Source organism: Methylobacterium sp. NEAU K, assembly GCF_030700285.1.
Classification (GTDB): Bacteria; Pseudomonadota; Alphaproteobacteria; order Rhizobiales; family Beijerinckiaceae; genus Methylobacterium.
This window is the reverse complement of the sequence record NZ_JAUYZJ010000016.1, coordinates 1-55707: the sequence shown is the minus strand read 5'-3', so window position 1 is coordinate 55707 and position 55707 is coordinate 1. Positions and strand designations below refer to the sequence as shown.

The 55707-nt window shown below is 68.8% G+C and carries 53 protein-coding genes (1 of these 53 only partly in view); 23 read left to right on the top strand and 30 right to left on the bottom strand.

Features of this window, described 5'->3' with window-relative positions; translation table 11 throughout:
• The 5 genes from Q8W67_RS14600 to Q8W67_RS14580 form a co-directional block, all read left to right on the top strand.
• On the top strand, positions 1 to 435 hold the 3' portion of the coding sequence (locus Q8W67_RS14600; RefSeq protein WP_305546675.1) for an SDR family oxidoreductase. The gene continues 333 nt to the left of window position 1, outside the view; only the last 435 of its 768 coding nucleotides appear in the window; its start codon lies off the left edge, out of view; its stop codon occupies positions 433 to 435.
• Positions 436 to 525: 90 nt separating this feature from the next.
• Positions 526 to 1260, top strand: coding sequence for an SDR family oxidoreductase (locus Q8W67_RS14595; RefSeq protein ID WP_305546673.1), 735 nt, complete (start codon positions 526 to 528; stop codon positions 1258 to 1260).
• Between the two features lie 11 nt (positions 1261 to 1271).
• Positions 1272 to 3077: an IlvD/Edd family dehydratase gene (locus Q8W67_RS14590; protein WP_305546671.1), complete on the top strand. Its 1806-nt coding sequence runs from the start codon at positions 1272 to 1274 to the stop codon at positions 3075 to 3077.
• 344 nt (positions 3078 to 3421) lie between these two features.
• A complete protein-coding gene (locus Q8W67_RS14585) occupies positions 3422 to 6373 on the top strand; it encodes an FAD-binding and (Fe-S)-binding domain-containing protein (RefSeq protein WP_305546669.1) in 2952 nt (983 codons plus the stop codon).
• A gap of 60 nt (positions 6374 to 6433) precedes the next feature.
• Positions 6434 to 7114, top strand: a complete 681-nt coding sequence (locus Q8W67_RS14580) for a GntR family transcriptional regulator (protein ID WP_305546667.1) — start codon at positions 6434 to 6436, stop codon at positions 7112 to 7114.
• 71 nt (positions 7115 to 7185) lie between these two features.
• On the opposite strand, the gene Q8W67_RS14575 is transcribed toward Q8W67_RS14580, so the two are convergent.
• On the bottom strand, positions 7186 to 7839 hold the full coding sequence (locus Q8W67_RS14575) for a GntR family transcriptional regulator (protein WP_305546665.1): 654 nt from the start codon (positions 7837 to 7839) through the stop codon (positions 7186 to 7188).
• Positions 7840 to 8029: 190 nt separating this feature from the next.
• Between Q8W67_RS14575 and dctP the strand changes: the two genes are divergently transcribed.
• From dctP to Q8W67_RS14545, 6 genes are all read left to right on the top strand, one after another.
• A complete protein-coding gene (gene dctP, locus Q8W67_RS14570; RefSeq protein WP_305546663.1) occupies positions 8030 to 9052 on the top strand; it encodes a TRAP transporter substrate-binding protein DctP in 1023 nt (340 codons plus the stop codon).
• Positions 9049 to 9741 carry a TRAP transporter small permease gene (locus Q8W67_RS14565; RefSeq protein ID WP_305546661.1) on the top strand — a complete coding sequence of 231 codons (693 nt, stop codon included), beginning with the start codon at positions 9049 to 9051 and terminating at the stop codon, positions 9739 to 9741. The genes dctP and Q8W67_RS14565 overlap by 4 nt, the downstream gene beginning before the upstream one ends.
• On the top strand, positions 9738 to 11090 hold the full coding sequence (locus tag Q8W67_RS14560) for a TRAP transporter large permease (RefSeq protein ID WP_305546659.1): 1353 nt from the start codon (positions 9738 to 9740) through the stop codon (positions 11088 to 11090). Before Q8W67_RS14565 ends, Q8W67_RS14560 begins: the two co-directional genes overlap by 4 nt.
• A gap of 106 nt (positions 11091 to 11196) precedes the next feature.
• Positions 11197 to 11547, top strand: a complete 351-nt coding sequence (locus tag Q8W67_RS14555; protein WP_305546656.1) for a 4-fold beta flower protein — start codon at positions 11197 to 11199, stop codon at positions 11545 to 11547.
• A gap of 77 nt (positions 11548 to 11624) precedes the next feature.
• Positions 11625 to 11888, top strand: a complete 264-nt coding sequence (locus Q8W67_RS14550; RefSeq protein WP_305546654.1) for a hypothetical protein — start codon at positions 11625 to 11627, stop codon at positions 11886 to 11888.
• A gap of 233 nt (positions 11889 to 12121) precedes the next feature.
• A complete protein-coding gene (locus tag Q8W67_RS14545) occupies positions 12122 to 12589 on the top strand; it encodes a YbaK/EbsC family protein (RefSeq protein ID WP_305546652.1) in 468 nt (155 codons plus the stop codon).
• Positions 12590 to 12901: 312 nt separating this feature from the next.
• On the opposite strand, the gene Q8W67_RS14540 is transcribed toward Q8W67_RS14545, so the two are convergent.
• The 6 genes from Q8W67_RS14540 to Q8W67_RS14515 all read right to left on the bottom strand — a co-directional run bounded on the left by Q8W67_RS14540 (position 12902) and on the right by Q8W67_RS14515 (position 18334).
• Positions 12902 to 13033: a hypothetical protein gene (locus Q8W67_RS14540; protein WP_305546650.1), complete on the bottom strand. Its 132-nt coding sequence runs from the start codon at positions 13031 to 13033 to the stop codon at positions 12902 to 12904.
• Positions 13034 to 13100: 67 nt separating this feature from the next.
• A complete protein-coding gene (locus Q8W67_RS14535) occupies positions 13101 to 13313 on the bottom strand; it encodes a hypothetical protein (protein WP_305546648.1) in 213 nt (70 codons plus the stop codon).
• Between the two features lie 181 nt (positions 13314 to 13494).
• Entirely contained in the window at positions 13495 to 14307 is an 813-nt protein-coding gene (locus tag Q8W67_RS14530) for an enoyl-CoA hydratase/isomerase family protein (RefSeq protein WP_305546646.1), read from the bottom strand.
• A gap of 24 nt (positions 14308 to 14331) precedes the next feature.
• Positions 14332 to 15552, bottom strand: coding sequence for a CaiB/BaiF CoA-transferase family protein (locus Q8W67_RS14525; RefSeq protein ID WP_305546644.1), 1221 nt, complete (start codon positions 15550 to 15552; stop codon positions 14332 to 14334).
• A gap of 7 nt (positions 15553 to 15559) precedes the next feature.
• Positions 15560 to 16852, bottom strand: coding sequence for an MFS transporter (locus Q8W67_RS14520; protein ID WP_305546642.1), 1293 nt, complete (start codon positions 16850 to 16852; stop codon positions 15560 to 15562).
• 231 nt (positions 16853 to 17083) lie between these two features.
• Positions 17084 to 18334, bottom strand: a complete 1251-nt coding sequence (locus tag Q8W67_RS14515) for a nitrate/nitrite transporter (protein ID WP_305546640.1) — start codon at positions 18332 to 18334, stop codon at positions 17084 to 17086.
• An 888-nt stretch (positions 18335 to 19222) separates the two neighbouring features.
• Here Q8W67_RS14515 and Q8W67_RS14510 point away from each other — a divergent pair.
• Positions 19223 to 20149 (top strand): L,D-transpeptidase, encoded by a 927-nt coding sequence (locus Q8W67_RS14510; RefSeq protein ID WP_305546638.1) that lies wholly within the window; start codon positions 19223 to 19225, stop codon positions 20147 to 20149.
• A 255-nt stretch (positions 20150 to 20404) separates the two neighbouring features.
• On the opposite strand, the gene glpX is transcribed toward Q8W67_RS14510, so the two are convergent.
• The 3 genes from glpX to Q8W67_RS14495 form a co-directional block, all read right to left on the bottom strand.
• Complete coding sequence (gene glpX / locus Q8W67_RS14505) at positions 20405 to 21388, bottom strand: class II fructose-bisphosphatase (protein WP_305546636.1); 984 nt, start codon at positions 21386 to 21388, stop codon at positions 20405 to 20407.
• 144 nt (positions 21389 to 21532) lie between these two features.
• A complete protein-coding gene (locus tag Q8W67_RS14500; protein ID WP_305546634.1) occupies positions 21533 to 22849 on the bottom strand; it encodes a homoserine dehydrogenase in 1317 nt (438 codons plus the stop codon).
• Positions 22850 to 22958: 109 nt separating this feature from the next.
• On the bottom strand, positions 22959 to 23651 hold the full coding sequence (locus tag Q8W67_RS14495) for a ceramidase domain-containing protein (protein WP_305546632.1): 693 nt from the start codon (positions 23649 to 23651) through the stop codon (positions 22959 to 22961).
• A 94-nt stretch (positions 23652 to 23745) separates the two neighbouring features.
• Between Q8W67_RS14495 and xth the strand changes: the two genes are divergently transcribed.
• Positions 23746 to 24540, top strand: coding sequence for an exodeoxyribonuclease III (xth, locus tag Q8W67_RS14490; RefSeq protein ID WP_305546630.1), 795 nt, complete (start codon positions 23746 to 23748; stop codon positions 24538 to 24540).
• Between the two features lie 73 nt (positions 24541 to 24613).
• The gene (locus Q8W67_RS14485; RefSeq protein WP_305546794.1) at positions 24614 to 25237 is read left to right on the top strand and encodes a glutathione S-transferase family protein; all 624 of its coding nucleotides are present in this window, start codon (positions 24614 to 24616) and stop codon (positions 25235 to 25237) included.
• A 126-nt stretch (positions 25238 to 25363) separates the two neighbouring features.
• Here Q8W67_RS14485 and Q8W67_RS14480 read toward each other — a convergent pair whose 3' ends face one another.
• The 10 genes from Q8W67_RS14480 to Q8W67_RS14435 form a co-directional block, all read right to left on the bottom strand.
• The gene (locus Q8W67_RS14480; RefSeq protein WP_305546628.1) at positions 25364 to 26266 is read right to left on the bottom strand and encodes a tetratricopeptide repeat protein; all 903 of its coding nucleotides are present in this window, start codon (positions 26264 to 26266) and stop codon (positions 25364 to 25366) included.
• A complete protein-coding gene (ilvD, locus tag Q8W67_RS14475; RefSeq protein WP_305546626.1) occupies positions 26253 to 27983 on the bottom strand; it encodes a dihydroxy-acid dehydratase in 1731 nt (576 codons plus the stop codon). Before ilvD ends, Q8W67_RS14480 begins: the two co-directional genes overlap by 14 nt.
• A gap of 584 nt (positions 27984 to 28567) precedes the next feature.
• A complete protein-coding gene (gene eutC / locus Q8W67_RS14470) occupies positions 28568 to 29353 on the bottom strand; it encodes an ethanolamine ammonia-lyase subunit EutC (protein ID WP_305546624.1) in 786 nt (261 codons plus the stop codon).
• Complete coding sequence (locus Q8W67_RS14465) at positions 29350 to 30729, bottom strand: ethanolamine ammonia-lyase subunit EutB (protein ID WP_305546622.1); 1380 nt, start codon at positions 30727 to 30729, stop codon at positions 29350 to 29352. The genes eutC and Q8W67_RS14465 overlap by 4 nt, the downstream gene beginning before the upstream one ends.
• Before the next feature lie 64 nt (positions 30730 to 30793).
• Positions 30794 to 31654, bottom strand: coding sequence for a transglutaminase family protein (locus tag Q8W67_RS14460; RefSeq protein ID WP_305546620.1), 861 nt, complete (start codon positions 31652 to 31654; stop codon positions 30794 to 30796).
• A gap of 70 nt (positions 31655 to 31724) precedes the next feature.
• Positions 31725 to 32312: an LUD domain-containing protein gene (locus tag Q8W67_RS14455; protein ID WP_305546618.1), complete on the bottom strand. Its 588-nt coding sequence runs from the start codon at positions 32310 to 32312 to the stop codon at positions 31725 to 31727.
• Positions 32309 to 33880, bottom strand: a complete 1572-nt coding sequence (locus tag Q8W67_RS14450; protein ID WP_305546616.1) for a lactate utilization protein B — start codon at positions 33878 to 33880, stop codon at positions 32309 to 32311. The genes Q8W67_RS14455 and Q8W67_RS14450 overlap by 4 nt, the downstream gene beginning before the upstream one ends.
• Positions 33877 to 34620 carry a (Fe-S)-binding protein gene (locus Q8W67_RS14445; RefSeq protein WP_305546614.1) on the bottom strand — a complete coding sequence of 248 codons (744 nt, stop codon included), beginning with the start codon at positions 34618 to 34620 and terminating at the stop codon, positions 33877 to 33879. The genes Q8W67_RS14450 and Q8W67_RS14445 overlap by 4 nt, the downstream gene beginning before the upstream one ends.
• A gap of 66 nt (positions 34621 to 34686) precedes the next feature.
• Complete coding sequence (poxB, locus tag Q8W67_RS14440; protein ID WP_305546612.1) at positions 34687 to 36417, bottom strand: ubiquinone-dependent pyruvate dehydrogenase; 1731 nt, start codon at positions 36415 to 36417, stop codon at positions 34687 to 34689.
• A gap of 57 nt (positions 36418 to 36474) precedes the next feature.
• Entirely contained in the window at positions 36475 to 37074 is a 600-nt protein-coding gene (locus tag Q8W67_RS14435) for a cysteine hydrolase family protein (protein WP_305546610.1), read from the bottom strand.
• Positions 37075 to 37394: 320 nt separating this feature from the next.
• On the opposite strand from Q8W67_RS14435, the gene Q8W67_RS14430 reads away from it, so the two are divergent.
• Both Q8W67_RS14430 and Q8W67_RS14425 read left to right on the top strand, forming a co-directional pair.
• Positions 37395 to 37784: a DUF2267 domain-containing protein gene (locus Q8W67_RS14430; protein ID WP_305546608.1), complete on the top strand. Its 390-nt coding sequence runs from the start codon at positions 37395 to 37397 to the stop codon at positions 37782 to 37784.
• Between the two features lie 176 nt (positions 37785 to 37960).
• A complete protein-coding gene (locus Q8W67_RS14425; RefSeq protein WP_305546606.1) occupies positions 37961 to 38179 on the top strand; it encodes a hypothetical protein in 219 nt (72 codons plus the stop codon).
• A gap of 13 nt (positions 38180 to 38192) precedes the next feature.
• Here the strand turns inward: Q8W67_RS14425 and Q8W67_RS14420 are convergent, their stop codons facing one another.
• Both Q8W67_RS14420 and Q8W67_RS14415 read right to left on the bottom strand, forming a co-directional pair.
• Complete coding sequence (locus tag Q8W67_RS14420) at positions 38193 to 39077, bottom strand: hypothetical protein (protein WP_305546604.1); 885 nt, start codon at positions 39075 to 39077, stop codon at positions 38193 to 38195.
• Between the two features lie 83 nt (positions 39078 to 39160).
• Complete coding sequence (locus Q8W67_RS14415) at positions 39161 to 41236, bottom strand: M3 family metallopeptidase (RefSeq protein ID WP_305546602.1); 2076 nt, start codon at positions 41234 to 41236, stop codon at positions 39161 to 39163.
• Positions 41237 to 41418: 182 nt separating this feature from the next.
• Here Q8W67_RS14415 and Q8W67_RS14410 point away from each other — a divergent pair, with 182 nt between their 5' ends.
• The 3 genes from Q8W67_RS14410 to Q8W67_RS14400 all read left to right on the top strand — a co-directional run bounded on the left by Q8W67_RS14410 (position 41419) and on the right by Q8W67_RS14400 (position 44153).
• Positions 41419 to 42324: an extensin family protein gene (locus tag Q8W67_RS14410; protein ID WP_305546600.1), complete on the top strand. Its 906-nt coding sequence runs from the start codon at positions 41419 to 41421 to the stop codon at positions 42322 to 42324.
• A 76-nt stretch (positions 42325 to 42400) separates the two neighbouring features.
• The gene (locus Q8W67_RS14405) at positions 42401 to 43492 is read left to right on the top strand and encodes a L,D-transpeptidase (protein ID WP_305546598.1); all 1092 of its coding nucleotides are present in this window, start codon (positions 42401 to 42403) and stop codon (positions 43490 to 43492) included.
• Positions 43493 to 43763: 271 nt separating this feature from the next.
• Positions 43764 to 44153, top strand: a complete 390-nt coding sequence (locus Q8W67_RS14400; protein ID WP_305546596.1) for a response regulator — start codon at positions 43764 to 43766, stop codon at positions 44151 to 44153.
• Positions 44154 to 44162: 9 nt separating this feature from the next.
• Here Q8W67_RS14400 and Q8W67_RS14395 read toward each other — a convergent pair whose 3' ends face one another.
• Together Q8W67_RS14395 and rsmI are read right to left on the bottom strand one after the other, a co-directional pair.
• A complete protein-coding gene (locus tag Q8W67_RS14395; RefSeq protein ID WP_305546594.1) occupies positions 44163 to 44540 on the bottom strand; it encodes a YraN family protein in 378 nt (125 codons plus the stop codon).
• A gap of 9 nt (positions 44541 to 44549) precedes the next feature.
• Positions 44550 to 45524: a 16S rRNA (cytidine(1402)-2'-O)-methyltransferase gene (gene rsmI, locus Q8W67_RS14390; protein WP_305546592.1), complete on the bottom strand. Its 975-nt coding sequence runs from the start codon at positions 45522 to 45524 to the stop codon at positions 44550 to 44552.
• A gap of 135 nt (positions 45525 to 45659) precedes the next feature.
• Between rsmI and Q8W67_RS14385 the strand changes: the two genes are divergently transcribed.
• Positions 45660 to 46949 carry a penicillin-binding protein activator gene (locus Q8W67_RS14385; protein ID WP_305546590.1) on the top strand — a complete coding sequence of 430 codons (1290 nt, stop codon included), beginning with the start codon at positions 45660 to 45662 and terminating at the stop codon, positions 46947 to 46949.
• Here the strand turns inward: Q8W67_RS14385 and hemW are convergent, their stop codons facing one another.
• The 3 genes from hemW to rph are packed head-to-tail and all read right to left on the bottom strand — an operon-like array spanning position 46950 to position 49503.
• Positions 46950 to 48125 (bottom strand): radical SAM family heme chaperone HemW, encoded by a 1176-nt coding sequence (gene hemW, locus Q8W67_RS14380; RefSeq protein WP_305546588.1) that lies wholly within the window; start codon positions 48123 to 48125, stop codon positions 46950 to 46952.
• A gap of 38 nt (positions 48126 to 48163) precedes the next feature.
• Positions 48164 to 48793, bottom strand: a complete 630-nt coding sequence (gene rdgB / locus Q8W67_RS14375) for an RdgB/HAM1 family non-canonical purine NTP pyrophosphatase (RefSeq protein ID WP_305546586.1) — start codon at positions 48791 to 48793, stop codon at positions 48164 to 48166.
• Positions 48790 to 49503, bottom strand: a complete 714-nt coding sequence (gene rph, locus Q8W67_RS14370) for a ribonuclease PH (RefSeq protein WP_305546585.1) — start codon at positions 49501 to 49503, stop codon at positions 48790 to 48792. Before rph ends, rdgB begins: the two co-directional genes overlap by 4 nt.
• A gap of 164 nt (positions 49504 to 49667) precedes the next feature.
• Here rph and hrcA point away from each other — a divergent pair, with 164 nt between their 5' ends.
• The gene (gene hrcA, locus Q8W67_RS14365; protein WP_305546792.1) at positions 49668 to 50723 is read left to right on the top strand and encodes a heat-inducible transcriptional repressor HrcA; all 1056 of its coding nucleotides are present in this window, start codon (positions 49668 to 49670) and stop codon (positions 50721 to 50723) included.
• Between the two features lie 75 nt (positions 50724 to 50798).
• On the opposite strand, the gene Q8W67_RS14360 is transcribed toward hrcA, so the two are convergent.
• Positions 50799 to 51401 (bottom strand): DUF1236 domain-containing protein, encoded by a 603-nt coding sequence (locus Q8W67_RS14360; protein WP_370693882.1) that lies wholly within the window; start codon positions 51399 to 51401, stop codon positions 50799 to 50801.
• Between the two features lie 429 nt (positions 51402 to 51830).
• Here Q8W67_RS14360 and Q8W67_RS14355 point away from each other — a divergent pair, with 429 nt between their 5' ends.
• Positions 51831 to 53195: an MFS family transporter gene (locus Q8W67_RS14355; protein WP_305546581.1), complete on the top strand. Its 1365-nt coding sequence runs from the start codon at positions 51831 to 51833 to the stop codon at positions 53193 to 53195.
• 86 nt (positions 53196 to 53281) lie between these two features.
• Positions 53282 to 53563 carry a DUF2312 domain-containing protein gene (locus tag Q8W67_RS14350; protein WP_020091862.1) on the top strand — a complete coding sequence of 94 codons (282 nt, stop codon included), beginning with the start codon at positions 53282 to 53284 and terminating at the stop codon, positions 53561 to 53563.
• Between the two features lie 41 nt (positions 53564 to 53604).
• On the opposite strand, the gene Q8W67_RS14345 is transcribed toward Q8W67_RS14350, so the two are convergent.
• Positions 53605 to 54594, bottom strand: coding sequence for a phosphoribosylaminoimidazolesuccinocarboxamide synthase (locus Q8W67_RS14345; protein ID WP_305546574.1), 990 nt, complete (start codon positions 54592 to 54594; stop codon positions 53605 to 53607).
• A 260-nt stretch (positions 54595 to 54854) separates the two neighbouring features.
• The coding region (locus Q8W67_RS14340) for a globin domain-containing protein (protein ID WP_305546572.1) at positions 54855 to 55707 on the bottom strand (853 nt) is incomplete at its 5' end.

Below are 55707 nucleotides of genomic sequence, written 5' to 3'. Positions count from 1 at the left end.
AGCCAGTTCAACTGCGCCCGGCTGGCTGTGGCGCACCTGCGCGAGAGTTCCAACGCGTCGATCGTCAACCTGTCCTCTGCCGCCGGCAAATTCGGCTTCGCCCTGCGCAGTCCCTATGCGGCGGCGAAGTGGGGCGTGATCGGGTTCACCAAGTCGCTGGCGATCGAACTCGGCGAGGCGGGCATCCGGGTGAACGCGATCCTTCCGGGGCTGGTCGCCGGGGACCGGCAGCGCCGGGTGCTGGAAGCCAAGGCGCAGCAGCAGGGCACGAGCTTTTCCGAAATGGAATCCCGCGCCTTCTCATACGTGTCGGTCAAGGACTACGTCACCGCCCGCCAGCTCGCCGACCAGATCCTGCTGCTCTGCTCGCCCCGGGGGCGGACCATCTCGGGCCAGGCGATCTCTATCGACGGCGACACGCGGATGCTGTCCTGAAGCGACCCGGCGCGGGTTACGCCGTGGATCGGATCACGGCAGACTGAGAGGCGGCGGCGCGACGGTCGCGCGGAGCGGAGGATCGGGAGCATGCGTCTCGCGGGCAAGACAGCGCTGGTCACCGCCGCCGGACAGGGTATCGGCCGGGCGAGCGCCCTGGCGATGGCCCGGGAAGGCGCGCGGGTGCTGGCCACCGATGTTCGGGCGGAGGCGCTCCGGTCCTTCGACGGCGTGCCCAACGTCGCGACCGCGCCGCTCGACGTGCTCGACCCTGGGCAGATCAAGTCCGTGATCGGCGGCCTCGACCGGATCGACGTGCTGTTCAACTGCGCCGGCTATGTCCATGCCGGAACGGTGCTGGAGGCCAGCGACGACGATTTCGATCTCGCGGTGCGCCTCAACGTCCGATCGCAGTTCTGGACGATCCGTGCGGCGCTGCCGCGGATGCTGGAGAACGGCTCCGGCAGCATCGTCAACATGGCGAGCGTGGCGGGATCCCTGCGCGGCCTGCCGAACCGCTTCGTCTATGGGCTGACCAAGGCCGCGGTAATCGGGCTGACCAAGTCCGTGGCAGCCGATTATGTCGGGCGCGGGATCCGCTGCAATTGCGTCTGCCCCGGCACGGTCGACACGCCGTCGCTGGCGGAGCGGATCAACGCGTTCGACGATCCGGTCGAGGCGCGGAAGGCCTTCATCGCGCGCCAGCCGATGGGTCGGCTGGCGAAGGCCGAAGAAATCGCCCCGCTGGTGCTGTTCCTGGCGAGCGACGAGGCCGCCTTCGTGACCGGGCAGAGCTATTCCATCGACGGCGGCATGACGATCTGAGAGTTTTGACCATGAGCGACAAACGCCGCGTGACGTCCGCCGACCTTCGCTCGAAGGCCTGGTTCGACAACCCGCACAACCCGGGCATGACCGCGCTCTATCTCGAGCGCTACCTGAACTTCGGGCTCACCCCGGAGGAGTTGCGTTCGGGCAAGCCGCTGATCGGCATCGCGCAGACCGGCTCGGACTTGTCCCCGTGCAACCGTCACCACCTGGAGCTGGCCAAGCGCGTGCGCGACGGCATCACAGCGGCCGGCGGTGTCGCCTTCGAGTTTCCGTGCCACCCGATCCAGGAGACCGGCAAGCGGCCGACCGCCTCCCTCGACCGCAACCTCGCCTACCTCTCCCTGGTGGAAGTGCTGTACGGCTACCCACTCGACGGCGTCGTGTTGCTGACCGGTTGCGACAAGACCATGCCGGCCTGCCTGATGGCTGCCGCCACCGTGAACATCCCGGCGATCTCGCTGAATGTCGGGCCGATGCTCAACGGCTATTTCCAGAAGGAGCTGACCGGCTCCGGCACGATCGTCTGGAAGACGCGCGAGCGCCACGCGGCCGGGGACATCGACTTCCAGCAGTTCATGGACATCGTCGGCTCGTCGGCGCCCTCCACAGGCCATTGCAACACGATGGGCACGGCCTCGACTATGAACGCGCTGGCCGAGGCGCTCGGCCTTGCCCTGCCCGGCTCGGCGGCGATCCCGGCACCCTACCGGGAGCGCGGACAGGCGGCCTATGCCACCGGCCAGCGCATCGTCGAGATGGTTTGGGAGGACCTCAAGCCCTCCGACATCCTGACCCGCGAAGCGTTCGAGAACGCCATCGTGGCCAATGCCGCCATCGGCGGCTCGACCAACGCGCCGATCCACATCAACGCCATCGCCAAGCATATCGGCGTCGACGTGACCTGTGACGATTGGGAACGGGTCGGCTTCGAGATCCCGCTGCTGGTCGACATGCAGCCCGCCGGCCGCTGGCTCGGCGAGGAATATTTCCGCGCGGGCGGTCTGCCGGCCGTGTTCGCCGAACTGATCGACGCCGGCAAGGTCCACGAGGGCGCGCTGACCTGCAACGGCCAGACGGTGGGCGAGAATTACCGCGGCCGGCACAGCTGGAACCGCGACGTGATCCGGGCCTACGACGCGCCGCTGATGGAGCGGGCCGGCTTCCTCAATCTCAAGGGCAGCCTGTTCGACTCCGCGATCATGAAGACCTGCGTGATCTCGGAGGAGTTCGCCGCCCGCTACCTGCGCAATCCGGCAGACCCGATGGCGTTCGAGGGCCGGGTGGTCGTTTTCGACGGACCGGAGGATTACCACCACCGCATCGACGATCCCGCGCTCGGCATCGACGAGACCACCATCCTCATCATGCGCGGCGCCGGGCCGATCGGCTATCCCGGCGCGGCCGAGGTCGTGAACATGCAACCCCCCGGGGCGCTGATCCGGCGCGGCGTGACCTCCCTGCCGTGCATCGGTGACGGGCGACAATCGGGGACCTCCGGCACGCCCGCGATCCTCAACGCCTCGCCCGAGGCGGCGGCTGGCGGCGGGCTGGCGCTCCTCCAGTCCGGCGACCGCATCCGCATCGACCTCAACACGCGCCGAGCCGACATCCTGCTGCCGCCCGAGGAGTTGGACCGGCGGCGCGCGGACTTGGCCGCGCGGGGCGGCTATGCCTATCCGGCGACGCAGACACCCTGGCAGGAGATCTACCGGGACCAGGTCGCGCAGCTCAACGAAGGCATGGTGCTGAAAGGCGCGGTGAAGTTCCAGAAGGTGGCACAGGCTTCGGGCGTGCCGAGGGACAACCACTGATACGGTTTTCGGTTGAAGAGTTCGGCCGATCGTCCCAAGCCGTCATCGCGAGCGCAGCCAGGCGACCCGGGGACACACCCCGCACGGCGACCGCGCGAGCCGGTCGAGCACTCGGCTGCGCTCGCAAACGCTGTGACAGGCACCGCGCGTCCTTCGACCGGAAACCGTGTGAATCCGGCAGTCCTTTGAGCGCGGAGGACCAGAGATTCTCAGAGTCCACGATTTCGTGATCCCGATCGGGTTCCGGTCCCGAGGTGACGCGGGGCGACCGGCCGTTTCCCCATCTATGAATTTTGAATACAATCATACCGGGGCGGAAGACGCACCCCCGGGAGGGATCGGTCGTGACGCAGGCCAAGGCTCGGACCACGGCGACGCCGCGTGCGGCTGCGCGTCTGGACGGCGGATTGGCGCGCAGGCTCGCGGAACAGCTGCAGGGCGAGGCGCGGTTCGACCCCTTCACGCGCGGACGCTACAGCACCGACGCCTCGATCTATCAGATCATGCCTGCCGGCGTGGTGCTGCCGCGCTCGGCCGCCGATATCGCCGCGACCCTGCGGATCGCAGCCGATCACGGAGCATCGGTGATCCTGCGCGGCGGCGGCACGTCGCAGAACGGCCAGCCGATCGGCTCGGGGATCGTGGTCGATTGCTCGCGCCACTTCAACGACGTTCTCGCCTACGACCCGGTGGGTGGCACGATCACCGTCGAGCCCGGCATGGTGCTGGAGCGATTGAACGCGCGGGTGAAGGCCGACGGCTGGTTCTTCCCCGTTGAGCCATCCACCGCGACCCGCTGCACCGTCGGCGGCATGGCCGGCAACAATTCCTGCGGTGCCCGCTCCCTGCGCTACGGCAAGATGAGCGACAACGTTCTGGCGATCGAGGCCCTGTTCCACGACGGCGAGGCGTTCGGCCTCGGCCTCGCCGGCAACGACGGTTCGGGCGTCACAGGCTCCGGCCGCGCGGAAGCCCTGGCGGCGCGCATGCGTGCCCTCGCGCAGACCCATCGGGACGAGATCGCGGCGCGGTACCCGAAAGTGCAGCGTCGCGTGGGCGGCTACAACCTCGACGCCCTGGTCGAGCCGGCCCCAAACCTCGCCAACCTTCTGGTCGGCTCCGAGGGCACTCTGGCGGCCACCACGTCGGTCACCCTCAAGCTGTCGCGCCTGCCGGCGCATCGGGTGATGGGTGTCTGCCATTTCCCGTCATTCCGCGCCGCCATGGAGACGACGCAGCACATCGTCGCCCTCGATCCCGCGGCGGTGGAACTGGTCGACAACAACGTGCTGGTGCTGGGCGCCGACATCCCGCTGTTCCGTTCGACACTGGCCGACATCACCCGGGGCAAACCCAACTGCCTGCTGCTGGCGGAATTCGCCGGCGACAATCTCGCCGACCTGAAGCGCGACCTGAAGCGCCTCGACGCCTGCATGGCCGATCACGGTCTGCGCGACGCCGTCGTCGAGGTGCTGGAGCCGCCGCGACAGCGATCGGTCTGGGATGTGCGCGAAGCCTGCCTCAACATCATGATGTCGATGAAGGGCGACGCGAAGCCGGTCTCGTTCATCGAGGATTGCGCGGTGCCGCTTGAGCACCTGGCCGACTACACCGACGCGGTCACGGAGGTCTTCACCCGGCACGGGACCCGCGGGACATGGTACGCCCACGCCTCGGTGGGATGCCTGCATGTCCGCCCGATCCTGAACATGAAGGACGGCGCCGACGTGAAGCGGATGCGCGCCATCGCGGAGGAAAGCTCCGAGCTGGTGCGCCGCTACAAGGGTTCCTATTCCGGCGAGCACGGCGACGGCATCTCGCGCTCCGAATACATCGCGCCCCTGTTCGGTCCGGTCCTGACCCGCGCCTTCGAGACGGTGAAGGACGCGTTCGACCCCGAGAACCGGCTCAATCCCGGCAAGATCGTCCGCCCGCTGGCGATGGACGACCGCGCGCTGTTCCGGTTCAAGCCGGACTACGCCGTGACGCAACCGCTGAAGCCCGCCCTCGACTGGTTGGAGTGGGGCGGCTTCGGCTCGGCTGTCGAGATGTGCAACAACAACGGCACCTGCCGTAAGCTCGCTGGCGGCGCGATGTGCCCGTCCTACCGGGTGACCCGGGAGGAGCAGCACCTCACCCGCGGCCGGGCCAATTCCCTGCGGCTCGCCATTTCGGGCCAGCTCGGGGCGGACGCCTTCACCAGCCCGGAGATGAAGCGCACGCTCGACCTGTGCGTCTCCTGCAAGGCCTGCCGCCGGGAATGCCCCACGGGCGTCGACATGGCCAAGATGAAGGTCGAGTTCCTGCACCACTACCACGCCCGCCACGGGCTGCCGCTGCGCGACCGGCTTATCGGACTGATGCCGCGCTACGCCGGCATCGCCGCCAAGCTCGCGCCGCTGCTGAACCTGCGCGACCGGCACCCGGCGCTCGCCGCGCTGTCGGAGCGGGTGACCGGGCTCTCCGCCAAGCGCTCGCTGCCCCGCTGGCGCCGTCCCTGGAGCGAGCAGGGCGAGCCGGCCCATCCCGGCGACGTGGCGGGCGAGTTCCGCGACGTGATCCTGTTCGGCGACACCTTCAACCGGGCCTTCGAGCGCGAGAACCTGGAGGCGGCCGAGCGCGTGCTCCGGGCCGCGGGCTATCGCCTCCACCGGGTCTACCCGACGCATGGGCGGCGCCCGCTCTGCTGCGGCCGGACCTGGCTCGCCTCCGGCCAGACCGACCGGGCGCGCCGGGAGGCACGGCGGACCCTCGACGCGCTGCTGCCCTTCATCCGGGGTGGCGCGCGGGTGGTCGGCCTCGAGCCCTCATGCCTGCTCACCTTCCGGGACGAGTTCACGGCGCTGCTGCCAGGGGACGATGCCGCGCTGCTCGCCCGGCACTCCGTCCTGTTCGAGGAGCTGCTGGCTGCCGACCTCGCGACAGGCCGGATTGCGCTGCCGCTGTTGGACCAGGGCGGCCGTGTCGCGCACCTGCATGGGCATTGTCACCAGAAATCCTTCGGCGTGATGGGTGCGGTGGAGAGGGTGCTGCGGGCGGTGCCGGGCCTCGACGTGCGGCCGATCGAGTCGAGCTGCTGCGGCATGGCCGGCGCCTTCGGGTACGGGGCCGAGACGATCGAGACCTCCTTCGCGATGGCGGAGCTTGCGCTGTTCCCGGCGCTCCGCGCGGCCGACCCAGGGGACCTGGTGGTCGCCGACGGTACGAGCTGCCGGCACCAGATCCGGGACGGCCTGGGCATCCAGGCGGAACATGTGGCCCGCGTCCTCGATCGGGCGCTCGCGCCTCGACACTGAATTGCCGGACACCTACACATGCGCGGCAGGTCGCTTTGTCCTGGCGTGCTTTGTGGGCCCATGAACAAGATCGAGCCCGGTATCGGCATCAGCCGTCGCTATCTCCATGACGAGGTGGCGGACCGGATGCGCGAGCTGATCCGTTCCGGCGAGATGGAGCCGAAGGCGCGGATCAACGAGGGCGAGCTGACGGAGCGCTTCGGGATCTCGCGCACGCCCCTGCGCGAGGCGATCAAGATCCTGGCGACCGAGGGCCTGCTGGAACTGCTGCCGAACCGCGGCGCCCGCGTCGCCAGCATCTCCGAGACCGAACTCGAGGAGATGATGGAGGTGATCGCCGGGCTCGAGGCCACCGCCGGGGATCTCGCCTGCCGGACGATCACCGACGGCGACATCGACGCGATCGAGACCGATCACCGGGCCATGGTGGTGGCCTGGAAGGGCGGCGACGAGGCCGGGTACTTCAGCCACAACCGCCGGATCCACGAAGGCATCATGGCGGCGAGCCGCAACACGATCCTGTCGAACATCTACGAGAGCCTGTCCGGTCGAATTCAGAGATCGCGCTACTCGGCCCACCAGACCCCGGACCAGTGGGCGCGGGCCGTCTCCGAGCATGAGCAGATGATCGAACTCCTGCGCGCCCGGGACGGCGCCGCCCTCGCGACGCTGATGCGTGAGCACATCCGCGGGAAGAAGCCGGTGATCGCCGCCAATTACGGAGACGCCGAGGGCGTGTGAAGGCACATTCTCGCGCACCAGGGCGCGGACCAAACGCATTCCTTCGTCGCGATCGCGCGGCCAAGGCCCGCTCAGGCGGCGCTTTGCGCCCGCAGACCGGCAACGAGGTCGGTGAAGCGGTCGCCCTGGACGATGACGTGGCCGCGCAAGGCCTCTGCGGCGCCGACCTCGTCGCCGGCGACGATGGCCGCGACGATCGCCTCGTGCTCGGCCAGCGATTGCGGCAGTCGCTGACGGGCCCGCAATTGCAAGCGGCGGTAGGGCGCCAGCCGGCGGTGCAGCGACAGGGCTTGGTCCGCCAGGAAGGCGTTCCGGCTCGCGCGGTAAACGACCGTGTGGAACACGTAGTTCTCGGCGTAGTAGCCCTCGGCATCCTCCACCGCGACGGCCGCTCGGCAGCCGGTCAGGGCCGTCTGGAGGGCAGCCTCGTCGTCTTGGACCAGACGCCGCGCCGCGAGCCGGCCGCAGGCCGCCTCGATCTCCGCCATGGTCTCGAACATCGCGAGCAGCAAATGCGGCTCCGGCGCGCTCACGATGGCGCCGCGCCGCGGCTTGGTGTGCACAAGGCCTGTGACCGCCAGCTGTAGCAGCGCCTCCCGGATCGGCGTGCGTGAGACCCCGAAGCGCGCGGCCAGCTGGTTCTCGTCGAGGCGAGAGCCGAGCGCGAGTTCGCCGGAGACGATCTCGTCCTCGATCTGCTGCCGCAGGCGTTGGGCGTGGCTCATCCCTCCGGTCCCTCCCCCGACAGGCGGGCGATGCGTCGTCCCGCTTCCTGGATGGCTGGCGTTACGCCCATCCCTTATGCTCGACCATTGACAAAATATACAAGAGAGTCTTTCGTGCATACATACGCTGCGCCACCAATATTGCAGCGCACACAATAGAGTCGCCAATTGTGCGGCGCGGGAGAACGCCATGACACCGACACGTCGCGCGCTGGTCGCGGCTGCTCTCGCGGCTCCGGCGGTCCTCAGATTCGGGCTCGGCGCAGCTCGGGCCGCTACGACGCTGAAGCTGTCCCACCAGTTTCCCGGCGGCACGATCGAGGAAGGCGACTTCCGGGACCGCATGTGCCGGAAGTTCGCCAAGGCGATCGGCGAGCGCTCCAACGGCGCCATCGACGTGCAGGTCTATCCCGGCTCCTCGCTGATGAAGACGAACGCGCAGTTCGGCGCCATGCGCAAGGGCGCCCTCGACATGTCGCTGTATCCGAGCCCCTACGCGGGCGGCGAGGTGCCGGAGCTGAATATCGGCCTGATGCCGGCGCTCGTGACCTCCTACGCGCAGGCGGTGGCGTGGAAGTCGGCGCCGGTGGGCCGCAAGCTCACCGAGATCCTCGACGCCAAGGGAATCATCCTGGTCTCGTGGGTCTGGCAGGCAGGCGGGGTCGCCAGCCGCGAGCGCCCCCTGGTCTCACCGGCTGACGCGAAGGGCATGAAGGTCCGCGGCGGCTCGCGTGAAATGGACATGATGATGAAGCAGGCCGGCGCCGCAACGCTGTCGATCCCCTCGAACGAATCCTACGCGGCGATGCAGACCGGCGCCTGCGACGCGGTGATCACCTCGTCCACCAGCCTGATCTCCTTCCGGCTGGAGGAATTGTCCAAGGCCCTGACTTCGGGCCGGGAGCGCTCGTACTGGTTCATGCTCGAGCCGATCATGATGTCCAAGATCGTCTTCTCCGGGATGCCGAAGGACCAGCAGGACCTGATCATGGCTGTGGGGTCGGAATTGGAAGCCTTCGGGCAGGCGGGCGCCAAGGCGGACGACACCCGGGTCGAGGAGATTTTCGCCAAGGCCGGGGCCAAGGTCTCGCAGCTCGACGAGCAGGCGCTCGGACAATGGCGCGAGCTGGCCCGGGACACCGCCTGGAAGGACTATGCCGGCCGGAACGCGAGTTGCGCGGAGCTGCTGAAGCTCGCGGAGCAGGTCGCGTGAGCCACGGTTTCGACGCGGCTACCGCGATCCCGGACGCGAAGGGTGCCGAGGAGCCCCGGCTGCCTGGCCTCCTCGGCGTGTTCGACCGGGCCATGCGCGGCGTTAACCGGGTGATCCTCGGCCTCGGCGGCCTTTGTCTCGTCGGCGCCTGCCTGGTGCTGAGCCACAGCGTCGTCGTCCGCTACCTGTTGAAGGAGCCGACCGAGTGGCAGGATGAGATGGCGGTGTTTTTGATCGTCGGAGCGACCTTCTTCTCAGCTGCCGGCGTCCAGGCCAAGCGCGGCCACGTGGCGATCGAGGCGATCACCGGCCTGCTGCCGCCGTCCGCGAACCGCGTCCGGTTGCTGCTCGCCGACCTGATCAGCCTCGCCTTCTGTCTGTTCTTCGCCTGGAAAAGCTGGTCCCTCGACCTCGAAGCCTGGACCGACGGCCAGACCTCGCAATCGACCTGGGGGCCGCCGCTCTGGATCCCCTACACGCTTATGGCCGCGGGCATGAGCCTGCTCTGCCTCCAGTTTGCCCTGCAGATCGCCGAGGCGCTCGCCTACGGTCCGCGCGCGGCCGGCTGGGCCAAGCCCAAGATCGGCATCGCCGCCGACGTGAACCGCGATATGCACGGCGAACCCGGGATCACGCCCGAAGGACCTGACCCGATGGGACAGACGATCGGCGCGAGAGTGAAGCGATGAGCACGGCGGCGATCGGCTTCCTCTACGCGGGAGCCACCCTCAGCGCGATGCTGGCAGGGATCCCCATCGCGTTCGCGCTTGGCTTCGTCGCCCTGACCTTCATGGTCGCGTTCATGCCGGGCGCCTCCCTCGATACGGTGGCGCAGAACGTTTACGAGGAGATGGCCTCGATCACCCTGCTGTCGATCCCGCTCTTCATCCTGAAGGGCGCCGCGATCGGACGCTCGCGGGCGGGCCAGGACCTCTACTCGGCCATGCACGCCTGGATGCACCGCATTCCCGGCGGCCTCGGTATCGCCAACGTCTTCGCCTGCGCGCTGTTCGCCGCCATGGCGGGATCGAGCCCGGCCACCTGCTCGGCAATCGGCTCCGCCGGCATCCCGGAGATGCGCAAGCGTGGCTACTCCCCGGGATTCGCCGCCGGGATCATCGCGGCCGGCGGCACCCTCGGGATCCTGCTGCCGCCCTCAATCACCATGATCCTCTACGCGGTCGCGGCGGAGCAGTCGCTAGGGCGCCTGTTCCTGGCCGGCATCGGGCCCGGCCTGCTCCTCGTGGGGCTGTTCGCGACGTGGTCGATCATCCGCTTCCGGTCGGAATACGCGACCGCCAAGGCGGCGCTCGAGCGCGGCGGCCCGGCCTCGCCGATCCTGGCCGACGAGCAATACAGCATGGCCCAGCGCTTCTCGACGCTGCCGCGGGTGCTGCCCTTCGTGGTCCTGCTCACCGGCGTGATGGTGGCGCTCTACGGTGGCTACGCGACGCCCTCTGAAACCGCAGGACTCGGCGGGTTGCTGGCGCTGGCGCTCATCGCCGCGATCTACGGCGTCTGGCGCTTCCGGGACGTGAGCCCGATTCTGACCGCGACGCTGCGGGAATCGACCATGCTGATGCTGATCATCGGCATGTCGCTGCTCTACGCCTACGTGATGAGCTACCTGCATATCTCGCAATCGGCCGCCGCCGCGATCGTCGCGATGCAGCTCTCGCCCTGGGTGCTCCTGGTCACGATCCTGGGCCTGGTGATCGTGCTGGGCTTCTTCCTGCCGCCGGTCTCGATCATCCTGATGACCGCGCCGATCATCCTGCCACCGCTCAAGGCCGCGGGCTTCGATCTGGTGTGGTTCGGGGTAGTGATGACCATCACCATGGAGATGGGCCTGATCCACCCGCCGGTCGGACTCAACATCTTCGTCATCAAGAACATCGCTCCCGACATTCCGCTCTCGGACATCATCTGGGGCACCCTGCCCTTCGTGATACTGATGGCGTTCGCGATCCTGATCCTGTGCCTCGTGCCCGGCATCGCCCTGTGGCTCCCCGACCTGCTGCTGGCGACGACGCGGTAGGGCACGCTCGATCCGGCGACCTGCCCTCGCTTCCGGAGGGCAGCGCGCTATTTATAGGTCTTGGGCCGGACGCTTTCGCGGATGGCGAGCAGACAGGCGGGCCGACATGATCGAGTATTTCGACAAAAGCGGCCGCCCGACCGCGTTCTGCGATTCCGGCACGGACGTGTATCTCTGGAACGGTCGGCCGGCCGCCTTCATTCACGACGACGTCGTCTTCGCCTTCACCGGTCAGGCGATCGGCCGGGTGACGGATGGCTGGATCTGCGACCTCGCCGGGGACAGGCTCCTCTTCGAGTACGACGCGGTGGGCGGCCCGCCGAAGCCGGAACGCCAGAAGCGGTCGGCCGTGGGCGCACGCGCACGGAAGCCGACCCGGCACCCGCCAGTTGACGTGAGCACGCACGCAGCTCCGTCGCTCTCCTGGTCGGACCGGGATTTCGCTGAGCTGATCTGACTCCGGGCCTCGACGAAGCCTCCGATTCTGTCGCGGATCTCACGGTACGGAGGCGGCGGACGCCCTATCTCTCTGCGATGAACGACTTTCAAACGATCCAGATGCTGCACGCGGCGAATGTCATCGCCGGGGACGAGATCGATGCCGGCGTCGAGGCGTTCCTGAATGGGGCGGTGGCAGAGCCCTTCGTGTTCCGAAGCGGGCACCGACTGAATCTCGTCAAGGCGGTGCGCAGCCACCCCGGAGCCCAGGAATTCGTCGGGCGCTCCAATATCGGCCCCTCCCTGAAGCGCCCCTTCGTCCGGGCCGCGATCCTGCAGGCGCGCCCCATGAAGGCGTGAGACACCGCGCCGGAAGATCCCACAGACCAGCCGATCCCTCGAAGGTGCGTCCCGCCCAGATCGGTCTTGGCGCATGTCGTCCCGGTCCGAGCATGGTATCCGGCGATACGCGTCGGCAGCATCGCCGCAGAGACGCGCTTGTCCGCGTCATAAGGCTGCGTGAGATCGGCCTCGATGCTTCTCCCATCTAACGATCATCGCTGCCTCGGCTACCGTTATTCCAAGGACATTCCATGAGTCTTGAATCCGTCCGCGCATTCTTCACCGAGAAGGCTCCAGACATCGCGGTCATCAAGCTTGAGATCAGTACGGCGACCGTGTCGGAGGCCGCAGCGGGCCACGGCGTCGCCCCGGCGCAGATCGCCAAGACGCTCTCGATCCGAGTCGGCGAGCAGGTCGCCCTTGTGGTGACCCGCGGCGACGCGCGCCTCGACAACAGGAAGGCCAAGGCTGTCTTCGGCGGCAAAGTCCGGATGCTCGACCTCGGCGAGGTCGAGGCGATCACCGGGCACCCGGTCGGCGGGGTCTGCCCGTTCGGATTGATCGCCCCGCTGCCGATCTATTGTGACCTCTCGCTCAGGGCTTTCGACGAAGTCGTCCCGGCCGCCGGCGACACCCGCAGCGCGGTGCGCATCGCGCCCGATCGCATGGCCGAACTGGTGGGGGCATCTTGGGTCGATGTCTGTCGGGCGCCGGACTGAGTGCCGGTCGGGCGCAGCGATGACCTCGAGCGAAATCGGGCCGGGACGTGCTTCTCAGGCACCGGCACCCGGCCGCCTTCATCCGGGTGGAGACGATGATCGCCTATCCTGGGCTGCCGTCCGGGCGCCAGGAGTTTCTTAGGCCAGGATCATGTGGGCCCGGTCCTCGAACATGCCTTCAAACCCCGGGCGGCTTGAAAACGGCCGCGCATGGTCCAGCTCGTTCTGACCGAGCTTGGCTTTCACGAAACACGCGCTACGCCGTCCCGGGCAAAGGGAGCAGTCTCGGCGATCGCGGGTGTCGGGGTGCTCTCAACCGCGCTCGGACTTCTTCATCGCCGAGGCGACGGTATTTTTCTGCGAGGGTGCCGACGCGTTCGTCTTTGGCACGGGCTTCTTCGGCTTCTTCGTCTCGCGGTTGCCGCGCTGCTTCTCGATGCTCATGGCGTCGTCCCTTCGGTTTGGCTTCGGTGGGCTGGCGACTGATGCGACCGGTCGGGCGATCACCGGTCTACGGTTTGACATGCGCGATGAAGCGCCCGCGCGACCAAAGTTCGATGCGGTGTCCGTCGAGGAGGGTCATGGCGTGGCGCTCGGCCTCGTCGTCGTCCGGGGCGTCCACCGGGACGGTGGACCGAACGCCGCCGTTGGGTGAGAACCGATAGGCCTGATAGGTCGTCGGCGCCGTGCGCGGAGCCTTGGGAAAGTGAAACAGGGTCGCCATGTGCGCTGCCGCCGGTCACAGGCGGGGACACGCAGTCCTCAGCCACCGGAGCCTGTTGCTGCCGTTCCGGTGGTGAAAACATCCTGCGCTCAAGCAGCCGCGAAAGATAGTCCCGCGGCAGACCAAGCGCCCAGCGGTATCGCGACCATGCCGGCCGGGCGGGCGTCCGGGCTTTCCGAGCTCAGCGCCCGGACCATTCCGGGATGCGCTTGCCCAGAAACGCCTCCATCCCCTCCCGAAAATCCTGGCTCATGTAGCACATGAGGATCAGGTCATCGCCGGGATGCGGGACACCTTCGGCAGGAGCCTCCTCCTCGGCGAGGCGCCGCAAACCCTCCTTGGTGGCCTGCATGGTCAGGGGCGCGTGACCGGCGACCAGCCGCGCCAGCGCCTCGACCCGCTCGGTCAGCCCCGTGCGATCCTCAACCACCTCGCCGACGAGCCCGATGGACATGGCCTCCTCGGCGCCGACGAGTCGAGCGGTGAAGATGATGTCCTTGACCCGGGCCGGACCGATCAGTCCGGAAAGCCGCTTGAGATTGCTCTGGCTCAGACAATTGCCCAGTGTCCGGGCAATCGGGAAGCCGAAGCGGGCGTCCCGGGTGGCGATGCGCAGGTCGCAGGCCGCCGCGATGGCGGCGCCCCCGCCCGTGCAGGCCCCGGCGATCGCCGCGATGGTCGGCACCCGCAGCCGCTCAAGGGCGCCGAGCACCCGGTCCATGAAGCGTTCGTAGCCCAGCGCATCCTCGGCGGTCGTGAAACTGCGGAACTGGGCGATATCGGTGCCGGCCGCGAAGGCCTTGTCGCCCGCGCCGGTGATGATCAGCGCCTTGGCGGCCGGGTTCGCGGAGATCGCCTCGCAGCAGGTGATCAGGCCCTGATACATCGCGAAGGTCAGCGCGTTGCGGGCCTGCGGCCGGTTGAGGACGATCCGGGCAATGCCGGCCTCGTCCGTGGTGAACAGCAGCTCGTCGGTGGCGGGCGTGGCACTCATCTGAAGCATCTCCGGGTGGCGGGTTCAGGCCACGGTCTCGCGCACCACGCCCCTGGCGACCAGGCCGTCGATCTCCGCGGCGGTGTAGCCGGCTTCCGCCAGGATCGCCCGGGAATGCTCGCCGAGCAACGGGGCCGGTCCGTGCACGCGCCCGGGCGTGTCCGAGAACTTCACCGGCAGGCCGAGGGTCTTCATCCGCCCGACGCGCGGGTGATCGACCTCCACCACCATTTCGCGGGCGAGCGCCTGCGGATCCCGGTGCATCGCGTTCACGTCGAGCACCGGGCCGGCCGGCACGCCGCCGGCTTCTAGCCGGGCGAGCCAGGCCGCAGAGGTGTGCGCGCGGAAGATCGGGGCCAGCGTCGCGGCAAGCGCCTGCCGGTTGGCCATCCGGTCCCGATTGAGCGCGAAGCGCGGATCCTCCGCGAGGACCTCGGCGCCGATCGCCTTCAGGAGGCGCAGCCAATTGGTCTGGTTGGCCGCTCCGATGGTGATCCAGCCGTCCTGGGTCTCGAAGGCCTCGTAGGGGGCGTTCAGCGGGTGGGCCGAGCCCATCGGGCCCGGGGCGATCCCGGTGGCCATGGCGATGGCCGATTGCCAGTAGGTGTGGGTGATCCCGGCCTCGAACAGCGAGGTGTCGACCGCCTGCCCCTTCCCGGTCCGGAGCCGATGGGAATAGGCCGCCAGCACGCCCATGGCGGCCAGGATTCCAGCGGTAATATCGGTCACCGGCGGGCCGCACTTCATCGGCGGCCGGCCCGGCCCTTCCCCGGTCACCGACATGAGCCCGCTCATGCCCTGGGCGACGAGGTCGAACCCGGCCCGGTCGGCATAGGGCCCGGTGCGGCCGAACCCCGAGAGGGAGCAGTAGACGAGCGCGGGAAACTCCTGCCGCAGGGTCTCGTAGCCGATGCCGAGGCGTTCCATCGTGCCGCCGCGGTAATTCTCGATCAGCGCGTCGGCGCCCCGGAGCAGGCGGCGCAGCACCGCCACACCGTCCGGATCCTTCAGGTCGAGGCTGATCCCGCGCTTGCCACGGTTCATCATCATGTAGGCGGCGCTCTCGCCCTCCAGGGCGGGCGGGACGGTGCGGCGGGTGTCGTCGCCGTCCATCTTCTCGACCTTGATCACCTCGGCGCCCATGTCGGCGAGCATCAGCCCGCAGACGGGGCCCGCCATGATATGGGCGAGTTCGATCACCCGCATGCCGGCGAGCGGACCGGACCGTCCGGCTTGTCCCACCATCGCGGCTTTACTCCCCGGCTGGCAAGGTCGCCACCGGGACCGTCGGCCCCGGCGAAAGGTCCACGAATTCCCGCTCGGGATGCATCGTGAAGGCGAGGCCGGCTCCCAACAGGCACAAGCCGATCGAGCCGATGAACGGCAGGGTCCAGCTTCCCGTCCTGTCGACGATGAGGCCGAAGACGATCGGCGACACGATCGCCGCCACGGCAGAGCCGGTATTCATGAGCCCGCTCGCAGTGCCGGCGTATTTGGGCGCGATGTCCATCGGCACGGACCAGATCGGCCCGATCACCAACTCCGCGAAGAAGAATCCGGAGGACAGAAGCAGGGCCACCAGGGTGAGGTTGCGGGTGAGGAACACGCCGGCGAGGCTCGCGGCAGCACCGAGAAAACCCACCACGATCACCGAAAGCCGGGCGCGCTTCACGTCACCGGTATGGCTCAGGATGGCGTCGCTCATCATGCCACCGATCGTGTCGCCGACGACGCCGGCGAAAAAGACCCCTGAGGCGAACAGCGCCGAGTTCTTGAGGTCGAGGCCGTAGTTCTCCTTGAAGAAGCTGGGCAGCCACCCGAGGAACAGCCACAGGGTCCAGCCATAGCAGAAATAGGTGATCGTCACAGGCAGCATGCGCCGGGTCAGCGAACCCCACGGCACGGATTGCGCCGCGCCGACCGTGCGCGGCGGCGGCAGCATGTCGAGTTCCTGGCGGGTGATCGCCGGGTGATCGGCGGGATCATCGCGAAAATACAGATACCAGATCACGACCCAGACGAAGCTCGCCGCACCCAGGCTCACGAAGCTGGTGCGCCAGCCGAAATGGTAGATGAGGAAGGCCACGATCGGGGGGGCCACCGCGTTACCGAGGCGGCTGAAGGCATGGGTGATGCCCTGGGCGAAGCCGCGCTTGCCGGGCGCCGTCCAGTTCTGCATCGCCCGGGTCGCGGTGGGGAATGTCGCCCCCTCGCCGAAGCCGAGCAGGACGCGCGCCAGAAACAGGCTGACGAGGCCGCCGACCATTCCCGTGACGATGGTCGCCGTCGCCCAGATCAGGCCACAGACCAGAAGCGTACGCCGGGCCCCGAACTTGTCGCCGATCGAGCCCCCCATCACCTGGAAGACTGCGTAGGGATAGGCGAAGGCCGACAGGATAAGACCGAAATCGGTCTTCGTCAGGCCGAAGTCGCGCATGATCTCGGCGCCGGCCGTGGCGATGTTCACCCGGTCGAGGTAGGTGATGAAATACATCACACAGAGCAGGCCGAGCACGCCGTTGGTGGCGCTGACGCGCTTCAGCATCGACCGTTCCTCCGCTCGCAGTCGCCGCTTTCCGCGATCATCGGTCGCCTCGTCCGCAGGACGGGCGCACTTTCATAATACGTTATTCAAACGCCTTGGGCAGAAGAAGGCAACCGTGCGTGGATGGGTCGGACGGTATTTCGCTCGGCCGCCGGCAAAGCAAAACGGGAGCCCCACGGCTCCCGTTTTACAAATCCGACCGACGGGCCGCCCAGCCGGCGGTCGCAACCCTCAGACCGCGGCGGGCCGGAGCTGTCCGGGCGCGGTCTCGTCGATCGTGTTGAGCGCCTTGCCGCGTGGGCCGACCCAGGCGCCGACCCACTTGCGCTGCCACAGCATCAGGCAGCCCAGCACTGCGGCGGTGAACACCGCATAGCCGATGAAGCCCATCGAGAACGAGCCGCTGTATTGCTTGGAGAGGCCCATCACGTTCGGCAGGATCGCGCCGCCGAGCGCACCGACCTCTCCGATCATCGAGCCGGCCACCGCGGTGTTGTTCGGCCAGCGCAGGGGCACGAGCTGGAACAGCGCGCCGTTACCGGCACCCAGCGCCGCGAAGCAGAGCATGAACAGGATCGTGGTGACCGCGAGCGAAGGTGTCGCCATCAACGACAGGAAGGTCGCGATTGCCGCGAGCAGGACCACCGACAGGACTGCGATCCCACCCATGCGATCGGCGAAATAGCCGCCGACGATCCGGATGCCCGAGCCCATGAAGGCCGCCAGCATGGTCAGGCGCCCGGCCTCGACCTTCGTCACGGAGAACTGCTCATAGAAGAAGGTCGGCAGGAAGTTCGACAGGCCGACGAACCCGCCGAAGGTGATGACGTAGATCAGCGAGAACGCCCACCCGTCCTTCGTGAACAGGCAGGAAATATGCTCTTTGAGAGACTGGTGCTCACAATCCGGCGGCTCCTTGGCCAGCACGATCATGACCGCGAGCGGCAGCAGCATCACGATGCCCGCGAAGGCGTAGGTGGTCTGCCAGCCATAGGCCTGCGCCAGGGGCGGCGCGAACAACACGGCGAGCACGGTGCCCGAATTGCCGGCGCCCGCGATGCCCATGGCCAAGCCCTTGTGCTCCGGCGGGAACCAGCCGGAGCCCAGCGACAGGGCGACCCCGAACGACGCGCCGGCGATGCCGAGCAGAACGCCCATGGCGAGCACGTCGTTGTAGGAGGAGACGATGAAGTAGCCGTAGCCCATCGCCAGAATGATCACGCACATCTCGGTGATCGCCGCGTTTTTGCGGCCGATATACTGGGCGAGCACGCCGAGCGGGAAGCGCATCAGCGCTCCGGCGAGGATCGGCAAGGATATCATGAAGCCGGTCTGGGCCGGCGAAAGCTTGTATGTCTCGGTGATGAACGGGCCCATCGCACCGTTCAGAACCCAGATCGCGAAGCAGAAATCAAAGTAGAGGAAAGCCGCGAACAGCGTCGGGGGGTGCCCCGACTTCATCACCGTCTTGAAGCTGGCCATAGCTGGTGCTCGTCTTGAGAGGGCGAACCGTCACGCGGTCGCTCATGCCGGGGATCCGGACTCACACCGTCCGCTGTTTGGAGCGCCGTTGCTCCGCCGCCGCAGCAGGCGCGGCTTCTGCGGCAATGCAGCAAGCGTGCCAGCCCGGGCACCACGGAAGTCTGCCCGCAGGGCCGGGCATGCCGGTACGGGCGCGCTCGCGGCGCGAGCGCGCAACAGGGCCAATCCCGCGTGCGTGTCATGCCCTCAAGCGAGGCAGGCTTGCCGATGAATCGGGCGCACGGCAGTCGCGGGCCGCACGATTCTGAGGCGCTGGTCGGTCAGCGGCAGGAGCCGATCGTTCGGACGATCCAGCCTTCCTGGGGCAGCCAGAATTTGCGCCGGGCGCGGCCGCAATCGCCCGCCGGTCGCGTTCCCGATGTCCAGACTCCGACGGGGTTCACGACCTTCGCCGGCTCCTGTGTGGCAGCACGGCGCGCCTGCGCGGGCGGGCAGAAACCCAAGGCGGTGGCTGCGACGGCCGCGCCCAGTAACATTCTCGCGCGCACGGACGCAGCCCTCACCCGGCCCGGATGCCGGCGGCCAACGTCAACCCCCTGTTGCTGGCCGGCGCAAGGCCGATCCCGCCCGAAGCCCGTGCCGTCCCGCCGGATCGCCCGACAGGGTGAACAAGCCGCACCCCGCATTGAGGCACGAACGCAACACAGGCGAAGAGAAACACAGGCGCCCCTGCCGAAGATCGTCCGGGCGGGATACCCGGAACTTGGCGGTGCCACGCGATATTTGCTAAGGCTTGGAACGAGCTTGGCTTTGTATTCGTGCAGGCCCGCTCGATCGCGCGCCGCAGCACGATTCGATGTCGCCGCGCCATCCAGGGAAATCCGAAGCATGTCCGCCCCGATCCGCCGCCTCCTTTTGGCGGGCTTTACCGTCCTCGCACTCGCATCGACCGCTTACGCCCAGGGCCGGGGCCCGGTCGGCGATGCCGGCATCGACGGGTTCGGCGACGACGGCCAACTCTACCAGGATCAGAACGGCGCGCTCTACGTGCGGCGCGGCGACCGCTACCTGCCCTATACCGGGCGTGCACCGGTGGTCCGCCAAGCGCCGGCAGCCCCCGCCTCACCGGCCTTCGCGCCGGAAGCGGACCCGACCATGCCGGCCCGAAAGGCGGCGGAACAGCCGGCCGAAGGTCTGTCACCGATCGAGGCCGCCAAGGCGAAGGCCGTGCTCCGTGCACCGGATGACGCGCCGATCGATTACGCCAAGGCCTACGGCCCGGTCACTGACGACGTGTATCCGGTACAGGCTTTCAACTACAAGAAGATGGACCCCGCCTTCCTGAGGCACGAGATTGCCTACAACGGCCCCTACGAGCCTGGCACCATCATCGTCGACCCGCGTGCGCACCAGCTCACGCTGGTCGAGTCCGGCGGCCGTGCCCGCCGTTACGGTGTCGGCGTCGGCAAGCAGGGCTTCTCGTGGTCTGGTACCGCGACGGTCAACTCGAAGCAGGCGTGGCCCGACTGGTATCCGCCCAAGGAGATGATCGCCCGCAGCCCGAAACTCGCCAGTGAGGTCGACAAGCTGCAGAGTGGCCTCGGCGTGGCGGGCGGCCTGCGCAACCCCCTCGGCGCGCGGGCGATGTACCTGTGGCAGGGCAACAAGGACACGCTGTTCCGTATTCACGGGACCCTCGAGCCGTTCTCGATCGGCAAGAGCGTCTCGTCAGGCTGCATCCGGATGATCAATCAGGATGCGATCGACCTGTTCAGCCGCGTCAACGTCGGCACCAAGGTCGTCGTCCTGAACTGATCGGCGATCGTCGCAGGTCCCGGCCCGCGCGGTCCGGGTTGGAATGAAACGGGTCGCGGCCGATTTGCGCGGACGCGGCCCTCATCCAGCGGCGAACTATCGATCAAAAGCCCGCTCACGAAAGGCCGCGCGGAGCGGCTCGCGTGGGCCAGCGTGTGAAGACGATAGCGTCTGTGGCAGCGAGACCTGGCGCCTCGTTCGCCATCGGGCGAATGGGCTGGCGTGCGACCGCCTCACCTGCCTCAATGGAGCGCGTCAGGCCGTGGTGCGGCGGTGCTCACCGAGGATCCGCCGGACCGTGCCCGCCTCGGACCGGTAGACAACCGTCTCCGTCTGGATCCGATCGGGCCGAAACCGGACGCCGCGCAGGAGCGCGCCATCGGTGACGCCGGTGGCGGCGACGATAACGTCGCCGCTGGCGAGATCGACGAGATCGTATTTCCGGTCGAGGTCCTCGATTCCCATCTCGGCGGCGCGGCGCCGGCGCTCGGGCGTATCAAGAATCAGGCGCCCCTGCATCTGGCCACCGATGCACCGCATGGCTGCGGCGGCCAAGACCCCCTCGGGAGCGGCTCCGGTCCCGAGATAGAGGTCGATGCCGGTCTCCTCGGGACTGGCGGTAAAGATGATTCCGGCGATGTCGCCATCCGAGATCAGCCGGACCGCGGCGCCGGCCGCGCGCACCTCGGCGATCAAGGCCGCATGGCGCGGGCGATCGAGGATCAGCGCGGTGATCTGCCGGGGCTCGACCCCCTTGGCCCGAGCGAGCGCGTTGATGTTGTCGGCGGGGCTGGCGTCGAGATCGACCAGCCCGGGCCTGTAGCCGGGGCCGATCGCGATCTTCTGCATGTAGACGTCGGGCGCGGCCAGCAGCGAGCCGCGCTCGGCCATCGCCATCACGGCGATCGCCCCGGGCATGTCCTTGGCGCAGAGCGTCGTGCCCTCCAGGGGGTCCACGGCGATATCCACCTCGGGCCCTTCGCCCTGCCCGAGTTGCTCGCCGATGAACAGCATCGGCGCCTGATCGCGCTCGCCCTCCCCGATCACCACGGTCCCGCGGATCGGAAGTGCGTTGAGTTCGGCGCGCATCGCGTCGACCGCCGCCTGGTCGGCGGCCTTCTCGTCGCCTTTGCCGCGCAGGCGCGCGGCCGCGATGGCGGCGCGCTCCGTGACGCGGGCAAGCTCGAGGGCGAGCGTGCGCGGCACGCCACGCGAACCGGAATTGGGGGCTAAAGCCATGTTTCCTGCCTCTGTCCAGGCCCGATCTTGAAGTCGGATCCCGGTTTGAACGTCGTAGACCGACGGCTGTTCAGCCTACGCGTCATGCACGACGATCAAATATCCTCCATTAAGGCTTAGCCTGTCATCGCCGGAGATGCACTCTTATTCACGCTCGATGCGGATCAGCTGGGGGGGCTCGGCCAGGAGGCCGTCCGCCCCGATGGCGTCGAGGGCGGCGCGGATGCTGCCTTCGGTGGCGGCATAGGTGATGAGCACCAGCGGCACCGGACGGCCGGAGCGTCCGCGCGGATCGGTCTCGGCGCCCTCGGTGCGGCGCTGCAGGATGCTCTCCAGAGAGATCTCGCGCTCGGCCATCCGCTGTGCGACGCCCGCCGCAACGCCGGGGCGATCATGGACGGTGAGCCGGATGTAATAGCCGCCCTCGTGGCGCTGCATCTCGACGCGCTCGCTCGCGCGCATCCCGGCGGCCGGCACCCCGAAGGTCGGTCGGACGATCCCGCGCGCCACGTCGGCGACGTCGGCGAGCACCGCGGAGGCCGTGGCCTCGCCGCCGGCGCCGGGGCCGATCAGCGTCAGCTCGCCGACCGCGTCGGCGTCGATGGTGACCGCATTGGTCACGCCCATCACCTGCGCGATCGCGGAGGATTTCGGCACCATGGTGGGATGGACGCGCTGCTCGATGCCGGCCTCCGCGCGCTGCGCGACGCCGAGCAGCTTGATCCGGTAGCCGAGCTCGTCCGCCATACGCAGATCGAGGGGCTGCACCCGGGAGATGCCCTCCACCGAGACGCCGTCGGCGTCGACTGCGGTGCCGAAGGCGAGGCTCGTGAGGATGGCGAGCTTGTGGGCGGTGTCGAACCCCTCGACGTCGAAGGTCGGGTCCGCCTCGGCGTAACCCAGGGCCTGCGCGTCCTTCAGGCAGGCCTCGAAGGTCAGGCCCTCGCGCTCCATGCGGCTGAGGATGTAGTTGCAGGTTCCGTTGAGGATCCCATAAACGCGCGAGACGGCGTTGCCAGGCAAGCCCTCGCGCAGGGTCTTGATCACCGGGATCCCGCCGGCCACCGCCGCCTCGTAGGCGAGCGCGACGCCCTTCGCCTCGGCGAGCGCCGCCAGCACCGCGCCGTGGCGGGCGAGCAGGGCCTTGTTGGCGGTCACCACCGGCTTCCCGGCCTGGAGTGCCGCCTCCACCACCGCCTTGGCCGGCCCCTCGGCGCCGCCGATCAGCTCGACGACGCAGTCGATGTCGCCCGAGCGCGCCAGTGCCACGGGATCGTCGAACCACGCGACGTCGGCGAGGTCGAGTCCGCGGTCGCGACCGCGGTCTCGCGACGACACGGCGGCGACCCGTAGGTCGAGGCCCGACGCTACGAGTGCGTCATGGCGGCGGGCGATCATCCGGACGACGGACGCGCCGACGGTGCCGAGCCCGGCGACGCCGATGCGGTAGCTCACTGTCATGATTCCTTCCGTGCCCGGGCGCCCGCATCATTCCGGGCATCCGCTGCGGCGCACTTCTGCAAGAATTCCGGTCGTCCCGCAAGGAAACCGCCGGGTGCCGCCGGCCGCCTCACCCGACGGTCTCGCGGTGCCGGATCGCCGTGACGACGAGCGCGTAGAGCACGACGGCGTTCAAGACATGCCAGAACGGGTGCGTGCCGGTCGGCAGCACGGAACAGGCCGCCTGGTCGACGGTCCGCGCCGCAAGCGAGATGAGGAAAAGCACGGCGATCCCGAGGAGTTGCCGGCCAGTGCCGACGAAGCGCGCCTCCGGTCGCCTGAGCGAAGCCAGGGCGACGCCGATCAGCGCCAGCAGGGCCGGTACGTAATCGATCGAGCCGCCCGTCAGGGCGGACATGTCCGCCCCGCTCAGCCCGTCGAGGGTCGGGGTGAGCGCGAAACCGAACAGGGCGAAGCCGGCGGTCGCCGCCGCCACCCGGACAGGGGCCAGTCTCAGGTACCGGCGCAGGCCCAGCGCCAGATAGGCGTAGATGAACAGCGCGATCGGGATCACGTCGGCGAACATCGCCCAGGTGACCGCCAAGGTGTGGAACAGGAAAGAACCGACCGCGACGACCGCGATCAGCCCGGCGAGGCCCAGGCAGGCGCGATCCGGAGGATCGGCCGCGCGGGCACGGCGCGCCGCGGCGGCTGCGGCCAGCAGGAATGCGGCATTGCTCAGCGCGTTGGCGGGCTCGGCCCAGAAGCCGGCCCCTCCCCGCTCGCAATAGGCCCTCACAGGCTCGAACCAGTCCGCTGCCATGCTGCGCCTTAGATCCGCGGCCTTGCGTGAGGATGACCTTGTCAGCGCGGCGCGAAGCGCGGATGACGGCCCGGCGGCGACCGGAAGCGAGGCGATGCGGATCACGACCTGGAACGTCAACTCGATCAAGCAGAGGCTGCCGCACCTGCTCGGTTTCCTGGACGAGGCGCGGCCGGACGTGGTCTGCCTGCAGGAGCTGAAGTGCCAGGACGAGGCGTTCCCTCGCGCCGAGGTCGAGGGCGCCGGCTACGCAGTCGAGACGCTGGGCCAAAAGGCCTACAACGGGGTAGCTCTCCTGGTCCGCGCGCCGCTCGCCCTGAGCGAGGTCCGGCGCGGTCTGCCTGGCGACGCCACGGACGAGCAGGCCCGGTACATCGAGGCCCTGATCTCCGGCGAGGGCGCGAAGCCGGTGCGGGTGGCGTCGATCTACCTGCCGAACGGCAATCCGGTAGACAGCCCGAAATACCCCTACAAGCTCGCCTTCCTGAAGCGGCTTCGGTTGCACGCCCGCGCGCTCCTGTCGGACGAGACCGCGGTGGTGCTTGCGGGCGACTACAACGTCATCCCGGAATCCGCCGACGCGGCGAACCCGGAGGCATGGCGGACGGATGCGCTGTTCCTCGGCTCGACCCGGGCCGCCTTCCGCGCGCTCCTCGCCGAAGGCTATACGGACGGCCTGCGCGCCTGCGACCCGCGCGATGGCCTCTACTCCTTCTGGGATTACCAGGCGGGCTGCTGGCAGCGGAACGACGGCATCCGCATCGATCACCTGCTGCTTTCGCCGCAAGCCTGCGACCGGCTGGTCTCGGCCTCGGTGCAGAAGCACCTGCGCGGCGTCGAAAAGCCCTCCGATCACGTGCCGGTTACGGTGGAACTGGCCGCGGCCTGAAGATGCGCCCTATCTCCCACGTGCCGGACCGGGAGCTCGAAGTCCGGCGTGTTTCTCCACAGATGGAATCATGATGATCGTCTACGGCACCGGCTACTCGCCCTTCGTCCGCAAGGTTCTGGTCTCGCTCAACGAGAAGGGCGTACCCTACGAGCACAGGCCCGTGATGTTCCACGCGCCGGACGCGGACTTCCAGGCGGCGAGCCCGCTCGGGAAGATCCCGGCCATCACCGACGGCGATTTCAAGCTGGCCGATTCGTCCGCGATCCTCTGGTACGTCGAGCGGAAACACCCGACGCCGGCACTCGCCCCCGCCGATCCGCAGGCGCTCGGCCGCGCCGTCTGGTTCGACAAGTTCGGCGACACAGAGCTGTTCGGTAAGCTGATCGTGCCGTTCGTCGAGCGGATCCTGAAGCCCAACATGATGGGCAAGACCACCGACGAGGCTGCGGTGACCCAGGCCCTCGACAAGGACCTGCCGCCGCTCTTCGACTATCTCGAGCGGGAGATCTCGGGCGCGTTCCTGGTGGGCGACGCCTTCAGCATCGCGGATATCTCGATCGCGACGGGGTTCTACAATTTCCAGTTGGCGGGCGCCGAGATCGACGCCGGTCGCTGGCCCAAGCTCGCGGCCTACGTCGCCTCGACCCTGGCACGTCCGTCGTTCCAGTCCGCCCAGGACGCCAAGAAGGGCTGAACCGGGGCGCCCGGGCCGGGCAGCCTCAAGGCCGGACCCGATCGCGCCGCGATCGGATCCGGCCTCAAATCGTCGTTGTGACGCGCTCGCGTTTGCCGGACCGGCCTCCGCTTCGGTTGAGAGCGCTCAGTGCCGCCGCCGGATCGAGCCCACGGTCTGGAGCTGCGTCTGCGCTTCGGACCGATCGTCCTCGTTGGCGGCCGCCCAGTTCTTCTCGTAGAGCGCCACGATCCAGTCGTCCTTGCGGCCCTCCGCACCCTCGCGAGCGAGAGAGAGCCACATCAGGCCCTTCACGCGCTGGATCGGCACGCCGCCGAGCCCATTGACGAGGATGTCGCCGAGCAGCGCCTGCGCCGGGTGGTGGCCCTTCTCGGCGGCGAGGTTGAACCAGCGCGCGGCCTGTCGCGGGTCGGCCTCGACGCCGTTACCGTCGAGGTAGAGCCGGGCGAGATTGTACTGCGCGTTCGGGTCGCCGTAATACGATGCCGCGTAGTTGAACATGTCGTAGGCGCGCTCTGGGTTCGGGCGCACGTAGGTGCCCTTGATTCCCTCAAGGAAGTAGGTGCCCAGCGCCGTGAAGGCGCTGCCCGTCACCGCCGAGTTCTGTGGATCGGGCCCATCGTCCGTGCTCGCATCGGCGATCCGGGAGAAGAACTCGAACGCCTTCAGGTCGTCGTGGGGCACGCCGTCGCCGTCGGCGTACATCCGGCCGAGCTTCCACAGAGCGAGGGCGTGGCCCTGCCCGGCGGCGTATTCGAGCGCACGGGCGGCACCCTGCTTGTCGCCCGCGTTGTACTCGCGCACGCCGGCCCGGAGTGCGTCCTTGGCTGAGCGATAGCCCTTATCCGCCACCGGCACCTGGACCGGCATGCGAATGCTGGCATCCAGCGCCCGCGGCGCATCCGTCGGAAGGGCGAGCAGGACCAGGGCCCCGGCCGCGGCAGCGATTCGGGCGACGGATCGGGACCGACCGGGATCGGCCCCGGCCGGCGCCTTGCGCCGGCTGAGGTCAGTCCTAGACGTCCGCATAGCTCTGCATCTCCTTGGCGCCTCCCGGATGGGTGACGGCGCCGTACAGCGCCGGGCCGACGCCCTGCGCGTATTTCCAGAGGTATCCCGAGGTGGCGGTGTTCGGCCGCGGCGTCCAAGTCTTCCGGCGCTCGGCGAGCTCCTCGTCCGAGAGGGCGACGCTGAGCGTGCCCTGGATCGCGTCGAGGGTGATCATGTCGCCGTCGCGGATCAGGCCGATCGGGCCGCCCACCGCCGCCTCAGGGCCGACATGGCCCACACAGAAGCCCCTGGTCGCGCCGGAGAAGCGCCCGTCCGTAATCAGCGCGACCTTGTCGCCCATGCCCTGGCCGTAGAGGGCCGCAGTGGTCGACAGCATCTCCCGCATCCCGGGGCCGCCGCGCGGTCCCTCGTAGCGGATGACCAGGACGTCACCTTCCTTGTAGGTCCGCGACTGCACGGCCTCGAAGCAGGCCTCCTCGCCGTCGAACACCCGGGCCGGGCCGGTGAAGACTTGGCTCGAGGCCGGCATCCCGGCGACCTTCACGATCGCCCCCTCGGGGGCGAGGTTGCCTTTGAGGCCGACCACGCCGCCCGTAGGGGTGATCGGGCGGTTGGCCGGGTAGACCACATCCTGGTCCGGGTTCCAGGTCACCCGGTCCATGTTCTCCGCGATGGTGCGGCCGGTGACCGTCATGCAGTCGCCGTGCATGAACCCGTGGTCGAGCAGCGTCTTCATCAGCAACGGGATGCCGCCGACCTCGAACATGTCCTTGGCGACATACCGGCCGCCGGGCTTCAGGTCGGCGATGTAGGGCGTGCGCCGGAAGATCTCGGCCACGTCGAACAACGTGAACGCGATGCCGCATTCGTGGGCGATGGCCGGCAGGTGCAATGCCGCGTTGGTCGAGCCACCGGATGCGGCCACGACGGTCGCAGCGTTCTCCAGAGCCTTGCGGGTGACGATGTCGCGCGGGCGGATCCGCTTCGCCAGCAGGTCCATCACCTTCTCGCCCGCGATGGCGCAGAACTTGTCCCGGATCTCGTAGGGGGCCGGGGCGCCGGCCGAGTAGGGCAGCGCGAGGCCGATCGCCTCGGAGACGGTCGCCATGGTGTTGGCGGTGAACTGCGCGCCGCAAGCTCCGGCGGAGGGGCACGCGACCTGCTCCAGCTCGTCGAGGTCTTCGAGGCTCATGTCGCCGACCGCGACCTTGCCGACCGCCTCGAACAGGTCCTGGACGGTCACCGGCTTGCCGCGGAACGAGCCCGGCAGGATCGAGCCGCCATAGATGAAGATCGACGGCACGTTGAGGCGCACCATCGCCATCATCATCCCGGGCAGCGACTTGTCGCAGCCGGCGAGCCCAACGAGGGCATCGTAGGCGTGGCCGCGCATGGTCAGCTCGACCGAGTCGGCGATGACCTCGCGGGACGGGAGCGAGGCACGCATGCCGGCATGGCCCATGGCGATGCCATCGGTGACCGTGATTGTGCAGAATTCGCGCGGCGTCCCGTGGGCGGCCGCGACGCCCTTCTTTACCGCCTGCGCCTGACGCATCAACGAGATGTTGCAGGGCGCAGCCTCATTCCAGCAGGAGGCGACGCCGACGAGCGGCTGGTGGATCTGCTCTCGGGTCAGACCCATAGCGTAGAGATAGGAGCGGTGCGGAGCGCGATCGGGCCCCTCCGTGACGTGGCGGCTGGGCAGCTTCGACTTGTCGTTCAAACGCGTGTCCATGACCCTAAACCAAGCCTTCACGCCGCCAGCCCCGAGGTTGCGAAGGACCGCTGCGCGTCGCCGTTCGCGATGCGCCGGAGGTGCCGTCCGCCTGCTCGGAAATCCTCGTTATCGAACGGTAAATCGTTGTCGAACTTGTCGTTTACCGCGGATGTCGGGGTGGGCCCGGACTATGGCGGGATCGCGGCGTTTGCGGGCAGGTCTCGAGGCGGACCCGGGATCGTTTTACGGTGTTGCGACCCCGCCACAGCCACGCTTGCGGACTTTTACTGAGCCACGGGGAGACCAAGTATCTTGGCATCCTCGCACGCTCCGTTCATAGGATTAAAATATCAGACGCCCACCCATGAAACACAGACGCGCCATTGATCCGCTGACAGGCATCATAATTACCGCGAACCATCGGGGCGATGTTTTATGGGTCGACGACAATCGTCGTTCTGGCCCTTGGGCTACCCCTCCTGCCTCGTTCGGCGCCTCAGCCGATCTTGCCAGGACCCGCAGCGATGAGAGTGTCGGTCTTTTGCCGCCTCATGAGTCATCCAATGTCCTGTCACGGACCGCCGCGCGTTGGCCGGCTCCTCTCAAACAGGCGGGACGCCCGACAACACCGGCACCGCGGCTGCCCCATTCAACGCAAGATCGCTCTCGTCTTTAAGTGCGACACCGGAAAGGCCGAGGGCGAGCGCGCGCGTCAGCAGCCAGTTCAACTTGAACGCGGCGAGGTCGTGCGTCAGGCCGGCTGCCCGGACGTTCGAGATGCAGTTGCGCTCTGCGTCCGAACGGCCGATCCGGGGTCCGAACGTCAGGTAGATGCCGAGGCTGTCAGGGGAGGACAGGCCCGGTCGTTCGCCGATCAGGACCGCGACGGCGCGCGCATCCAGGGCGCCGCCGATATCGTCGCCAAGCGCCACCCGGGCTTCCCGCGCGATCACCACGGGCGCGATTTTCCAGGCGGCCTTCCCGGCATAGGGCTTGAACGCCGCGAGGAGCGGCACCGCATTCTCGTGCACCGCCCGGGCCGAGAGCCCGTCGGCCACCACGATCGCGAGGTCGACCGGGGCGGCCTTCGCCTCGAGTGCGGCGCGATCCGCGGTGCCGAGGCGGCGCCCGAGATCGGGTCGGCGCAGGTAGGTCGCCCGGTCGGGCGCCTGCGAGGCGACCGAGACCGTTTCAAAGCCGAGCTCCGCAATGCGACCGGCCAGCACCTCCGCGTCCATCGGCGCATGCACGGCATCCCGCGCCTGGGCATGGTCGAGGCCGAATCTGAGGATCTCCCGGGTCGGCAATCCGCTGCCCGCGCGGCCGAGGCCGATGCGGGCCGGCGTCAATCCGGCGAGCCGTGCCCAAATCTCCCGTGTGTCGCTCACGCGGCGAGATCCGGCGCTGAGGCGAGGAGCGGTGCGCCCGCCCCCGGCAGAAGGGTGCCGTCGCCGTCGGTCAGGCCGATCTCATGTAGCCAGGCCTCGAATTCGGGGGCACGCTTCAGGCCGAGAACCTCGCGTAGGTACAGGGAATCGTGGAACGACGTGGACTGATAGTTGAGCATGACGTCGTCGGCGCCCGGCACGCCCATGATGTACGTGCAGCCCGCGGCACCCAGCAGCGTCAGCAGCGTGTCCATGTCGTCCTGATCGGCCTCGGCATGGTTGGTGTAGCAGACGTCGACGCCCAGCGGCACGCCCATGAGCTTGCCGCAGAAATGGTCCTCCAGCCCCGCCCGGATGATCTCCTTGCCATCGTAGAGGTATTCCGGCCCGATGAAGCCCACCACGGTGTTGACCAGCAGGGGCCGGAAGGTGCGGGCGACCGCGTAGGCGCGGGCCTCCAGGGTCTGCTGGTCGATGCCATGATGCGCGTCCGCCGAGAGCGCCGAGCCTTGGCCGGTCTCGAAATACATGCAGTTGTCGCCGAGCGGCCCGCGCTTGAGCGCGAGCGCGGCCTCGTGGGCTTCCCTGAGCAGGGCGAGCGTCACCCCGAAGCTGGCATTGGCCTTCTGCGTGCCTGCGATCGACTGGAACACCAGATCGACCGGCAGCCCGCGCTCCATGGCGGCAAGCGTGGTGGTGAGGTGAGTGAGCACGCAGGCCTGGGTGGGGATGTTGTGGGTGCGGATCAGCCCGTCGAGGAGATTGAGCAGGTCGCCCAGGGCCTGGACCGAGTCGGAGGCGGGGTTGATGCCGATCACCGCATCGCCGCATCCGAGGGTGAGTCCGTCGAGGATCGCGGCGGTGATACCCTTCGGATCATCGGTCGGGTGGTTCGGCTGAAGCCGGACGGCGAGCGTGCCGGGCAGCCCGATCGTGTTGCGGAAGCGGGTGACGACCCGGCACTTGCGCGCCACCGAGATCAGGTCCTGGTTGCGCATGATCTTGGAGACGGCAGCGGCCATCTCGGGGGTCACCCCCGGGGCGATCCGGGTCAGCATTTCCGTCGTGGCGGTGAGCAGGAACTCGCGGAAGTCGCCGACCGTCAGGTGGGCGATCTCCGCGAAAGCGGCGCCGTCGTGGACATCAAGGATCAGGCGGGTGACGTCGTCGGCCTCGTAGGGGATCAGCGGCCGGGCCAGGATCTCCCTGAGGGGCACCTCGGCGAGGCACCAGCGCGCGGCGGCGTTCTCCTCGGCGGATTCGGCCGCTATGCCGGCGAGCCGGTCGCCGGAGCGGACCGGCGTCGCCTTGGCCATCAAGGCGGCGAGGTCGGCGAACGCGTGGGTGCGCGGGCCGACGACGTGGCGGTAGGCCATGCGGATCCATTCCAGAGGAGGATTACCGGATCACAGGATAACGCGATCCGGGGCGGCTGTCCGGTCACGCCGCGCCGGCATGCGGTGCGGGGACTTCCGTCGAGATCGCGTCGATCGTGCGCGGCATCGGGCTGCCCTGCCCGTCCGAGCGCTGGATCCGCACCTGCTGGTTGACCGGCTGCATGTTGCCGAACGGCGTCGAGAAGGCGATCTCGGCGGCATCGCGCCCGACACCGATGCGCACCAGCCCGTCGAGGTCCGCCTGGCGGGTGGCGTCGAACAGCCACCAGCGGCCGTCGAGATAGGCCTCGAACACCGCGTGGAAGTCGCTCGGCACGAGGCCGTGGGCGTAGCAGCTCACGAACCGGGCCGGGATGCCCAGCGCCCGGCAGAAGGCGGTACCGATATGCGCGAAGTCGCGGCAGACGCCCGCCCGCTTGAGCAGGGACTCGTCCGCGGTGGTCTCGCCGTCGCTGGTGCCGGGCTTGTAAGTGATGTGATCGTGGATCCAGTTGCAGATCTGGTTCACCCGGGCATGGCCCTTCGGCAGCGCGCCGAACTCGGCCTGCGCGAAGGGCGTCAGCCGGTCGGACGAGACGAACCGGCTCGGCAGCAGGAACGGCAGGATGTCGAGGGGCAGTTGCCCGATCGGGGTCTCGTTGATGGTCGCCGGGTCGGCCCGGTGCACCGTCAGGTCCACCTCGGCATTGTATTCCAGCGCGAACTGGCCGGTCGGCACGTTGACGCCGACATAGCGGTTCAGCAGGTCGGGCGTGGTGTAGAGGTCGCGCTTCAGGTTCGGCGTCAGGACGAGGCTCTCGCTGAGGATCTCGACGCTCCTCAGCCTGGCCACCTCAAGGTTGAAGATGAAGGTCGTATCCGAGAGGATATTGTAGGATAGGCTGCAGCCGAGGGTATAGCGCATCGGATCTCCTTGCCGGGTGACGAGATGATCGCTGCCCAAGCAAGGTGCGCGCCCGATCGCGGGTTCCCGATCAGCGCGGCACCAGGAGGACGGTCAGCGAGCGAACGCCCTGCGCCCCGTGGATCAACACGCCCTCGATATCCGCAGTCGCGGACGGGCCGGTGTGCAGCACCGCGTATGCGGAGCGGGCGAATTCCGGCCGGCGGTAGGCCGCCTGCACGTTCGGCAGGATATCGGCGGGATCGAGCAGCACGACAAGGTGCTGGGCGAGGTAGGCCACCGCGTTCACGATCAGCTCGTCCTGCGTGAACAGCACGGAGCCGGTCTCGGCGATGCCGAATACCGCGCGGACGACAGCCACGTCGACATCCTCGACCTCCTGCGGGCTGCGCACGGACTGCAGGTCGCGGTTGCCGGCGAGCTCCGGGACCGCGGAGGCGACGACCTTTGCGGCATCGAGCCGCTCGCGCACGCCCGCGAAGACATCAGCGCTGCCGGGCTCCGCTACGCGGCCGCCCATGCGCTTCAGCCGCTCGCCGAACTCGGCCACGAGGTCGTCACCGACGAGCGGCGTGAAGTCCGGTACCGTCGGCAGCGGATAATCCCCCGCCGGACGGTTGGCCCGGATCGCCGCCAGGATGCCCGCGCGCGCGCTCATCGGCCCGTGTCCTTCATGCGGTTCTGCTTGTACCAGGCGTGGAAGGTCTGGCGTGGCGCGTCCGGCATCTCGCGCTTCTTTCCCCAGGTGTTGAGCGGGTTGTAGACGGCGAAGCGCGGCAGGACCTTCAGGGCGGAATCGGCCGCCCCGATCGCCGCCCGGTAGGCGGCCGGCCGGGACAGCACCGCGCCGGCGGCCTTCATCATCCCCTGTTTGAGCGCCGGGATCTGATGCTCCTCGACCAGCACCTTGCGCCACGCGAAGATCTGCTCGTGAATGTTGATCTTCACCGGGCAGACATTGGTGCAGGATCCGTTCATCGTCGAGGAAAACGGCAGCGTCGAGTATTTCCGCTTGTTGAACGTCGGATCGATGATCAACCCGATCGGCCCGGAATAGGTCGCCCCGTAGGAGAGGCCGCCCGAGCGTCGGTAGACCGGGCAGGTGTTCATGCAGGCGCCGCAGCGGATGCATTTCAGGGAGGTCCAGAACTCCTCCAGGCCAAGCCGGGCCGAGCGGCCATTGTCGACCAGGACCATGTGCATCTCGGTGCCCTTGCGGGGGCCTCGGAAATGCGAGGTGTACTGGGTGATCGGCGAGCCCAGCGCGGAGCGCGAGAGCAAGCGGATGAAAACCCCGAGATGCTCGACCTTGGGGATGATCTTCTCGATGCCGATCGAGTGGATCTGCAGCGGCGGGACGTTGCCGGACAAATCGGCATTGCCCTCGTTGGTGCAGGTGACCACCGTCCCGGTCTCGGCGATGGCGAAGTTACAGCCGGTCATGCCGGCATCGGCCTTCAGGATGTAGGGCCGGGTCGTCTCGCGCTGGCTTTCGGCGAGGTAGTGGGCGTCGTCGTTGTCGGGGTCGGTACCGAGCGTCTTGGCAAAGACCTCCGCGACATCCATCCGGGTCTTGTGCACCGCAGGCGCCACGATGTGGCTGGGCTCCTCGTCGTCGAGCTGCTGGATCCGCTCGCCGAGGTCGGTCTCGATGATCTCGATGCCGTTGGCCGCCATGTGGTGCCGGAAGCCGCATTCCTCGGTCAGCATCGACTTCGACTTCACCAGGGTCCTGGCGCCGTGGCTCCTCAGGATCTCCAGGACGATACGGTTGTGGTCGGCACCATCCGTCGCCCAATGGACATGCACGCCGTTGGCCTTGGCGGCGGCCTCGAACTGCTCGAGGTAATGGTCGAGATGGGTGAGCGTGTGCGCCTTGATTGCGGAGGCGATTTCCCGCAGCTCCTCCCATTCGGGGATGCCGTGCGCGGAGGCGTCGCGCTTCTTGCGCAGGTCCCACAGGCGCTCGTCATGGGCGGCCTGGTGCAGCGGCGCGGCGAGGAACCGCTCGGCGGCCTCCGCCTGATCGATCGGCCGGTCACCCCGGACCTTCGCGCCCCGGGGCTGCTTCTCGCGGGTCTGCGGCGCCCGGATCGGCTTGCTGGCGGCCTCGGCGTGCTGGAGGCGGCCGCCGTCCTGCGCGCGCTCGCTCTCATCATGGGGAGCGCGAACCTCGGGATGGATGACGCCGTCGCGCGCGCGCGGGTTGAGATCCTCGACGCTCATGCGGCGGCTCCGTTCAGCACCTGCGCGATGTGAATGTACCTGAGCGGCAGCCCGAGACGCTCGGCGCAGCCCTTCTGGTGCATCAGGCAGGACGAATCCGCCGAGACGACGTATTCGGCACCCGCCCGATTCTGATCGGCGACCTTATCGTAGCCCATCTTGGCCGAGACCGCGGGCTCGAACACCGAGAAGGTTCCTCCGAAGCCGCAGCACTCGTCCGGCCGGGCGAGGTCGACCAGCTCGACGCCCTTCACGAGGCGGAGCAGGTCGAGGGGCTTGGAGAAGAACGGCTTCACGATCTCCGACGGCCGCGCGTGGTGGATCCCGCGGAGCGCATTGCAATTGCCGTGATAGGCGACCTTGTGCGGGAACTCGGCCCAGGGCAGCGCCTCGACCTTCAGCACGTCATGCAGGAATTCGACCAGCTCATAGGTGCTGGCGCGGACATGCTTGACCTCCTCGGTCTGCGGGATCGCGGTCAGGTGCTCGCGCACCTGATGCACGCAGGATCCCGAGGGCGCGACCACGTAGTCGAACCCGGAGAAGTTCTTGACGAACAGCGCCTCGGTGGCGGCGGCCTCGGCGTGGCAGCCGGTGTTGGTCATCGGCTGGCCGCAGCACGTCTGATCGAACGGATACTCCACCGTGCAGCCCAGACGTTCCAGCAGCTCGAGGGTGGCGATCCCGACTTCCGGCTCGAAGGCGTCGACGTAGCACGGCACGAACAGGCCGACCCGCATGGTCCGGACACTCCCTGGATCGCCCACTCCGTTGGTCTGGAACGGGTCTAGATTATCATGTGAGGTCTACCGGATGAGGTTGGTTTTGGCGAGGTCAAGAACAGCGTCACCGCGCCCGTCCATCACGGCCCGCAGCACGTAGAGGCTGAAGCCCTTGACCTGCTGCCCGTCGATCTTGGGCGGCATCGACAGCTCGTTGCGGGCGGTACGAACGTCGAGGAGGGAAGGCCCGTCGAAGGCCAGGAACTCGCGCACGGCGCCGGGCAGTTCGGCCGGATCCTCGACCCGCAGGGCGAAGATGCCGGCCGCCCGCGACATCGCGGCGAAGTCCGGATTGTCCAGCGCGACGCCCGTCTCGAGATAGCCGGCAGCCTTCATCTCAAGTTCGACGAAGCCGAGGGTGCCGTTGTTGAAAACCACGACCTTGAGGGGCAGCCGGTGCTGGCGGAGCGTCAGGAAGTCGCCCATCAGCATGGCGAAGCCGCCGTCTCCGCAGAGGGCGACCACCTGCCGGTTCGCCTCGGCCGCCTGCGCGCCGATGCCCTGTGACAGGGCGTTGGCCATGGAGCCGTGGACCCAGGAGCCGAGCAGCCGGCGCCTGCCGTTCATCGCCAGGTAGCGCGCCGCCCAGATCGTCGGCGTACCGACATCGGCGGTGAACACGGCATCGTCCGCCGCCGCCTCGCTGATCGTGCGCGCCAGGTATTGCGGATGCAACGGGCCGCCGGGCTTGGCCGTGGCGAGTTCCTCAAGGCCGCTGCGCGCCTTCGCGTAGTGCTTCAGGCTGGCGTCCAGGAACGCGCGATCGGCCTTCGGCTTGAGACGCGGCAGCAGCGCCCGGATCGTGGCGCCGACATCGCCCACGAGACCGTGGTCGATGCGGCAGCGGCGCCCGAGTTCGGTCGGGCGCAGGTCCACCTGGGCGACCTTCGCGTCCTGCGGATAGAACTGCTTGTAGGGGAAGCCGGTGCCGAGCATCAGCAGGGTGTCGCAGGCCATCATGGCGGCGTAGCCCGACGAGAAGCCGATCAACCCGGTCATCCCGACATCGTAGGGGTTGTCGTATTCGACATATTCCTTGCCCCCGAGGGCGTGCACGATCGGGCTCTTGAGCGCCTCGGCGAGCTGGAGAAGCTCGGCATGGGCGCCGGCACAGCCGCGACCGCACAGCAGCGTCACGCGCTTGCCGGCATCGAGCAGGGCCGCGAGGGCGTCCAGATCCGGATCAGCCGGCCGCACCTCCGGCTTGGCCGGGATCAGACCGGCATGTGACGCCAGGGCGCGTTTCGGCGCCGCCCGCAGGGCGACATCGCCCGGGATGACGATGACCGCGACGCCGCTCTCCCCCACGGCAGCCCGGATCGCGTTCTCGAGCACGAACGGCATCTGGGCCGGATCCGACACCATCTCGCAATAATGGCTGCACGCCCGGAACAGCTCGGTCGGGTTGGTCTCCTGGAAGTAGCCAGAGCCGATCTCGGCCGACGGAATATGGGCGGCGATCGCCAGGACCGGGGTTCGGCTGCGGTGCGCGTCGTAGAGGCCGTTGATCAGGTGGAGGTTGCCGGGGCCGCAGGATCCGGCACAGACGGCGAGCCGCCCGGTGACCTGCGCCTCCGCGCTGGCCGCGAACGCCGCCGTTTCCTCGTGGCGCGTGTGGATCCAGCTGATCCGCCCGCGCGCGCGCAACGCCTCGGTGATCCCGTTCAGGCTGTCGCCGACGACGCCGTAGATGCGCGAGACGCCCGCCACCTGAAGCGTTTCGGCGAGCAGATCGGCGACGTTTTCGATGCGCATGGTTCGGCTCCCGATTCCGGAGCCGAACCATGCGGCCAGGGGCGATGTTCCGCGACGTCAGTGGCGGATTTCGTCGACACCGCGCGCCACCACGGCGAACAGATCGCCCAAAGCCGCGAGGCTGGCTGCCTGGAGCTGGGCTGCGGGGAGGACGGAGCCGTCGGGCGCCGGGAGATCGCGCGTGGCGGTCGCGGAAGCGACCACGGTCGGCTGGAAGCCGAGGTTGAAGGCCGAGCGCGCCGTCGAGTTGACGCACATGTGCGTCATGAAACCGGCGAGGATCAGGTCGGTCACGCCCGCACGCTTGAGCTGCTCCTCGAGGTCAGTGCTGACGAAGGCGCTGGGGAACGCCTTGGTGATTACCGGCTCGTCCCCCTGCGGGCCGACCTCGGGGGAGATCTGCCCGATCTCGGCCGTCACGTCGTAGGGCGATCCGGGGCCGGCATTGTGCCGGATATGGAACACGGGTGCGCCAGCCGCGCGCGCCCGTTCCAGCAACGTCTTCGCCTCAGCGATCGCCGGCTCGACGCCGGACAGGCGCAGGACCCCGTCCCGGTAGGTGTTCTGGAGATCGATGAGAACGAGCGCCGCGCTTTTCAGGCTCGCCGGCTCGGCACTGAGGCCGGAAAGGCCGCGAAGGGTCTTGAGGTCACTCACCCGAATCTCCTGTCAGCGCTCGGTCGGGATGGAAGGGAGATCGTCCGGGAACGTGGCGACGGCCGCGGTACCTGAACGGCCGCCGAAACTCGCGGATGGCACGGCTCCGCCTCCCGGCCCGACCCACTGCGGCGGCGTCTGAGCCCGCCTGGCCGGCCCGAATGGTCCTGGTCGCCCGCCATGAACGTCCCCCATGCGCATCCGCGTGCATGGTTATGACCGGCATGTCCGGACTTTTCCAGCGAACTCGGGACCTGCGCTTGATTTCCGACGCCTCAGAGTCGAAGGACGTCTGGAAGCGTTCCTAAGAGATCACCGCCATGGAAGAGTTGCTCGCCCGCGTCACCGCCCGCACCGGACTCGACGCCGCGACGGCGCAGACTGCGATCGGCCACATCCTGGCCTTCCTGCAGAAGGAGGGGCCGGGGACCGAGGTCGGTCAGCTCATGGCGGCGCTGCCGGGTTCGGAGTCGCTGGTGGCCGAGTCGAATGCCGGGGAGAGCGGCGGCGGCCTGTTGGGCATGCTCGGCGGCATGGTCGGGGGCGGCGGCGTCATGGCGCTTGGCCAGAAGTTGATGGCGGCGGGCGTGCCCATGGGCCAGATGCAGCCCCTCGGTCAGGAGCTGTTCGCCTTCGGTCGCGAGAAGGTCGGCGAGGACGCGATGGGTCCGATCATCGGTTCGATCCCGGGGCTCAACCAGTTCGTCTGACCCTCCGGCCCGGTGTGCGCGGGCGCACCGCTTTCGGGCAGCGCCTGGACGATCGTAAAAATGTGGTTTCGCGGCGCGAGCTTGGCGGAACCCGTCCACGCGATCCCCGTTATTCGGGATGCGATTCCGCTCGGAGCCTTCGGCAAAGGGCAGGATCGCGCACCAGCAGGCCGGCCATGCCCGTCTTCGAAGCCAAGAATCTGGACAGTGCGTTCGAGGGGCAAGCGCTTCTCGCCGCGATCCTGCATCCGACCCGCGCCGCCCAAACGCGCGCTTTGCGCCACGGCCGCCGCAGAGCGGAGCGCGCGTCCGCCCTGGCGGATCCGATGACGATCGAGCCGCGCTTCCCGACCGTCCACGACGAGCTGGCGCCGGCTTCGCTCCCGGCACGCTGATCGCGCCGGTCCTCTACCAGGGCTGCGGCGTAACGAGGCCCTGGCGGGTCACCACGACCCAGTCGCGCCCGTGGCGCTCGACCCCCTCCACGCGGCCCACCCCCGGCAGCATGTCGCCGGGACCGACCTCGACGATGCGACGGCGGCGATTCTCCAGGATCGCTGCGCCGTCGTAGACGTCGCGGACCGCCCAGCCATCGATCACCGGCGGTTTCTCCGAAGCGACGGGCTTCGGCTTCGCATCCACGACCTTGGCATCCGATGCCTTCGCGTCGACGATCTTCGCGTCGACGGTCCGCGTCTCGGCAAGGCTTCCGGTCTGCGTGGGCTCGGCCTTGGCGGCGGCCGGCGCGCCGACGGCAGCCCGTCGCTCGAGCTGCACCGCGAGATTGGCGATCCGCCCGCTCTGCTCGCGCTCGATCTGGTCGAGGCGCTCGCCAAGGGCGGCGGTCTTGGCGTTCAGGTTGCGGTCAAGCTGCGCGAGGCGATCGCCCAGGGTGCTGCTGCGTGTGGCGGCATCCTTGCGCGCCGTGTCGGTGGCGGCCCGCAGGTCGGCCAGAACCTGGTGGAGCTGCGTGATATCGGCCCCGAGGCGCGCGGTCTCCGTTCGGCCGGCATCAACGGTGGCGCTCAGCGCGACGACGGCGTCGCTCGGCGCGCCGGTGGAGCCGGACCGGGCGGCGATGCCCGCCCCGAGCGCGAGTCCGACCGCGAGCGCAGCGCCCGGGACGGCGAACCGGCGAAGCTCGAACCGCGCCAGGGAAGGAATCGTCACGCTCGGCCCCGCGGGACGCGCCTCAGCAGTCGCGGGGGCGGGTCGCGGGTCCGCCTTGCCGGCCACCACGGCCTTGAGCAGCTCGTCGGGAGAGACGGCCGGCCTGGCTTCACTCTTCGTCATCGCCCCCAACTCCGCTCGCAGGGTAACTCTGCAAGCGTTCGTTAAGGACGTTTGTTTACGAAACCCTTACCGCACGCCGGCCCTCAGGCGGCGAGCCCGCGCTTCTTCAACAACGGCGCGATGCTCGGCATGCGTCCCCGGAAAGCCGTGTAGGCCTCCCGCGGGTCGCGCAGGTTTCCGGCACCGTACACGAACGTACGCAACCGCTTGGCCGTCTCCGGATCGAAGATGTCGCCGGCCTCCCGGAACGCATCGAACGCGTCGGCGTCCAGAACCTCGGACCAGAGATAGCTGTAATAACCGGCCGCGTAGCCGTCGCCCGAGAAGATGTGGGCGAAATGCGGCGTGCGGTGCCGCATGCTGATCTCGGCCGGCATGCCGATCCGCTGCAGGGCGTCAGCCTCGAAGACCGGCACGTCGAGGCCGAATTCGCCGCCCGCCGAGAGGTGCAGCGTCATGTCGACGATCGCCGACGCGGTGTATTCCACGGTGGCGAAGCCCTGGTTGAAGGTGCGGGCCGCGAGCAGCTTGCGCAGCAGCGCGTCCGGTATCGGCTCGCCGGTCCGGTGATGCCGGGCATGGGCGCGCAGTACCTCCGGCTGCTCGAGCCAGTGCTCGTAAAGCTGGGACGGCAACTCAACGAAATCGCGCGACACGGAGGTGCCGGAGAGCAACGGATAGGTCACGTCCGACAAAAGCCCGTGCAAGGCGTGGCCGAACTCGTGAAACAGCGTGCGCGCATCGTCGAAGGACAGAAGCGCGCTCTCACCGGCGGGCGCCTTGGCGAAGTTCATCACGTTGACGATGACCGGCGTCACGGTGCCGTTCAAGCGTTCCTGCGAGCGGAACGCGCTCATCCAGGCGCCGGAGCGCTTCGACGCGCGTGCGAAGTAGTCGCCCAGGAACAGGCCGACCTCGGACCCATCCGGGTTGCCGACACGCCAGACCCGCACGTCAGGATGGTAGCGCGGGACGTCGGACAGTTCCTCGAAGGTCAGGCCGAACAGGCGGGAGGCCGTGTCGAAGGCGGCCTGGATCATCCGGTCGAGAGGCAGGTACGCCTTCACCTCGCTCTCATCGAGGTCGTGCTCGGACCGCCGCAACTTCTCGGCATAGTGGCGCCAATCATGGGCCTGGACCGCGAAGTTGTGGCCCTCCGCCTGGACGATGGCCTGGAGGCGTTCGCGCTCGTCGCCTGCCCGCGCCCGGGCCGGCGTCCAGACGTCGCGCAGCAGATCCATGGCAGCCTCGGGGCTGGCCGCCATCGTGTCGTCGAGCTTGAAATGCGCGAAGCTGTCGAAGCCCAGGAGCCGGGCATGCTCTGCGCGCAGCCGGACCATCTCGGCGATGATGGCCCGATTGTCGGTCTCACCCCCGTTCTCGCCACGCCGGGTCCAGGCCGCGTAGGCCCGCTCGCGCAGATCGCGCCGGGTCGAGAACACCAGGAACGGCTCGATCAGCGAGCGCGACAGGGTGATGACGTGCCCCTCCAGCCCGCGCTCCCGGGCCGCGCTCTCGGAAGCGGCGCGCAGGAACGGCGGCAGGCCGGCGAGATCGTCCTCGCCGGCCAGCGGCAGGATGAAGCTGCTCTCGTCGGCCAGCAGGTTCTGGCTGAACTGGGTGCCGAGTTCCGACATGCGGGCGGCGATCTCGGCGATGCGCGCCTTGTCCTCGGCGGCGAGGTCGGCGCCGGACCGGCGGAAGCGGATACGGTAGCGATCGAGCACGCGGCGCTCTTCCGGGCCCAGCCCTTCCGCCTCGGAATCGACCGCCGAGATGCGTGCCCAGAGCTGCGGGTTCAGGTAGATCGCGCTGCCGTGGCGGGCGAGCTTCGGGCCGATCGCCCGCTCGATCGCCTGGAGGTCCGGATTCGTGTGGCTGCCGGTCAGGTTGTAGAAGACGCCGGCGACCCGCTCGAGGGGCTGGCCGGCCCGCTCCATGGCGGCGACGGTGTTGGCAAAGGTCGCGGGCGCCATGTCCGCCGCGATGGCCCGGATCTCGGCATCGTGGGCCGCGAGCGCCGCCTCGAAGGCCGGCATGTAATGCTCCGGCCGGATACGCTCGAAGGGCGGAAGCCCGTACGGTGTGCTCCACTGCGCCTCGTGAAAGGGGTTGTCCTGCGGCAGGCTCGGAAGCCCGGCATCGGCTACATCCGGCATTGGGTCCTCGATGCGGCGTCGGTCCGACGGTGGATCGGAACGGCGAATTCGGTCCACGACATGGGGTCTGCGACCGCTTCAAGGAAGACAGAAGCCCGATAGGCGCTTCCGTCAACCGGGGCGTGCGATCCGAACGGCGTTCCGTTCGTTTCTTCCGGCCGACGCCCACGCTTCGAGGTCTCATGCCGATCCGCCGACCCAGCCACATTCCGGCGCGTTTTCCAGCGCTGGGCACCCTCGCACTTGGGCTGTTCGTCCTCGCGTCCGCGGCCGGCTCGGCGGCCGAGGCTCCAGCCGCCAGCGTCCCGGTGCCGCCCCCCCTGCCCCCTGAACGGCCGGGCGAGTTGAAGCCGGCGCAAGCGGGGGCGCCGAAACAGCCGACCGCCGAGCCCGCGACCCCCACGCTTCCCACCCGGCCGGCCGAGCCGCCACCGGCCAAGGGCGGCGGCGAACCGCCGAAACCCGAGATACCGACTCCGCCGCCAATTCCGCCGGAGCGGCCGCCGGAACTCTCCGGCGAGGCGGCCCTGGCCCTCAAGGTCGCGCCACCGGATGATTCCGCCTGCCGGACGCGCCTCAAGCGCCTCGGCGTCGAGTTCGAGCCACTACCGCCCATCGTCGAGGGCCAGTGCACCGCGCCGCTGCCCTTGAAGGTGACCCGGCTCGCCGACGGTGTCGCGCTGCCGCAGGGAGCGACCCTCACCTGCCGCGCGGCCGAGGCTTTCGCGCGCTGGGCGACCGAGGTCCAGGTCGAGGCGGACCGCACGCTCAAGCACCCCCTCACCGGATTCGAACTCGGGGGCACCTATGTCTGCCGTGGCCAGAACCACGACATCGATGCCAAGCTGAGCGAGCATGCCTTCGCGGGCGCCATCGACGTGATGGGCTTCAGCTTCGGCGGACGCGCGGCCATCGCGGTCAAGGCGATGCCTCCGGGATCCGAGGAGGCCGATTTCCTCAGCGCGGTCCGGACCAAGGCCTGCGGGTTCTTCCGCACGGTCCTGGGGCCCGGCACCAACGCGGCCCATGCCAACCACTTCCATCTCGACCAGCGCGAACGCAACGCAGGGCATCGCCTCTGCGAGTAGCGTGAGCGTGGAACGTTCAAGCCGGCTCGATGCTTGAGCGACCGGAGCGCGTCTGCTCCCGGAGAGCTTGACGTCAATGATGCGGAGACCCTCGCTGCCGGCTTGCGCGGCTCTCCTGGTGACATGCCTCGCTGCACCGGGTGCCACGGCGAAGCCGAACGAGGCGCCGACCTTGAACGCGGACGCCATCAACGCCGCGACCTTCACTGCGCCGCAGGCCGGCAAGTCCGATCGGAAGAAAAAGTCCGACCATAAGACGCATGCCGCGAAGGGGGCGGACGGGAAGCCGGATCCGCTCATCGTGAAGGCGCAGGTCCTGCTGGATCGCGCGCATTTCTATCCGGGCGCGATCGACGGCCGAAAGGGCGAGAACTACCAGCGTGCGCTCTCGGCCTTCGCGGTGGCGCAGGGCCTGGCCGCCTCGCAGGATCTGACGCCTGAACTCTGGGACAAGCTCCAGGCCACGAGCGACAAGCCGGCAGTGACCGATTACGCCATCACGGAGGCGGACGCGTCCGGTCCCTACGTCGAGAAGATCCCGCCCAAGATGGAAGAGCAGGCCGACCTGAAGGAGCTGGGCTACACCAATCCGCGGGAGATGCTGGCAGAGCGGTTCCACATGAGCCGGGACCTCGTCAGCGCGCTCAATCCCGATAAGCCCCTCGACAAGGCCGGCACGTCCATCACGGTGGCCGCCGTGGATCCGATGGGCACCGACAAGCCGAAGGCCAAGGACCTGCAGCAGGAACCCAGGGTCGAGCGCATCGAGGTCGACAAGGCGAGTCGCGACGTGCGCGCCTTCGGAGCCGACGGGAAGCTCCTGGCCTATTACCCGGCCTCGATCGGCAGCACCGAGAAGCCGGCGCCGAGCGGCGAAACGAAGGTCAAGGGTGTCGCGTTCGACCCGGACTACACCTACAACCCGAAATACGCGTTCAAGGGCGTGAAGGCCCAGCGTAAATTCTCGATCAAGCCCGGACCCAACAACCCGGTCGGCCTGGTCTGGATTGATCTCGCGATCCCGAGCTACGGCATCCACGGTACGCCCGAGCCGGAAAAAGTCGGCAAGACCGAGTCACACGGCTGCATCCGGCTGACGAACTGGAACGTGCGCGACTTGGCGGCGCACGTGGCGCGGGGCGCCAAGGTCTCCTTCCAGGATAACTGAACCCAGGCGCCGGCCTGCGTCCTGGTACCGCAACGCCTCACTGCCCTCGAAAAATGTATCGCCCCTTAACATCCCGGACAGCATGGGGCCCGGAACGCCAAGGGAACGCTTGACACGTTCGGCATTACGGGCGACCCCTCGGGTGGTCTCGCGGACCGCCCGGCGACGTCGCGTTGGCGCTTCCAAGTACTGCTACCGCGGCTCGCGAGGCGCCACCAACCGTACGGCAAGATCCCCGGCGACGGGGCGATCGAAGGGAAGACGGCCCGGCGTGATTGCTGACCCCAACGATGACGTTCTCAACGGCGTCCGTGTACTCGTCGTCGAGGATGAGGCCGCGATCTCGATGCTCCTCGAGGACATGCTGCTCGACTTCGGCTGTGCCGTGGTTGGTCCGGCCGCACGTTTGGCGACCGCCCTCGAAATGGCGTCGCACGAGACCTTCGAGGTCGCCATCCTCGACGTGAACGTGGCGGGTGAACCGATCTACCCGGTGGCCGAGGCGATCGTCGCGCGCGACCTGCCGCTGGTGTTCTCCACCGGCTACGGCGGCGCCGGCATCCGCGAGCCGTTCCGCGACAGGCCGGTGGTCCAGAAGCCCTTCAGCCAAGCCGATCTCAAGCGGACACTGATCGGAGCGATCCGCGCGGCCCGGGCCTGAGCGGCGCCGTCACAGCCCTTCGATCGTGAACGCATCCGGCAGGTGCGCCGGCCATGCGCGGTCGCCGATGAACACCGCGTCTGCGCGCAGGGTCATCCCCGCGCACCAGGGATTCCGGCCCACCCACGCCCGAACGGCGCGCGAAAAGCGCCGTCGCTTGGCTGCATCGATCGCCTCCCGGGCATCCTCCAGCCTGGACCGGGCCTTTACCTCGACGAACACGATGGTGCGCGGGCGTCGGACGATCAGGTCGATCTCCCCGCCCGCGAAGCTCACGCGGCGCCCGATCGGCCAGTAGCCCTCCAGCAGGAGCGCCGCCATCGCCAGCCATTCGGCCTTATGGCCGCGCAGATAGGCGGCGCGGCGCTGCAGCGTTTGATCCGGCATGGTCCCCGCTCACGCCTCGCCTTCCCGGGCCAGCACGAGCGCCCGGGCGTAGATCGCACGGCGCGGCTGCCCCGTCTCGTCCGCCACCAAGCTCGCCGCGTCCTTGATCGAGTGCCGTCCCAGCGCCGCCCGTATCAACGCGTCCAGGGCGGCATCGCCTTCGACCGGACGCTCCGCCGCCGTCGCTGCGCCGATGATGACGACGATCTCGCCCTTCGGCGCTCCTTCCTGGGCAAAGCGCTCGCTCAGCGCGCCGAGCGTGTCGCGGCGGATCGTCTCGTAGAGCTTCGTGAGCTCGCGGGTCACAGCGGCTGGCCGGTCCGGCCCGAGCACCGCAGCGGCATCAGCCAGCATCTCTGGCAGACGGTGGGGAGACTCGAATACGACCAGCGTGCCCGGCACCTGGATGAGAGCCTCGAGGCGGTTGCGCCGGGCCCCGGCCTTCTGGGGCAGGAAGCCCTCGAAGAAGAACCGGTCGGTCGGGAGGCCGGCCGCCACAAGGGCGGTCATCACCGCCGACGGACCCGGCACCGGGGTGATCGCGATGCCGGCCTCGATGGCGGCCTGCACAAGCTTGTAGCCGGGGTCCGAGACCAGCGGCGTGCCGGCATCCGAGACCAGGGCCAGTGCCTCGCCGGCCCGCAGACGTGCCACCATCCGCTCGCGGACGGCGTCATTCGAGTGCTCGTGATAGGCCAACAGCGGCGTCGTGATGCCGTAATGCGCCAGCAGCGTCCGGGTGACGCGGGTATCCTCGGCCAGTACAGCGTCGGCCGCCGCGAGGGTTGCAAGCGCGCGGATGGTTATGTCCCGCAGGTTGCCGATCGGCGTGGCCACGATGTGCAGCCCCGGCGATAGGGGCTCCGTCTCGCTGGCCAGCCCGAAGGCCGTGAAGGTTGTGCTCCGCGGGCGGTCCGCGCCGGGCTTGTGGGATGGGGCTCTGGTCGAAATCGCGGGCCCCGGGGCATCGAATCGGCGGGTCATCGGAGACGATCTTGCCACACTGGCGGCTTCGCGTCGCGGCCGGGCATCGAGACCGGGGGCAAGTCGGTAGCCGCGCGTTTACATTTGAAATCCCGGCGGTCACGGTGTTCGAGCCTGCCCGAAGGAGACCGCGCCATGGCGCGTCCGAAGTGTGCGCGGGACCGTCTCGTGCGTGTCGCCGCCTTAACCGCCGCGTTGAGCGCCGTGACGCTCGCCCTAGGCGGCTGCATGGGCGGGTTCGGGGGAACGGGCGCGAACCGGCGCGGCGCCGCGTCCCAGGTCGAGCTGTCGCCCCCGGCGGACGTGCCGCTCGGCAGCGGCCCTACCACCCCGGGCGTTCCCGCAGCGCCGGTCACGCCCGCGGCGGTGAGCGGCCAACGCATCGGTTCCGGCACCGTCAAGGTCGCGCTCATCCTTCCGCTCACCGGCCCGGGGGCGGCGGTGGGCGGCGCGATGCGCAACGCGGCACAGCTCGCCTTCGACGAGGGGCAGCAGCCGAACCTGACGATCCTGGTCGAGGATGACCGGAGCAGCCCGGACGGCGCCCGGGACGCGACGCAGGACGCCCTGAAGCAGGGCGCCGACATCGTACTCGGGCCCGTCTTCGCCGCCAGCGTCCAGGCCGCCACCGTGCCGGCGAAGGCGGCGGGCAAGCCGGTGATCGGCTTCTCGACGGACGCCTCCGTGGCGGCGCCGGGCGTCTACCTCCTGAGCTTCCTGCCGCAGCCGGAGGTCGACCGGATCGTCGAGGACTCCGTGGGAAGCGGCCGCCGCTCCTTCGCGGCCCTCATCCCCGAGACCGCCTACGGCAACGCCGTCGAGGCCGAGTTCCGCGAGGCGGTGGCGCGCAGGGGCGCCCGGGTCGCGGCGGTGGAACGCTATGCGTCGGGCGCGCCCGGCCCGGCGGTCGAGCGGCTCGCGCGCGTCATCACGGGTCCCGGCGCGACGGCCGACACGTTGTTCATCCCCGAGACCGCCGAGGGCATGCCGCTCGTGGCGTCGGCCTTGACGAAGGTGGGCTACGCCCCCGCGCGGGTCCGGCCGATCGGCACCGCCCTGTGGAACGATCCGTCCCTGTTCGCACTGCCGATGCTACAGGGCGGGCGGTTCGCCTCGCCGGACCGGAGCGGATTCTCGAATTTCAGCGGACGCTATCAGGCCCGCTTCGGCGCGGGCCCGCCGCGGGTTGCCTCGCTCGCCTACGACGCCGTGATGCTCGCCGCGGCGCTCACCCGGCAATACGGTTCGCAGCGCTTCGCCGAGACGACCCTGACGAACGCCTCCGGCTTTGCCGGCATCGACGGTACATTCCGGTTCCGTCCGGAGGGACTGAGCGAGCGGGCGCTCGCCGTCTACGAAATCCGCAACAACGCCGCACCCCTGGTCAGCCCGGCGCCGCGGGTCCTGGCCAAGCCCGGGATCTGATCAGGCCGCCAGTTCCGCCACGAGGGCGTTGAGCACAGGCGCGCCGCGGGCCGTCGCGGCGATCCGGCCGTTGGGCAGGCGATCGAGCAGGCCGTCGCCCACCAGCATGCCGATGCGGTTACCGTTGAGCGGCCGGCCCTTCAGCGCGGCGTAGCGGTCGGGATCGATCCCCTCCGTGAGCCGCAGGCCCATCACCAGGAACTCGTCGGCCTGATCGGCGGCCGAGAGTGTCTCGGTCTCCACGATGCCGTGGCCGTCGCGCTCGACCCGAGCGAGCCACGCCTCGGGCGCGCGCTCGGTGACGGTGCCGAGCCGGCCCTCGGACGTGACAAGGCGGCCATGCGCCCCTGGGCCGATTCCGGCATACTCGCCGTAGCGCCAGTAGAGCAGGTTGTGGCGGGATTCGGCCCCGGGCCGGGCATGGTTGGAGATCTCGTAGGACGGCAGGCCCGCCGCCGTGCAGACCTCCTGGGTGACGTCGTAGAGGACGCGCCCGGTCTCGTCGTCCGGCGTCACCAGCTTGCCGGCGGCGGCGAGGCCGTGGAACGGCGTGCCGGGCTCGATGGTGAGCTGATAGAGCGAGAGGTGTTCGGCCGCCCGCGCCAGCGCCTCGGTCAGCTCGGCCCGCCATAGCGCGGGTGTCTGGTCGGGCCGGGCATAGATCAGATCGAAGGAGGTCCGGTCGAACACCGCCTGAGCGATACCGATCGCCGCAAACGCCTCGCGGGCGTCGTGCAGCCGGCCGAGCTTCTTCAACGACGCGTCGTCCAGAGCCTGCACGCCCAGCGAGACGCGATTGACCCCGGCGGCGCGGTAGCCGCGGAAGCGGGCGGCCTCGACGCTCGACGGGTTGGCCTCCAGGGTGACCTCGACATCGGGCGCCATCGCCCAGTGGGTTGCCACGGCATCGAGCAGGCCCCCGACCGTCTCGGGCCGCATCAGCGACGGCGTGCCGCCACCCAGAAAGATGCTGGTGACGGTGCGACCGGCGGTGCGGGCGGCAATGTGGGCGATCTCGGCCCGGAAGGCGGCGAGGAAGCGCGGCTCGTCCACGCCCGCGTGCCGGACGTGGCTGTTGAAGTCGCAATACGGGCACTTCGCCGCACAGAAGGGCCAGTGCAGGTAGATGCCGAAGCCCGCGTCGCGGGTCGGATGGTCCGGGCCGGTCGAGTCCATGATGGACGGGATGTGAGCCCGGGGCCCCGGTTTGGCAATCAGGGCGCGGGCGCGAGGCAAGCGCGGCTCAGCAGCACGAAGGCGCGGGCCCGGTGGGACAGGCCCTCCCCCTTCCGCCAGTCGACGCCGTGCTTCTCCTCGGCGCTCATCTCGCCGAAGGTCCGGGCGTGACCGTCCGGCCGGAAGATCGGATCATAGCCGAAACCGGCCGAGCCCCGCGGCTCCACCAGGTCGCCGAACACCCGGCCCTCGAACTGCTCTGTGTGGCCATCCGGCCACGCGAGCACCAACGCCGAGACGAAATGCGCCCGCCGGTCGCCTGCTTCGCGCCGGTCCAGCTCCGAGAAAATCCGCGCCATCGCGCCGGTAAAATCCTTGTCCGGACCGGCCCAGCGGGCGGAAAAAATGCCCGGCGCCCCGTCGAGTGCGTCGACGCACAGGCCCGAATCGTCCGCGAAGGCCGGCAGCCCGGTGGCGTCGGCGGCGGCCTTCGCCTTGATCGCCGCATTCTCGGCGAACATCGTACCGGTCTCATCCGGCTCGGACAGGCCGAGGGCGCCGGCCGAGACCGCCTCGACCCCGAACGGCGCAAGCAGCTCGCGCATCTCGGCGAGCTTGCCGGGATTGTGCGTAGCGATGACCACCTTGCCGGTCAGGATACGGCTCACGCGATCGCCTCCTTCTGGAGCGCAACAAGCCGGTCGGTGCCGGCGCGGGCGAGCCGCAGCAGCTCGAGGAGCTGATCCTCGGAGAACGGTTCCATCTCGGCGGTACCCTGCACCTCGACGATGCCGCCCTTGCCGGTCAGCACGAAATTCGCGTCGGTCTCGGCGGCCGAATCCTCGGCGTAGTCGAGATCGAGCACCGGAACGCCCTTGTACAGGCCGCAGGATACGGCCGCGACGTGGTCGCGCAGCGGGTCGACCGAGATGATCGAGCGGGTGCGCATCCAGGTGAAGCAATCATGGAGCGCCACCCAGGCTCCGGTGATCGCGGCGGTGCGGGTGCCGCCATCGGCCTGGATCACGTCGCAATCGACCGTGATCTGGCGCTCGCCCAGGGCGGGCAGGTTGGTGACCGCCCGCAGGGAGCGGCCGATCAGACGCTGGATCTCCTGCGTGCGGCCGGACGGCTTGCCGGAATTGATCTCGCGGCGTGTTCGGTCGTGCGTCGCGCGCGGCAGCATGGCATACTCGGCCGTGACCCAGCCTTTGCCGGAGCCGCGCAGCCACGGCGGCCCGCGCTCCTCGAGGGAGGCGGTGCAGTGCACCCGCGTGTTGCCAAAGCTGACGAGGCAAGAACCCTCGGCGTAGCGGGAGACCGCGCGCTCCAGGGTAACGGGCCGCAGCTCGTCGGCGGCGCGCTTCGAAGGCCGCATCGCGGGCCCTTTCTGTAGAGAGTGAGGGCCGGGCTCATAGGCCGCCGCGCGGGCGCGGGCAAGCATGGCGATACGGATTGATCCTCGGGCGCCGGGCGGACATGATCGGACGACAGGATGACCGCGTGACAGACCTGAACCCCAACGTTCTGCAAGGCCCATCCATGCAGGCGCTAGCCGCACTCAACGAGCGCGCCCGCGAGATCTTCCGGCAGATCGTCGAGAGTTACCTCACGACGGGCGAGCCGGTCGGATCGCGCAACCTCGCGCGCATCCTCCCGATGGCGCTGTCCCCAGCATCGATCCGCAACGTGATGTCGGACCTGGAGCATTCAGGGCTGATCTTCGCGCCGCACACCTCCGCCGGGCGCCTGCCGACCGAGCTGGGTCTGCGCTTCTTCGTCGACGCGATGCTGGAGCTGGGCGATGTCGGACAGGAGGAGCAGAACCGGATCGAGGCGCAGATGCGTGCAGCCGCATCCGGCCACACCTTCGATTCCGCGTTGGCCGAGGCCTCGACCATGCTGTCGGGCATCTCGCGCGGGGCCGGCGTCGTGCTGACCACCAAGGCGAATGTCCACCTCAAGCACATCGAGTTCGTCCGCCTCGATCCAGCCCGCGCCCTCGTGGTCCTGGTCTCGAACGACGGCTCGGTGGAGAACAGGCTGGTCGACCTGCCGCCGGGCCTGCCAGCCGGGGCGCTCCAGGAGGCGACGAACTTCCTCAATGCCCGGCTTCAGGGCCGCACCCTCGGGACGCTGCGCGCCGAGATCGAAGCCGGCCGCAAGGCGATGACCCGGGAACTCGACGCGCTCACCGAGCGCCTCGTGGATGCGGGCCTCGCGACGCCGGTGGGCCCGACTGAGGCGCGCCAGCTGATCGTGCGCGGGCAGGCAAACCTGCTCGACGACCTGCGCGCCGTCGAGGATCTCGAACGGATCCGCCTGCTGTTCAATGACCTGGAGACTCAGAAGGACGTGATCGACCTGCTGGCCCGCGCCGAGGGCGGCGAGGGTGTACGAATCTTCATCGGCTCGGAGAACAAGCTGTTCTCGCTCTCGGGCTCGTCGCTGATCGCCGCGCCGTTCCGGGACGGCTCGCAGAAGATCGTCGGCGTCGTCGGGGTGATCGGCCCGACGCGGCTGAACTACGCCCGCATCGTACCGATGGTCGACTACACGGCCCGGGTGGTCTCGAAGCTGCTCGACGGCGGCCGGTAGTTCGTCGGGTGATGGCCGGCACGCGTCATGCTCAGGCAACCGCCTTGCCGCGCGCGCCGGGGGAGCCCGAAAGGGTCAGGCCGGGATCACGTCCACGATCTCGTAGGTGTCGGGGTCGATGATCACGATATCATCGCGCACGAGGATGAACTCGTAGCCCTCGTATTCCGGCACGATCTCGATGATCTCCCGCGGCAGCCGATGGAGGGTCACGGAACGCGGGATCGCGGTGCCGACCGCGAGGCCGAACGCTACGTCCCGGAGCGGCGACACCCCGAGATGGGTGATCGAGCTACGGAATTCGGTGCGCTGGCGGGTATCGAGGCGGGTCACGGCGCCGCGGGCGGAGCCGCCGCCGCGGGCACCCCGCGCACCTTCGCGTCCGCCGCGTTCGCCCGCAGCACCCCGATCGCCGCGCTGGCCGGGACCGGCCTCTCCCGGGCCGCCGCGCTTCTGCTCGGCCTGCCCGTTCTCGCGACCGCCCCGATCCGCCGCTCCGGGCTTCTCACCCGGGGCGCCGCGCTGCTGCTCGGCCTGCCCGTTCTCGCGACCGCCGCGATCCGCCGCTCCGGGCCGCTCACCGGGAGCGCCGCGGTCGGCGCCACCGACGCGGTCGGCCGCGCCGCCGGGCGCGCCTCCCTGGCGGCCAGGTGCCTCGGCGCCGCCCGGACTACGCATTCCGCCACCCTCGGCACCGCCACGCGCGCCGGCGCCACCCGGTCCCGCGCCGCCGCCGGCGGCCGGTCCGCCAGCACCGCCACCTGGGCCGCCACCGCCGGGGCCACCGCCTGGCCCCCCCTGTGCGAAGGCTGTCGCTGCGCCGGCAATGAGGATTGCGGTCGCGACCGTATTCCTGAGAATTCGCTTCATGGCATTTCGTCCTGTCGCCGGTGGAGCGCCCGCGGCACTCGCTCGGGCCCGCAACGAGGCCCCGGGCGAAACCGTTCCGTGACGGCGTTCCCGCAGGCGGCGGCGAATGACACAAGCGGCCCCTGTCCAGGGCTAAGTCCGATCACGCACTTGCGATCACGGTCGTCGCCTGTAACGTCCGGTCCATCGAAGAACAGACCGGCTGGTACCGGTCGAAGTGTGATTTTCGGAGACGCCATGTCCGCCTCGCGGGACGATACGATCGGTATCGCACCGAATGCCCACGACGCCGCCGCGGACCGCCGCCGTCGCATCTGGGCGATCGTCGGATCGTCCTCGGGCAATCTCGTCGAGTGGTACGACTTCTACTGCTACGCCTTCTTCGCGCTCTACTTCGCGCCCGCCTTCTTTCCGAAGGGCGATTCCACGAGTCAGCTGCTCCAGACCGCCGGCATCTTCGCTGTCGGCTTCTTCATGCGGCCAATCGGCGGCTGGCTGTTCGGGCGGATCGCCGACCGGGTCGGACGCCGGACCTCGATGGTCGTCTCGGTGCTGATGATGTGCTTCGGCTCGCTGCTGATCGGCATCCTGCCGACCTACGAGCATGTCGGCACCCTGGCGCCCGTGCTGCTGCTGCTCGCGCGCATGCTCCAGGGCCTGTCGGTGGGCGGGGAGTACGGCACCTCGGCGACCTACATGAGCGAGGTGGCGATCAAGGGCCAACGCGGGTTCTTCGCCTCGTTCCAGTACGTGACGCTGATCGGCGGCCAGTTGCTCGCCTCTCTGGTCCTAGTCCTGCTCCAGACGGTGATGACCGGCCCCGAGCTGACAGCGTGGGGGTGGCGCATCCCGTTCTTCATCGGCGCCGGGCTGGCCGTCGTGGCGCTCTATCTCCGGCGCTCCCTCGCCGAGACCAAGCAGGGGGGCGACCGGGAGACGGCCGGCACCTTCGCGGAGCTGTTCAAGCACTGGCGCGCGTTCTGCGTGGTCGTCGCCTATACGGCTGGCGGCTCGCTGAGCTTCTATACCTTCACGACCTACATGCAGAAATACCTCGTCAACTCCGCCGGCATGCCGAAGACCTCGGCTTCCCAGGTGATGACCGTGGTGCTGTTCGTCTACATGGCGATCCAGCCGATCTTCGGTGCGCTCTCCGACAGGATCGGCCGCAAAGCGAACATGCTGCTCTACAGCGGCCTCGGCACGCTCATGGTGGTGCCGCTGATGACGATGCTGGGGACCAACAAGGACCCCTATCTCGCCTTCGCGCTGATCACGCTCGGTCTCGCCGTGGTGTCGTTCTACACGGGCATCAGCGGCATCGTGAAGGCGGAGCTGTTCCCGAGCAACGTGCGCGCCCTCGGGGTGGGCCTGTCCTACGCAGTGGCCAATGCCACCTTCGGCGGCACCGCGGAGTTCGTCGCCCTGTGGTTCAAGGACAACGGCATGGAGAGCACGTTCTTCTGGTACGTCACGGTGCTGATGGCCATCGCCTTCGTGGCCTCTTTGATCATGCCCAATCCCAAGGTCCACGGCTACCTCGACGGCAACGGCACCGTCGAAGAGGCTCTCGGCAAGAAGCCGCGCTACGCCCACGCCTGACGGGGCGGCCACCGGGACCGGATGCCCTTAACCCGTCGCTTACCCTCTCCCGCGAGGGTGCTGCCCGTCATACGACGAGGCTTTGCATGACCGACATGACCGACACCGTGGGCGTCGCGGGCGACCGCATCCGCTCGATCATCGAGCGCGTGGAACGGCTGGAGGAGGAGATAAAGGACCTGATGGAGGCCAAGAAGGAGGTCTTCGCCGAGGCCAAGGGCGAGGGTCTGGACGTCAAGGTGCTCAAGGAAATCCTGAAGATCCGCAAGCAGGACAAGGACGAGCGCGACGAGCAGGAGACGCTGCTCGACGTGTACCTGCGCGCCATGGATGCGCCCTCCCCGGCTCCGATCGCCGCGGCGGCCTGACATAGATCCGGAGTGGCGGGACGGCGCGCGCCGTCCCGCCCTCAGCGGCCCGGATCGGTGCCGAGATAGGCGGCCAGATTACGCCGGATGCGCTCCAGCGGGACTTCATCGGGGTCCGGAAGCACGAAGCGCGCACCGGTGATCGTCTCGTAGGCGCGGATGTAGACGGCGGCGGTCTCCAGGACGACCTCCGCGGGGATCTCGGGGATGGGATCCGTGTAGGGGTCGCAACGGGCCACGACCCAGTTGCGCACGAAGTCCTTGTCGAAGCTCTCGGGCGCGGAACCCGCGGCGAACCGCTCGGGATAGCTCTGCGCGAACCAGTAGCGGCTGCTGTCCGGGGTGTGGATCTCGTCGGCCAGGACGATGCGGCCCTCGGGATCGGTGCCGAACTCGTATTTGGTGTCGGCCAGGATAAGCCCCCTTTCGGCCGCGAGCGCCTGGCCGCGGGCGAAGAGGGCCAGCGCCGCCTCGGACACGGTCCGCCACTGCGCCGGGGTGAGCAATCCGCGCTTCAGGATCTCGGTTTCCGTCAGGGGCTCGTCGTGGCCGCCGTCGAACGCCTTGGTGGTGGGCGTGACGATGGGCTGCGGCAGGCGCTCGTTCGGGCGCATCCCGTCGGGGAACCGATGCCCGTACATCTCCCGCTCGCCCGCCCGGTAGCGCGTGAGCACGGAGGTCGAGGTCGTGCCCGCGAGGTAGCCGCGCACGACCACCTCCACCGGCAGGATCTCCAGGCGGCGGCCGACCACGACGTTCGGGTCGGGATAGGCCAGGACGTGGTTCGGGCAGAGATCGGCCGTCTGCTCGAACCAGTAGCGCGCGGTCTGCGTCAGAACCTGGCCCTTGAACGGGATCGCCGCGAGTGCGCGGTCGAAGGCACTGATCCGGTCGGAGGTGATCAGGATGCGCCGCCCGTCCGGGAGATCGTAATTGTCCCGCACCTTGCCGCGGTAATGGTTCGGCAACTCGGGCAGGGTCGCCTCGCGCAGGACCTGATGGGCGTGCGGGGCGAGATCTGCCGTGTTCATCGAGGCGTTCCGTCAGGCTGCACGGCGATCGCGCCGCCGCGTCTGTGTGCGCGGACGGGACGGAGATTTCCAGCCCCGGCATGCCGCCCCTCGCTCGGGCAAAACCCGTTTCGGTGCGGGCAGGCGCAGCGGATCCAGGACGTTCAGCACTGGTGCGCCCGCGCCGATGTGCTGGCCTGGACCGCTGGCCGGCCGAGCGAAGCTTCCGGCCATCGACATGAGCGATGGTCGGCGACGCGGCGATCCGCGCCCGGCGCGGGTCAGGCGGCGATGTCGGCGGAGGCCGATTTCATCAGGCGGGAGACGAAGCCGTAGGTTTCTGTCCAGGCATCCTGGACCTCTGGCGTGAAGTCGGCGCCGATGCCCTGCTCCAGCGCCCAAAGCAGCGCAGCTCCGACCGGCTCGTAATGGGCGTCCTGTGTCCCGTAGGCCAAGTGCCGGCGCCCGAGATCCTGGACGGCTGCCGTCAAGGCCTCCGGCTGATCCAGGTTGGCGACTACCAGCCCGATCATCGTCATCAGCTTCCGCTTCTGCTCCGCGAGATCCTTCGGGAACAGCGAGCGCACCTGCGGAGCGATCTCGAACAGGCGCCCGTAGAAGAGATCGGCGGCCGTGTCGGCGATCGGCCGAACCTTCGCGAAGCTGTCCTGCACGAGCCTGACTTGGTGGGCTGCCATCGCGTAGGCGGCACGCACGTTGATCAGGAAGCGCGCCACCTCGGCATCGAGGTGCTCGGATTGGCGCGACAGCTCCGAGGCCGCGTTGAGGACCTGGCCGGCCGCCGCCCCGGTCTCCTCGGCCGCCCCGGCCACGTCGGCGATGGTGGCGGTCACTGCGCCGGTGCCCTGCGCCGCCTGCCCGACGTTGCGCACGATCTCCCGGGTCGCCGCGCCCTGCTCCTCCACTGCCGCTGCGATGCCGGTCGCGACCCCGCTGATCTCCCGGATGCGCGCCGCGATCGCGCCGATCGCCGACACCGCCTGACTGGTCGAGGCCTGCACGTGCGCGATCTGGCCGGCGATCTCCCCGGTGGCCCGGGCGGTCTGCTCGGCCAGCGCCTTGACCTCCGCGGCCACCACGGCAAAGCCCCGGCCGGCCTCGCCCGCCCGGGCC

Excerpts from the sequence above, each read along its gene's own strand:
- Q8W67_RS14460 (WP_305546620.1), bottom strand. The coding sequence starts at position 31,654 with ATGCGCTATACCCTCGGCTGCAGCCTATCCTACAATATCCTCTCGGAT.
- Q8W67_RS14545 (WP_305546652.1), top strand. The coding sequence starts at position 12,122 with ATGAGTCTTGAATCCGTCCGCGCATTCTTCACCGAGAAGGCTCCAGAC.
- Q8W67_RS14445 (WP_305546614.1), bottom strand. The coding sequence starts at position 34,620 with ATGCGGGTCGGCCTGTTCGTGCCGTGCTACGTCGACGCCTTCGAGCCG.
- rph (WP_305546585.1), bottom strand. The coding sequence starts at position 49,503 with ATGCGGCCTTCGAAGCGCGCCGCCGACGAGCTGCGGCCCGTTACCCTG.
- Q8W67_RS14430 (WP_305546608.1), top strand. The coding sequence starts at position 37,395 with ATGGAAGAGTTGCTCGCCCGCGTCACCGCCCGCACCGGACTCGACGCC.
- Q8W67_RS14590 (WP_305546671.1), top strand. The coding sequence starts at position 1,272 with ATGAGCGACAAACGCCGCGTGACGTCCGCCGACCTTCGCTCGAAGGCC.
- Q8W67_RS14410 (WP_305546600.1), top strand. The coding sequence starts at position 41,419 with ATGCCGATCCGCCGACCCAGCCACATTCCGGCGCGTTTTCCAGCGCTG.
- rsmI (WP_305546592.1), bottom strand. The coding sequence starts at position 45,524 with ATGACCCGCCGATTCGATGCCCCGGGGCCCGCGATTTCGACCAGAGCC.
- Q8W67_RS14530 (WP_305546646.1), bottom strand. The coding sequence starts at position 14,307 with ATGAGTGCCACGCCCGCCACCGACGAGCTGCTGTTCACCACGGACGAG.
- Q8W67_RS14515 (WP_305546640.1), bottom strand. The coding sequence starts at position 18,334 with ATGGCCAGCTTCAAGACGGTGATGAAGTCGGGGCACCCCCCGACGCTG.
- Q8W67_RS14465 (WP_305546622.1), bottom strand. The coding sequence starts at position 30,729 with ATGGCCTACCGCCACGTCGTCGGCCCGCGCACCCACGCGTTCGCCGAC.
- Q8W67_RS14580 (WP_305546667.1), top strand. The coding sequence starts at position 6,434 with ATGAACAAGATCGAGCCCGGTATCGGCATCAGCCGTCGCTATCTCCAT.
- Q8W67_RS14385 (WP_305546590.1), top strand. The coding sequence starts at position 45,660 with ATGGCGCGTCCGAAGTGTGCGCGGGACCGTCTCGTGCGTGTCGCCGCC.
- Q8W67_RS14350 (WP_020091862.1), top strand. The coding sequence starts at position 53,282 with ATGACCGACATGACCGACACCGTGGGCGTCGCGGGCGACCGCATCCGC.
- Q8W67_RS14425 (WP_305546606.1), top strand. The coding sequence starts at position 37,961 with ATGCCCGTCTTCGAAGCCAAGAATCTGGACAGTGCGTTCGAGGGGCAA.
- Q8W67_RS14540 (WP_305546650.1), bottom strand. The coding sequence starts at position 13,033 with ATGAGCATCGAGAAGCAGCGCGGCAACCGCGAGACGAAGAAGCCGAAG.
- Q8W67_RS14555 (WP_305546656.1), top strand. The coding sequence starts at position 11,197 with ATGATCGAGTATTTCGACAAAAGCGGCCGCCCGACCGCGTTCTGCGAT.
- Q8W67_RS14560 (WP_305546659.1), top strand. The coding sequence starts at position 9,738 with ATGAGCACGGCGGCGATCGGCTTCCTCTACGCGGGAGCCACCCTCAGC.
- Q8W67_RS14495 (WP_305546632.1), bottom strand. The coding sequence starts at position 23,651 with ATGGCAGCGGACTGGTTCGAGCCTGTGAGGGCCTATTGCGAGCGGGGA.
- Q8W67_RS14395 (WP_305546594.1), bottom strand. The coding sequence starts at position 44,540 with ATGCCGGATCAAACGCTGCAGCGCCGCGCCGCCTATCTGCGCGGCCAT.
- Q8W67_RS14415 (WP_305546602.1), bottom strand. The coding sequence starts at position 41,236 with ATGCCGGATGTAGCCGATGCCGGGCTTCCGAGCCTGCCGCAGGACAAC.
- hemW (WP_305546588.1), bottom strand. The coding sequence starts at position 48,125 with ATGGACTCGACCGGCCCGGACCATCCGACCCGCGACGCGGGCTTCGGC.
- Q8W67_RS14355 (WP_305546581.1), top strand. The coding sequence starts at position 51,831 with ATGTCCGCCTCGCGGGACGATACGATCGGTATCGCACCGAATGCCCAC.
- Q8W67_RS14480 (WP_305546628.1), bottom strand. The coding sequence starts at position 26,266 with ATGCGGACGTCTAGGACTGACCTCAGCCGGCGCAAGGCGCCGGCCGGG.
- Q8W67_RS14345 (WP_305546574.1), bottom strand. The coding sequence starts at position 54,594 with ATGAACACGGCAGATCTCGCCCCGCACGCCCATCAGGTCCTGCGCGAG.
- Q8W67_RS14595 (WP_305546673.1), top strand. The coding sequence starts at position 526 with ATGCGTCTCGCGGGCAAGACAGCGCTGGTCACCGCCGCCGGACAGGGT.
- poxB (WP_305546612.1), bottom strand. The coding sequence starts at position 36,417 with ATGCGCATCGAAAACGTCGCCGATCTGCTCGCCGAAACGCTTCAGGTG.
- ilvD (WP_305546626.1), bottom strand. The coding sequence starts at position 27,983 with ATGGACACGCGTTTGAACGACAAGTCGAAGCTGCCCAGCCGCCACGTC.
- Q8W67_RS14575 (WP_305546665.1), bottom strand. The coding sequence starts at position 7,839 with ATGAGCCACGCCCAACGCCTGCGGCAGCAGATCGAGGACGAGATCGTC.
- Q8W67_RS14455 (WP_305546618.1), bottom strand. The coding sequence starts at position 32,312 with ATGAGCGCGCGCGCGGGCATCCTGGCGGCGATCCGGGCCAACCGTCCG.
- Q8W67_RS14510 (WP_305546638.1), top strand. The coding sequence starts at position 19,223 with ATGTCCGCCCCGATCCGCCGCCTCCTTTTGGCGGGCTTTACCGTCCTC.
- Q8W67_RS14520 (WP_305546642.1), bottom strand. The coding sequence starts at position 16,852 with ATGCTGAAGCGCGTCAGCGCCACCAACGGCGTGCTCGGCCTGCTCTGT.
- glpX (WP_305546636.1), bottom strand. The coding sequence starts at position 21,388 with ATGGCTTTAGCCCCCAATTCCGGTTCGCGTGGCGTGCCGCGCACGCTC.
- hrcA (WP_305546792.1), top strand. The coding sequence starts at position 49,668 with ATGCAGGCGCTAGCCGCACTCAACGAGCGCGCCCGCGAGATCTTCCGG.
- Q8W67_RS14535 (WP_305546648.1), bottom strand. The coding sequence starts at position 13,313 with ATGGCGACCCTGTTTCACTTTCCCAAGGCTCCGCGCACGGCGCCGACG.
- Q8W67_RS14550 (WP_305546654.1), top strand. The coding sequence starts at position 11,625 with ATGAACGACTTTCAAACGATCCAGATGCTGCACGCGGCGAATGTCATC.
- Q8W67_RS14450 (WP_305546616.1), bottom strand. The coding sequence starts at position 33,880 with ATGAGCGTCGAGGATCTCAACCCGCGCGCGCGCGACGGCGTCATCCAT.
- Q8W67_RS14485 (WP_305546794.1), top strand. The coding sequence starts at position 24,614 with ATGATCGTCTACGGCACCGGCTACTCGCCCTTCGTCCGCAAGGTTCTG.
- Q8W67_RS14525 (WP_305546644.1), bottom strand. The coding sequence starts at position 15,552 with ATGGTGGGACAAGCCGGACGGTCCGGTCCGCTCGCCGGCATGCGGGTG.
- Q8W67_RS14405 (WP_305546598.1), top strand. The coding sequence starts at position 42,401 with ATGATGCGGAGACCCTCGCTGCCGGCTTGCGCGGCTCTCCTGGTGACA.
- xth (WP_305546630.1), top strand. The coding sequence starts at position 23,746 with ATGCGGATCACGACCTGGAACGTCAACTCGATCAAGCAGAGGCTGCCG.
- dctP (WP_305546663.1), top strand. The coding sequence starts at position 8,030 with ATGACACCGACACGTCGCGCGCTGGTCGCGGCTGCTCTCGCGGCTCCG.
- Q8W67_RS14360 (WP_370693882.1), bottom strand. The coding sequence starts at position 51,401 with ATGCGTAGTCCGGGCGGCGCCGAGGCACCTGGCCGCCAGGGAGGCGCG.
- Q8W67_RS14500 (WP_305546634.1), bottom strand. The coding sequence starts at position 22,849 with ATGACAGTGAGCTACCGCATCGGCGTCGCCGGGCTCGGCACCGTCGGC.
- Q8W67_RS14420 (WP_305546604.1), bottom strand. The coding sequence starts at position 39,077 with ATGACGAAGAGTGAAGCCAGGCCGGCCGTCTCTCCCGACGAGCTGCTC.